Annotated in this window: 56 protein-coding genes and 1 tRNA gene (1 of these 57 only partly in view); 25 read left to right on the top strand and 32 right to left on the bottom strand. The window is 52.5% G+C overall.

Features of this window, described 5'->3' with window-relative positions:
- From tssD to KTH07_RS19945, 3 genes are all read right to left on the bottom strand, one after another.
- Positions 1 to 315, bottom strand: partial view of a type VI secretion system tube protein TssD gene (gene tssD, locus KTH07_RS19955; protein WP_017383637.1) — the 5' portion only. The gene continues 171 nt to the left of window position 1, outside the view; 315 of the gene's 486 nt are visible here — the first part of the coding sequence; it begins with the start codon at positions 313 to 315; its stop codon lies off the left edge, out of view.
- A 263-nt stretch (positions 316 to 578) separates the two neighbouring features.
- On the bottom strand, positions 579 to 1,607 hold the full coding sequence (locus KTH07_RS19950) for a virulence RhuM family protein (protein WP_071842900.1): 1,029 nt from the start codon (positions 1,605 to 1,607) through the stop codon (positions 579 to 581).
- 58 nt (positions 1,608 to 1,665) lie between these two features.
- On the bottom strand, positions 1,666 to 2,007 hold the full coding sequence (locus tag KTH07_RS19945; RefSeq protein ID WP_032620730.1) for a SymE family type I addiction module toxin: 342 nt from the start codon (positions 2,005 to 2,007) through the stop codon (positions 1,666 to 1,668).
- 136 nt (positions 2,008 to 2,143) lie between these two features.
- On the opposite strand from KTH07_RS19945, the gene KTH07_RS19940 reads away from it, so the two are divergent.
- Entirely contained in the window at positions 2,144 to 2,335 is a 192-nt protein-coding gene (locus KTH07_RS19940) for a toxin-antitoxin system HicB family antitoxin (protein WP_032620729.1), read from the top strand.
- Position 2,336: 1 nt separating this feature from the next.
- On the opposite strand, the gene KTH07_RS19935 is transcribed toward KTH07_RS19940, so the two are convergent.
- From KTH07_RS19935 to KTH07_RS19890, 10 genes are all read right to left on the bottom strand, one after another.
- On the bottom strand, positions 2,337 to 2,918 hold the full coding sequence (locus tag KTH07_RS19935) for a DUF6680 family protein (RefSeq protein ID WP_017383635.1): 582 nt from the start codon (positions 2,916 to 2,918) through the stop codon (positions 2,337 to 2,339).
- Between the two features lie 203 nt (positions 2,919 to 3,121).
- Entirely contained in the window at positions 3,122 to 3,442 is a 321-nt protein-coding gene (locus KTH07_RS19930; RefSeq protein WP_071605960.1) for a TA system toxin CbtA family protein, read from the bottom strand.
- A gap of 41 nt (positions 3,443 to 3,483) precedes the next feature.
- Positions 3,484 to 3,840, bottom strand: a complete 357-nt coding sequence (locus tag KTH07_RS19925; protein ID WP_054627869.1) for a type IV toxin-antitoxin system YeeU family antitoxin — start codon at positions 3,838 to 3,840, stop codon at positions 3,484 to 3,486.
- A gap of 31 nt (positions 3,841 to 3,871) precedes the next feature.
- The gene (locus KTH07_RS19920; protein WP_054627868.1) at positions 3,872 to 4,093 is read right to left on the bottom strand and encodes a DUF987 family protein; all 222 of its coding nucleotides are present in this window, start codon (positions 4,091 to 4,093) and stop codon (positions 3,872 to 3,874) included.
- An 8-nt stretch (positions 4,094 to 4,101) separates the two neighbouring features.
- Positions 4,102 to 4,572, bottom strand: a complete 471-nt coding sequence (gene radC, locus KTH07_RS19915) for a DNA repair protein RadC (protein ID WP_032294514.1) — start codon at positions 4,570 to 4,572, stop codon at positions 4,102 to 4,104.
- A gap of 69 nt (positions 4,573 to 4,641) precedes the next feature.
- Entirely contained in the window at positions 4,642 to 5,463 is an 822-nt protein-coding gene (locus KTH07_RS19910) for a DUF932 domain-containing protein (protein WP_044599778.1), read from the bottom strand.
- Between the two features lie 692 nt (positions 5,464 to 6,155).
- Entirely contained in the window at positions 6,156 to 6,395 is a 240-nt protein-coding gene (locus KTH07_RS19905) for a hypothetical protein (RefSeq protein ID WP_063162102.1), read from the bottom strand.
- 33 nt (positions 6,396 to 6,428) lie between these two features.
- Positions 6,429 to 6,995 (bottom strand): hypothetical protein, encoded by a 567-nt coding sequence (locus KTH07_RS19900; RefSeq protein WP_063162103.1) that lies wholly within the window; start codon positions 6,993 to 6,995, stop codon positions 6,429 to 6,431.
- Between the two features lie 59 nt (positions 6,996 to 7,054).
- Entirely contained in the window at positions 7,055 to 7,489 is a 435-nt protein-coding gene (locus KTH07_RS19895; RefSeq protein ID WP_054627865.1) for a hypothetical protein, read from the bottom strand.
- Positions 7,490 to 7,892: 403 nt separating this feature from the next.
- Positions 7,893 to 9,047, bottom strand: coding sequence for a hypothetical protein (locus tag KTH07_RS19890; RefSeq protein WP_234834300.1), 1,155 nt, complete (start codon positions 9,045 to 9,047; stop codon positions 7,893 to 7,895).
- A 368-nt stretch (positions 9,048 to 9,415) separates the two neighbouring features.
- On the opposite strand from KTH07_RS19890, the gene KTH07_RS19885 reads away from it, so the two are divergent.
- The 9 genes from KTH07_RS19885 to KTH07_RS19845 all read left to right on the top strand — a co-directional run bounded on the left by KTH07_RS19885 (position 9,416) and on the right by KTH07_RS19845 (position 16,086).
- On the top strand, positions 9,416 to 9,619 hold the full coding sequence (locus tag KTH07_RS19885; protein ID WP_023181603.1) for an AlpA family transcriptional regulator: 204 nt from the start codon (positions 9,416 to 9,418) through the stop codon (positions 9,617 to 9,619).
- A 343-nt stretch (positions 9,620 to 9,962) separates the two neighbouring features.
- Complete coding sequence (locus tag KTH07_RS19880) at positions 9,963 to 10,982, top strand: inovirus-type Gp2 protein (protein WP_063162105.1); 1,020 nt, start codon at positions 9,963 to 9,965, stop codon at positions 10,980 to 10,982.
- 108 nt (positions 10,983 to 11,090) lie between these two features.
- Positions 11,091 to 11,486: a putative zinc ribbon protein gene (locus KTH07_RS23625; RefSeq protein ID WP_126493370.1), complete on the top strand. Its 396-nt coding sequence runs from the start codon at positions 11,091 to 11,093 to the stop codon at positions 11,484 to 11,486.
- A 130-nt stretch (positions 11,487 to 11,616) separates the two neighbouring features.
- Entirely contained in the window at positions 11,617 to 11,940 is a 324-nt protein-coding gene (locus KTH07_RS19870) for a helix-turn-helix transcriptional regulator (RefSeq protein ID WP_025760241.1), read from the top strand.
- 1 nt (position 11,941) lies between these two features.
- On the top strand, positions 11,942 to 12,655 hold the full coding sequence (gene arsH, locus KTH07_RS19865) for an arsenical resistance protein ArsH (RefSeq protein WP_054627862.1): 714 nt from the start codon (positions 11,942 to 11,944) through the stop codon (positions 12,653 to 12,655).
- Positions 12,656 to 12,663: 8 nt separating this feature from the next.
- Positions 12,664 to 13,209 carry a sigma-70 family RNA polymerase sigma factor gene (locus KTH07_RS19860; RefSeq protein WP_063162106.1) on the top strand — a complete coding sequence of 182 codons (546 nt, stop codon included), beginning with the start codon at positions 12,664 to 12,666 and terminating at the stop codon, positions 13,207 to 13,209.
- Positions 13,210 to 13,284: 75 nt separating this feature from the next.
- Positions 13,285 to 13,647 carry an arsenic metallochaperone ArsD family protein gene (locus KTH07_RS19855; RefSeq protein ID WP_054627860.1) on the top strand — a complete coding sequence of 121 codons (363 nt, stop codon included), beginning with the start codon at positions 13,285 to 13,287 and terminating at the stop codon, positions 13,645 to 13,647.
- A 20-nt stretch (positions 13,648 to 13,667) separates the two neighbouring features.
- Positions 13,668 to 15,425 (top strand): arsenical pump-driving ATPase, encoded by a 1,758-nt coding sequence (arsA, locus tag KTH07_RS19850; protein ID WP_054627859.1) that lies wholly within the window; start codon positions 13,668 to 13,670, stop codon positions 15,423 to 15,425.
- 124 nt (positions 15,426 to 15,549) lie between these two features.
- Positions 15,550 to 16,086 (top strand): GNAT family N-acetyltransferase, encoded by a 537-nt coding sequence (locus KTH07_RS19845; RefSeq protein WP_054627858.1) that lies wholly within the window; start codon positions 15,550 to 15,552, stop codon positions 16,084 to 16,086.
- Positions 16,087 to 16,120: 34 nt separating this feature from the next.
- Here KTH07_RS19845 and arsC read toward each other — a convergent pair whose 3' ends face one another.
- The 5 genes from arsC to arsR are packed head-to-tail and all read right to left on the bottom strand — an operon-like array spanning position 16,121 to position 20,425.
- Positions 16,121 to 16,546 carry a glutaredoxin-dependent arsenate reductase gene (gene arsC, locus KTH07_RS19840; RefSeq protein ID WP_054627857.1) on the bottom strand — a complete coding sequence of 142 codons (426 nt, stop codon included), beginning with the start codon at positions 16,544 to 16,546 and terminating at the stop codon, positions 16,121 to 16,123.
- Positions 16,547 to 16,558: 12 nt separating this feature from the next.
- A complete protein-coding gene (arsB, locus tag KTH07_RS19835) occupies positions 16,559 to 17,848 on the bottom strand; it encodes an arsenite efflux transporter membrane subunit ArsB (protein ID WP_054627856.1) in 1,290 nt (429 codons plus the stop codon).
- A 47-nt stretch (positions 17,849 to 17,895) separates the two neighbouring features.
- Entirely contained in the window at positions 17,896 to 19,647 is a 1,752-nt protein-coding gene (gene arsA / locus KTH07_RS19830; protein WP_054627855.1) for an arsenite efflux transporter ATPase subunit ArsA, read from the bottom strand.
- Positions 19,648 to 19,664: 17 nt separating this feature from the next.
- The gene (gene arsD / locus KTH07_RS19825; RefSeq protein WP_054627854.1) at positions 19,665 to 20,027 is read right to left on the bottom strand and encodes an arsenite efflux transporter metallochaperone ArsD; all 363 of its coding nucleotides are present in this window, start codon (positions 20,025 to 20,027) and stop codon (positions 19,665 to 19,667) included.
- 47 nt (positions 20,028 to 20,074) lie between these two features.
- The gene (gene arsR, locus KTH07_RS19820; RefSeq protein WP_054627853.1) at positions 20,075 to 20,425 is read right to left on the bottom strand and encodes an As(III)-sensing metalloregulatory transcriptional repressor ArsR; all 351 of its coding nucleotides are present in this window, start codon (positions 20,423 to 20,425) and stop codon (positions 20,075 to 20,077) included.
- A gap of 300 nt (positions 20,426 to 20,725) precedes the next feature.
- On the opposite strand from arsR, the gene KTH07_RS19815 reads away from it, so the two are divergent.
- Both KTH07_RS19815 and KTH07_RS19810 read left to right on the top strand, forming a co-directional pair.
- Positions 20,726 to 21,712 (top strand): AAA family ATPase, encoded by a 987-nt coding sequence (locus KTH07_RS19815; protein ID WP_032294507.1) that lies wholly within the window; start codon positions 20,726 to 20,728, stop codon positions 21,710 to 21,712.
- 3 nt (positions 21,713 to 21,715) lie between these two features.
- Positions 21,716 to 24,106, top strand: a complete 2,391-nt coding sequence (locus KTH07_RS19810) for a S8 family peptidase (protein WP_074147574.1) — start codon at positions 21,716 to 21,718, stop codon at positions 24,104 to 24,106.
- A 101-nt stretch (positions 24,107 to 24,207) separates the two neighbouring features.
- On the opposite strand, the gene KTH07_RS19805 is transcribed toward KTH07_RS19810, so the two are convergent.
- Positions 24,208 to 25,392, bottom strand: coding sequence for an integrase arm-type DNA-binding domain-containing protein (locus KTH07_RS19805; protein ID WP_063162107.1), 1,185 nt, complete (start codon positions 25,390 to 25,392; stop codon positions 24,208 to 24,210).
- A 162-nt stretch (positions 25,393 to 25,554) separates the two neighbouring features.
- Positions 25,555 to 25,649, bottom strand: a tRNA-Sec gene (locus tag KTH07_RS19800).
- Positions 25,650 to 25,936: 287 nt separating this feature from the next.
- Between KTH07_RS19800 and KTH07_RS19795 the strand changes: the two genes are divergently transcribed.
- Positions 25,937 to 27,328, top strand: a complete 1,392-nt coding sequence (locus KTH07_RS19795) for a glycoside-pentoside-hexuronide family transporter (protein WP_063162108.1) — start codon at positions 25,937 to 25,939, stop codon at positions 27,326 to 27,328.
- Positions 27,329 to 27,340: 12 nt separating this feature from the next.
- On the top strand, positions 27,341 to 29,659 hold the full coding sequence (gene yicI, locus KTH07_RS19790) for an alpha-xylosidase (RefSeq protein WP_032620693.1): 2,319 nt from the start codon (positions 27,341 to 27,343) through the stop codon (positions 29,657 to 29,659).
- Positions 29,660 to 29,787: 128 nt separating this feature from the next.
- On the opposite strand, the gene KTH07_RS19785 is transcribed toward yicI, so the two are convergent.
- Together KTH07_RS19785 and xanP are read right to left on the bottom strand one after the other, a co-directional pair.
- The gene (locus tag KTH07_RS19785; protein WP_032620691.1) at positions 29,788 to 31,482 is read right to left on the bottom strand and encodes an AsmA family protein; all 1,695 of its coding nucleotides are present in this window, start codon (positions 31,480 to 31,482) and stop codon (positions 29,788 to 29,790) included.
- Positions 31,483 to 31,600: 118 nt separating this feature from the next.
- Positions 31,601 to 32,992, bottom strand: a complete 1,392-nt coding sequence (gene xanP, locus KTH07_RS19780; protein WP_032620690.1) for a xanthine/proton symporter XanP — start codon at positions 32,990 to 32,992, stop codon at positions 31,601 to 31,603.
- A 224-nt stretch (positions 32,993 to 33,216) separates the two neighbouring features.
- Here xanP and gltS point away from each other — a divergent pair, with 224 nt between their 5' ends.
- Complete coding sequence (gene gltS / locus KTH07_RS19775) at positions 33,217 to 34,419, top strand: sodium/glutamate symporter (RefSeq protein ID WP_006812438.1); 1,203 nt, start codon at positions 33,217 to 33,219, stop codon at positions 34,417 to 34,419.
- A 3-nt stretch (positions 34,420 to 34,422) separates the two neighbouring features.
- Here the strand turns inward: gltS and recG are convergent, their stop codons facing one another.
- Genes recG through gmk form a run of 5 tightly spaced genes read right to left on the bottom strand, consistent with a single transcriptional unit; the run spans position 34,423 to position 40,289 of the window.
- On the bottom strand, positions 34,423 to 36,504 hold the full coding sequence (gene recG, locus KTH07_RS19770) for an ATP-dependent DNA helicase RecG (RefSeq protein WP_017383630.1): 2,082 nt from the start codon (positions 36,502 to 36,504) through the stop codon (positions 34,423 to 34,425).
- 3 nt (positions 36,505 to 36,507) lie between these two features.
- Positions 36,508 to 37,197 (bottom strand): tRNA (guanosine(18)-2'-O)-methyltransferase TrmH, encoded by a 690-nt coding sequence (gene trmH, locus KTH07_RS19765; protein WP_003860922.1) that lies wholly within the window; start codon positions 37,195 to 37,197, stop codon positions 36,508 to 36,510.
- A 4-nt stretch (positions 37,198 to 37,201) separates the two neighbouring features.
- The gene (spoT, locus tag KTH07_RS19760) at positions 37,202 to 39,316 is read right to left on the bottom strand and encodes a bifunctional GTP diphosphokinase/guanosine-3',5'-bis pyrophosphate 3'-pyrophosphohydrolase (protein WP_003860921.1); all 2,115 of its coding nucleotides are present in this window, start codon (positions 39,314 to 39,316) and stop codon (positions 37,202 to 37,204) included.
- A gap of 19 nt (positions 39,317 to 39,335) precedes the next feature.
- Positions 39,336 to 39,611 (bottom strand): DNA-directed RNA polymerase subunit omega, encoded by a 276-nt coding sequence (gene rpoZ, locus KTH07_RS19755; protein ID WP_000135058.1) that lies wholly within the window; start codon positions 39,609 to 39,611, stop codon positions 39,336 to 39,338.
- Between the two features lie 54 nt (positions 39,612 to 39,665).
- Positions 39,666 to 40,289 (bottom strand): guanylate kinase, encoded by a 624-nt coding sequence (gmk, locus tag KTH07_RS19750; protein ID WP_006177710.1) that lies wholly within the window; start codon positions 40,287 to 40,289, stop codon positions 39,666 to 39,668.
- A 250-nt stretch (positions 40,290 to 40,539) separates the two neighbouring features.
- Here gmk and ligB point away from each other — a divergent pair, with 250 nt between their 5' ends.
- From ligB to etk, 8 genes are all read left to right on the top strand, one after another.
- Positions 40,540 to 42,210, top strand: a complete 1,671-nt coding sequence (ligB, locus tag KTH07_RS19745) for an NAD-dependent DNA ligase LigB (RefSeq protein WP_032620687.1) — start codon at positions 40,540 to 40,542, stop codon at positions 42,208 to 42,210.
- Between the two features lie 704 nt (positions 42,211 to 42,914).
- On the top strand, positions 42,915 to 43,211 hold the full coding sequence (locus tag KTH07_RS19740; protein ID WP_017383628.1) for a hypothetical protein: 297 nt from the start codon (positions 42,915 to 42,917) through the stop codon (positions 43,209 to 43,211).
- Between the two features lie 115 nt (positions 43,212 to 43,326).
- Positions 43,327 to 43,971: a YjbF family lipoprotein gene (locus KTH07_RS19735; RefSeq protein ID WP_032620684.1), complete on the top strand. Its 645-nt coding sequence runs from the start codon at positions 43,327 to 43,329 to the stop codon at positions 43,969 to 43,971.
- Complete coding sequence (locus KTH07_RS19730) at positions 43,968 to 44,705, top strand: capsule biosynthesis GfcC family protein (protein WP_023302877.1); 738 nt, start codon at positions 43,968 to 43,970, stop codon at positions 44,703 to 44,705. The genes KTH07_RS19735 and KTH07_RS19730 overlap by 4 nt, the downstream gene beginning before the upstream one ends.
- Complete coding sequence (locus KTH07_RS19725) at positions 44,705 to 46,798, top strand: YjbH domain-containing protein (protein WP_072201427.1); 2,094 nt, start codon at positions 44,705 to 44,707, stop codon at positions 46,796 to 46,798. Before KTH07_RS19730 ends, KTH07_RS19725 begins: the two co-directional genes overlap by 1 nt.
- 43 nt (positions 46,799 to 46,841) lie before the next feature.
- Complete coding sequence (locus KTH07_RS19720) at positions 46,842 to 47,975, top strand: polysaccharide export protein (RefSeq protein ID WP_023295705.1); 1,134 nt, start codon at positions 46,842 to 46,844, stop codon at positions 47,973 to 47,975.
- A complete protein-coding gene (locus KTH07_RS19715; RefSeq protein ID WP_023302880.1) occupies positions 47,963 to 48,406 on the top strand; it encodes a phosphotyrosine protein phosphatase in 444 nt (147 codons plus the stop codon). The genes KTH07_RS19720 and KTH07_RS19715 overlap by 13 nt, the downstream gene beginning before the upstream one ends.
- Before the next feature lie 22 nt (positions 48,407 to 48,428).
- Positions 48,429 to 50,606, top strand: a complete 2,178-nt coding sequence (etk, locus tag KTH07_RS19710; protein WP_023302881.1) for a tyrosine-protein kinase — start codon at positions 48,429 to 48,431, stop codon at positions 50,604 to 50,606.
- A gap of 26 nt (positions 50,607 to 50,632) precedes the next feature.
- Here the strand turns inward: etk and KTH07_RS19705 are convergent, their stop codons facing one another.
- Both KTH07_RS19705 and KTH07_RS19700 read right to left on the bottom strand, forming a co-directional pair.
- On the bottom strand, positions 50,633 to 51,250 hold the full coding sequence (locus KTH07_RS19705; protein WP_217310846.1) for a trimeric intracellular cation channel family protein: 618 nt from the start codon (positions 51,248 to 51,250) through the stop codon (positions 50,633 to 50,635).
- Between the two features lie 208 nt (positions 51,251 to 51,458).
- Positions 51,459 to 52,322: a YicC/YloC family endoribonuclease gene (locus tag KTH07_RS19700; RefSeq protein ID WP_003860907.1), complete on the bottom strand. Its 864-nt coding sequence runs from the start codon at positions 52,320 to 52,322 to the stop codon at positions 51,459 to 51,461.
- Between the two features lie 125 nt (positions 52,323 to 52,447).
- Between KTH07_RS19700 and rph the strand changes: the two genes are divergently transcribed.
- Together rph and pyrE are read left to right on the top strand one after the other, a co-directional pair.
- Entirely contained in the window at positions 52,448 to 53,164 is a 717-nt protein-coding gene (rph, locus tag KTH07_RS19695; protein ID WP_015570044.1) for a ribonuclease PH, read from the top strand.
- 66 nt (positions 53,165 to 53,230) lie between these two features.
- The gene (pyrE, locus tag KTH07_RS19690) at positions 53,231 to 53,872 is read left to right on the top strand and encodes an orotate phosphoribosyltransferase (RefSeq protein ID WP_015570043.1); all 642 of its coding nucleotides are present in this window, start codon (positions 53,231 to 53,233) and stop codon (positions 53,870 to 53,872) included.
- Positions 53,873 to 53,954: 82 nt separating this feature from the next.
- Here pyrE and slmA read toward each other — a convergent pair whose 3' ends face one another.
- From slmA to coaBC, 3 genes are all read right to left on the bottom strand, one after another.
- Positions 53,955 to 54,551 (bottom strand): nucleoid occlusion factor SlmA, encoded by a 597-nt coding sequence (slmA, locus tag KTH07_RS19685; protein WP_003860901.1) that lies wholly within the window; start codon positions 54,549 to 54,551, stop codon positions 53,955 to 53,957.
- A 121-nt stretch (positions 54,552 to 54,672) separates the two neighbouring features.
- On the bottom strand, positions 54,673 to 55,131 hold the full coding sequence (gene dut / locus KTH07_RS19680) for a dUTP diphosphatase (protein ID WP_023295710.1): 459 nt from the start codon (positions 55,129 to 55,131) through the stop codon (positions 54,673 to 54,675).
- Positions 55,109 to 56,320, bottom strand: coding sequence for a bifunctional phosphopantothenoylcysteine decarboxylase/phosphopantothenate--cysteine ligase CoaBC (gene coaBC / locus KTH07_RS19675; RefSeq protein ID WP_168728665.1), 1,212 nt, complete (start codon positions 56,318 to 56,320; stop codon positions 55,109 to 55,111). Before coaBC ends, dut begins: the two co-directional genes overlap by 23 nt.
- Positions 56,321 to 56,363 lie beyond the last annotated feature (43 nt).

The raw sequence follows: 56,363 nt of genomic DNA, 5'->3' as shown, positions 1-56,363 counted from the left end.
AGTTGTCTTAAAGTAAGCCTCTTCAAGTCCGTTATAGTTGATTCTGTAAAATATGAACTCTGCTTTTTTAAGTGTTTGCCCAGTGCATAAGGCTTTGTATAGATAAGAGGATGATGAATCAATCTCTTTCATGAATGCATAGGTACTACAAATGCGTTTTGCAGTGATTTTACCGGAGAATTTATCTATAGGTTGTTCTATAGAATGCATAAATTCAATCACTTCTATTGAACCTTCGCGATCTTTTATATCGACAGATCCATTAATCCTCCGGCCTGAATCATCCTCGAGCCATAAGTAAACAGGTATAGCCATCTCAATCTCCTTTTATAGACTGAGGGAAACTACTCTTCATTATGGATTTAAATTGTGACTTTCATTTCAAAACAGGAATGTTAAAGAACTTTGGTTGGTTTAATAGAAAGTTGTAGTTGCGAGATATGGATGGTATCAATTGACGTTTAAAAATTTATAAGGTTGATTTATGACTATTCTTCCATCGCAAGAATAATAGTCACTAAAAACAGCATCAAATATTGAAATGATGAATATCATTAAATAATGAACCTATGCCGGGATTAGCGCTTAGCCCGCTTATCCCATTTTAATAAGCCGACAATATCTTTCTCACCTTCGGCCTCTTTCAGCAGGCGCTGGTTTTTTTCATATTCGATGTATTCTGAGCACGCCTTTTCATCAGCCGCTTTCTTGCTGATTTTTCCTGCGCCTTCTAAAACGTCCCGGTCGTTGAATTGCAGGAACTGATCGAGCTTGGTTTGCCAGTCTCGTAAAAATACCTGCTTGCGGCGTTTGGCCTGATCTTCGGCAAAATCGAGCCACATATTAACGACGCGATTAAGCTCGCTCACCTCATCCTGAGACAGATAATTTTTTGCGGTGGTGACATCGCTTTTACGGACTTCTTCGCCTTTATAGCTGGTCAGCCCCATATGCGATTGAGTGGCGTCCGCACGTTGGTGAATCAACTCAGCAGCGGTGTGCCCAGTGCAGGCAAAATGCAGTTTATTCTGGATGGTCTGAAAGAATTGCGTGGTTTCTTTGAGCGACGGCTGATAGTCAGCAGCTAATGCGAAAATCTCCCTCACGCGAAGATAGACCCGGCGTTCGCTGACACGTATATCGCGAATGCGTTCCAGCATTTCATCGAAATAGTCAGGGACGGCGGAAGATCCCACAGGCGGATTTTTCAGGCGCTCGTCGTCCATAACGAAGCCTTTAACCAGGTATTCCTGGAGCGTTTGGGTGGCCCACTGGCGGAACTGTGTACCTCGCGTGGATCGGACGCGATAGCCGATGGCGATAATGACGGGCAGGCTAAAGTATTGAACGTTATATACTTTACCATCGCTGGCAGTTGTTCGGTAAAACCGAACAACTGAATTTTCGACCAGTTCACCCTCATCAAAAATATTCTTGATATGCCCGCTGATCGTAGCTTTGGCTTTGCCGTATAACTCACAGATCGTGGCCTGTGAGAGCCACAACGTATCGCTTTCGAAGCGGCATTCAATGCGAACTTTTCCATCCTTGCTGGCAAACATGACGAACTCACCGGCTGGAGAATTTATTAATTCCTCATATGTCATGCTGCCTCCGCTTCATAAGGTTGATGCCTGTAAGCTCGTAGTATGCCAGAAACAGCCGCTAAGCCAGGTGGTTTGTATTTGATTTTGCGAGTCGCTTTCCAGCATGCGGAATTTGGATCGCTGCAAGCGCGTCCTCTATCTCAATAGGCTTTGCTTTCGTCCGTTTATAATCATCCTGCAAACGCTGCTCCTGCTCGTTATACGCCACCAGAACGATGCATCCTTTCATGACCTTTACCGTGACCTGCTGTCCGGTATCAAACCCCGCCACGCGCAGCCACTTGCCGGAAAGGATGATTTTTGGGGTAGATTTGTCGTAAACATTCGGGCGGTAACCCACAATTAACGAACGCTCGGTTCCGGATTGGTCGGTGTCTGGGGTAGAATGCGAATCAGCCATAATCAACTCCTTGATAGTTGGTGAGGTTAGCTCTCGTCCGGTATTGCGAGTACCTGGCGAGGGCGTTTCAATCTCAGGTTATCGTGTGTTAAGGTACGTACCTGAATGATGGTATTTTGCTCTCGTAGGTACGTACATGTCAACGGCTAAACGCGATCCTAATAAGTCAACTTCCGGAAAAGCACCGACTTTTCAGATTCGTATTACGCCAGAGTTGAAGGCGCAGTTTGAGGCTGCGGCGAAGGCTGAAGGGATGAGTTTGGGGAATTGGCTCAAGACCTTAGGAAGAACAGAACTACGGAAACTGGGTATTGAGCCAAAAATGTAGTTTAGTTTTCTTGCGACTTATGAATATCAGGGGCATCAGGAAACGAAACCACATCCATTTTCAAGGCACTTTCACCTGAGAAGATTGAAGCCAGTCCTTTACGAATTTTTTGGTTATCTAGGTTCATTTGTCCGTGCGCAATTGGCCTATAAATAGCATTCTGCAAATGAACTCGATCAAACTCGTAACCTATATCTTCAGCCATTACAGAAAGTAAACTTACAAACAGTCTATCGCTATTCTGATTCCATATAGCACTGCCACTTTCATTTTCGGGGCAATGTGTACATAGGTGGGTGAAATATTCTTTCCATGCATCAAGAACTTTTTTCTCAGATTTTGTTCTCTTGTTTATACTTCTTTTTATATCACCATAGAATGCTAAATCGATCATGTTAAGTGCTCTAACGTGCTCATTAGAAAGGCGAGCTTCTGCAGATCTTGTAGCCATTAGTTCTGTAAATATATTTATTTTAATATTTCTTTTTTCTGAGCTTTTTTCTATGATCTTCTGAACTCTTACAGCGAGTAAGGGACTTATTAGCGTAGCAAAAATGGTAGCAATAGCTAGTGCCCAGTTCATTTCGTTTCCTTAATTTTGACGGTAATGACAATACAAATGGAAATGAAGGTACGTGATATAATGTGAGGAAACTTGGCGGAGATCACAGGAGTCGCATTTGGTGGTTAATCATGTTGAATTTATTGATTATTTTCCTATGCGCTTTACTGATGTGCCCCCGATTATGCCCCCACATGTTTTTCCTTAAGGATCAGTTGGCTGATTTATGGGCGTTTCAAGCCAAGGTTGGACTGTGCCCGATGAACATCCAAAGATGTTATCCAGGGTTCTTGATCCTGCCAGGAGAAACTCTTCTGGTCAATGCGCACAAGCTCGAATCGTTCCACAAGGAAATTAACAGCATCAGTAAGATTCACTCCCGCCTCTATATGTTCCTGAATCGTCGTATCGTTACTGAACGGTGTGTCGTTGATCGTGAGGCCGTAATGATGCTCTAAAATATACGTTAATAGTTTTTGCCAAACTTGGACAGGAGACAGGCGTGACGAAACCGTCACTGTTTTCGGTACAGTCGAAATATGCATGAGTTGATTCCCTGATAAAAGTAGAGGAAGGTGTTAACTGGTTATAGCTGATGGGGATAAATGGCGATATAAACGTAGCCATAAGAGCCGAGAGTGTCAGCTTCACAAGTAAGTCCATTGTGATGCAGTGTGACGCAGTGCTGGTTGTGAGGATCAAGCTCGCCAGTTGTCAGCATCCGCTCAAGCTGTTTCACCATTAGTGGAAACGCTTGGTCCAGACTCAATGCTTCTGCGTCACTGAATGAGCCATTAAATCCTGCCCGGTCAGCCAAAAAGTATATGCGGTTGCCTTCCTGTACCAGACGAGCGCCGAAGCACGGCGTGATATTACGTTTTAATCCCCACTGAAGGCAGGATGTGTTCTCCGCCGATGTGCCGGATATGGTGGTCGACTGCATTAATATACTCCTTAATGATTGAGTGGGATGATTAGTTCACCGTCACGCAGCGAAGAATAGCGTACGGGCCTGCCCGGTCCTGACGACGTTCAACAAAAACAGCGAGTACGCCGCTGATATGCTGAACTTCATGTCCATAGTAATGGCATACGCTGCCATGCCACTGGTAGTGACCTGTACAGAAGGCAGATAGCCTGGATTCGGGATGCTGACGATAAATATGCATCGCCTGGCTCTTACTGATGATTTTCATTCTGCACCTCATAACAAGCCACATTCAGCAAAAGACACCACTTCGTTCCCGACCACAAGATGATCCAGCACACGCACTTCCACCAGAGCCAAGGCTTTAGCAATTCGCTGCGTGACATGTTTATCCTGCTGGCTGATTTCTGTCGTGCCGGACGGGTGGTTATGCGCCAAAATGACCGCAGCAGCGTTATGTTTCAGGGCTGATTTAACCACTTCGCGGGGATGCACTTCGGTATGGCTGAGCGTGCCGGTAAACAGTGTTTCTCGCTCCAGCAGGCAATGCTGATTGTCGAGATACATTACGATGAAGACTTCCCGCTCCAGGTGAGCCATCTGCAGTTGCAGCCAGGTTTTTGTAAGGCTGGTAGAGGTAAATGACTCACTCGGTTGACGCTGGTATTTCTCCAGCAGACGTAATGCTCGCTGGATGACTCGCTGCTCGTTTGCAGGAAATACCGGGGATAAATTGATCGTAGACATGGTTGCTCCTTAGAAAGAAAAGCCCTTCCGAATCTTCGGAAAGGCGTTAAGGGAAAATAGTGGAAGAGATCATGAAGCAAGCTGCAGCATATTCTCAGCCATCACCCAGAGGGCCCGGTTGAGCTTCACATCACCGTCAATACCTTTCACTGCTCGGGTATGGGCGCGCTTTCCTTTGGTTGTTCTCCCCGATAGCCCGCCTTTAATTAGGTTTTCCTGAATGCGCTGATAAGTGGTCCACAGGTCGTTACTCTCATCCTGCCAGCGGCGTGGGGAAAGTATCTGCGTCTCTGTCACCGGTTGGTGCTCCTCACCGAAGCGATATGTCAGCGCCGCTTTCGCCATAGCCTGCTGAGCGGGCGGCGGCAACAAAAGCGACTGCATGGAATCGCGTTTCTCTTCTACGCGGTCAAATATTCCCAGTACTTCGTAGGCCCCTTCGATGACTTTCTCTACTACGTTGCCTTTATGCGGCACGCGTACTTCGCCAAAACTCTCACCGCAAATCAGCCCATTTTGGCAAACTGCTCTGAATAACCCCGGTAGCATCTGATATGAGCTGGAGCCGTCGTGGCTGTTCAGCAGAATAATTTCGGGAACCTGTTTGCCAGTAATCTGGCCTTCACGACGCAGGCGCAGCATGTGCTTCGTATGCTCTCGTTTGCTCTGGTCGCGGACTCTGGTTTGACACGCGAAGAATGGCTGGAAGCCTTCGCGTTGCAAGTTATCGAGAAGGGTAATTGTCGGGATGTAGGTATAGCGATCACTACGGGATTCATGCTTTTCTTCGCTGAAGACACTGGGCACATAATGGGCCAGTTCGTCGCGAGTTAACGGGCGGTCACGACGAACAAGGTTGACTGCACCAAAGCGGCTGGCTAAACGGGTCATAGTTGATTCCTTTTAAAACGGGCATAAAAGCCACTCCAGTAGAGTGGCATTGGATGGAAGATAAAATGTTCAGGGAGAGGCTGGTGGCTGGCTCTGCTGTGGCGAGAGTTCTCTGTCAGGTAATGCCGGTGGTATTAGCTTTTCGGCCTGGTGATGTTGTAATCGCTGCAGAATAAAGGGTTTACTGTACTGGAAGTATCGAAGACACCACTCGTATTTAACGACTCGCCTTATGTTCAGAGGTAAGCGTTCATACGCTTTGCTGCACACCGATAAAACAAAGGCATCATCATTGATTCTGTCCTCTGCTATTGCAGCCAGCCCTTTGATAAAGGAACGCTTCAGCTTTTGTCGAGAGTTAGCTTCCAGGCGAGCTTCGGAAGGTGATAGTACGTCTGGTTCAGGTGTTAGAACACAAACCGTGTTGCCTGATTGGGACTTTTCAGGCAAGCGTGGCGAGTTTTTTTATGAGTCTTATCAGGCTATAGGTCATCAGGCTGGCTCCCATTGTCTGGCATACGACCGACTTACTTCTCAGCAGAGTGAGGCCTGCGACGCTGAAAACAACGGGCCAGGTCAACCCAAATGATTCTGCATCTGGCGTTGTATCGTCCGGGGATTTTTTAGTTTTCATAGGTTGATCCAAAAGGCGTCCGGTATCGCAGGAAGCTTATACCGGACTAGAAGAGTAATTAGGGGAGATCGACTGAGGCTATTTCCTCAGAAGCGTTTGTGGGGCCACTGTAAACGCCGACGTATTCATTTTGAGGGAAGATAATTACTGCATTTTTCTTCGGGTCAAAAGAGCAACCATTTAATCCTGCAATTTCGGCGGTTTTCCCGGAGCTTGTGTTTTTAACAACCAGTTTGTTGTCAGCACAACTGCTACCTTTTACATAATTCACCACATAACCGTCCTGCTCTGCGACCATTTCTCCAGCTGCTGGTTTTAGCTGAGAGTTACTTTATTTATTCCTACTTACGCGTTTGCTGTTGTAAGGAATATATTGCGCAGCATCATTCCGCATGGTCGGTGGATCATTGTTCAGACCAAGATATACAGGACAACTGGGGACACCCACCTCGCAACTCTTTTCGACGATAGCACGTGACGGCCAGCCTTTTGTGCCGATGTAAGCAGCACCGGTTTCATCAAGGCAGTAGGTTTCCTCCCATGTGTAATTTTTATTCTGACCCGGCATAGTGCGGGTCGTTACGAGACAAGTCAGAGCCTTAACCGGTTTACTGTCGTAGCGGATAAAGTTCTGTTCAAGGGGTGATGCTGCGTACAGCAAAGGAGATATGTTCGCAGCAGCAGCCTTGCTCTGTGCCTCAGCGCTAAAACCAACTTTGTTGTTGAGTTTTACGCTGACTGCCGCATCGTTCATTTCGCGAAGCATTTCACCGCCTCTATCTGTTAGAAAGAACGTGTATCGCTCTGGGTGAATATTACCGGGAATTGTGATGGCAAAACTGAAGGCCGGGATTGAAAGGGTACAGAGTAAAATCAGGCGTGAAATGAATGTCGCCATATAAAGATATCCTCACTAATGATTAACAATGTGGGAGCATGGGCTACCCGATGGGGTGGTTAATGGCTGATGCAGTCTTCCCAGTTGAGGTTCTCCAGTGCGTCCCTGAGCCCTGCGGTATTGAACGGGTGAGATACGGATTTATTCATCCTGGTGATTTCAATTTTCCCATGGCTGTCTGTGTTTTTGAGTGCGATGAAAGCCGCCTTGCCTGGCAGGTAATGTACTGCGTTGATATTAATCCCCATGGCTTCCTGACCTTCATCTGGTACACCCAGGGGTTTCTTATCAGACCCGCTGTAGTTCAACATCAGATGATTGTCCCGGCAGGTGAGCGTCATGCGTTCTCCGGCGCTATTGTCGGTATTCAGTTCAAACTCCATCGCATTAACAGTGCCAAACCAGTTGCCCCATTGTTGCTCCTGGCCCATGGCGTGCACCGCCGCGCTGAACAGTGCCGTACTGAAAAAGAATGCGGAGGTTATCTTCAACATAGAGAATCCTTGCTGTTGTTTTACAAACGAAAAATGGCCCTTTGCTGAACAAAAGGCCACCTGATCGTATGCATTTGAGAGGGGGTGGGATAATCGTTAATACAGATCATTTTCAACAAATTGATCGTTATTACCTATAAGAAAAACGATCAATCGCTCAATATTGATAGTTGTCGGCTATTAAGATTGCGAATATCGATCGGCGTGACAGATCGGTGAGTTAGAACAACTTCGGTAGAGATATGACGTATTGATTCATTCTGATGATATAGAATTGAAAAAATCTGAGGTTCAATTTTCTAATCCTTTGTGGCCAAAGTTAGTGGTGAATATCAAATAAATATATTAAATAAAATAAATTAATCTGGTATGAAAATAAAAATATTCACCACTTTTCTTTTAGTCAGAAAAAAGGCCAGCCATTGCTACTTAAATCTGGAGGAGTATCGCTATCCTTTTCTGATGATAGTTCTGAGTTTCTGGTCTTGATGTTCTTCATTATCTCATGTGCTTTCTCTCTCATGAACTCTTTATCAGTTTTAGCTATTTCCTTTTCAGTATTATCAGGAGAATCAGATGGAGTGTCATTGCCGTCAAGTTCTCTTTTAGTTAACTTTAAGATTTTGTTCTTACTTTTCTTTTTTGCTTTACGAAAGGATGTTAATTCCCAGGCTTTTTTAAATCTGGGTATAAAGTTTTTATCATAATAGTACATGGAAATGTAAATGCAACGTAGTGCCAGATATTTCTCAGTCGTTGTTGATGGTCTAAAGAGGCTGAGAAAATGAGGTTGATGAATATATCCTTCAATGCTCGATTTATATATTTCATCAAGAACTGCTTGTGAAACCTGGCCTGTCTCTTCAGTCTTACTCTTTTCAATTAATTTTTCTTGTGCTCTTTTTATCGAACCATTGATATAATTTATTTTATCTTTGCAGATATAGTCCCATGCCCAGTTTATTTTTCCCTTGTCACTTTTCTTCAACGGCAATATATCTGCTAACTGAGAATGTCTGTCCCACGCATCCCTTATACTTAACATAATGGATAACTTAGATGAAAGATCCATTGGTGATCTATCAAAGAAATCCTCTATACTCTCAATGCGCTCACGGTGACTTACTGGATGTTCAATTCTAATAAAACGACGATAAGGTGTTCTGGTATAAATAGAGAATGAGTCATTCCCACCAACGTTTGCCAAAGAACTATTTTTTTTACTAAAAACCCTGATATATGCCCATGCAAAATAACAGGCATCATTGCTACGTTTAAACCAACCAAACTCTTTTATTGGTAATAATGCTTCTTTCGCTTTTTTAAATCTATAGGCGTATGAGAATAACTCGTCTGAATCCTTATAAAGAATCCGAAAAGCCTCGTTTATTGCCAGCGCTGCTAAATTACAGTCTTCACCATATATGTGATTCAGGTGGTATGTTTTGATTTCCTTTGTTTGCCGGTAATTTTCAATAGCAACATCGTTTCCTGCCATCCATAAAAACAATCTTACATCACGCTTGGTTTTTATATCTACCCACATTTTTCCATTCAAGATTAGCTATCCTTTTACATTCAACTTTAAATTATCTTAAAAGGATACTTCACAGTGAAAATCATAGCAATATTCATAGTTGAAAACACAGTGTAAAACGTAGGTGTAAAAGCTCATGTAGAGCTTGTTACAAGGCATTATTCACATGAAAAATGACACTTTTATTGACGTGAAATCATAAGCAAAAACCACACGCTATGCAAACCCCCCAGCAGAGGAATCCCGGAGGTTGTTAGGGCATGCTTTATATAGAGACTTAAAGCCTTAACAAAGCACTGAGTGGATGGATAGTAAAGGCGTACATATACGACCTATGACATGAAAGGATGCCGCCCGGTGTCCTCCTGTTACATTCCCGGAGTCCTCTCATGAACACCATTGATATACATAACGATAAGTTCGTCAGCATGCAGTTCATTACTGAACTAACTGGGTTATCCGATAAATGGTTTTATAAGCTTGCACAGGAAGGTAAGTTTCCAAAACCTGTAAAGTTTGGCCGCAGTTCCCGCTGGATTGAACGTGAAGTAAAAGAATGGTTAGAAGCTCGCATTAATGACTCGAGAGCATAAAGACAATTAAAGATAGTGATAAAAAGGTCACTAACTTTACACCATGTTTTTATACTTCAACACCTTGTTGTACATGGGCTTCATGTAATTTATAAAGACGGTTTATTTATTATTGTATTTGATTCTTTATCAATAACCTATTAATCCACTCTATCAACAATCAATATCACTTCAGATAAACACGCTATATCACACTCATTATAACGTCATACACTTTGTTATCACACAGAAACTATCTCTGATACCACTATTCATGCTGAATATCAGATGAAGAAACTCATTCAATAACCACACTGATACATTTCCTGTCAACCATTACTGACAGGCATCAGGGAAGCACATTATGGACTTACCAGAATCATTCCTGTTATCTCATTCTGAATATCATATTGAGAATAATACTCCCCACATCATCATCTCTGATGACAATGAGTTCCGATTCAAATTAGAGCAATTGGATATGTGCCTTAAAACTGTCAGCAGAGGACGTAAGTTACCTTTCACTATTCTGTATAACCGATCAGGATACAAAGAGAGTGCAGAGTCAGCCATCATTCTTGATGCTATCCGTCATCTCAATATGTTGCCGCAAGATGCGATGAAAGTACGAATGGCTAATCCACGTATAACTACATTTCAGCGTTTATTTACTCGCGCTGATTTATATGCGCGTGTCCATAACGGGAAAATAGTAGGGGCAGATACCGTTACCACAGCAGAAGTGCTGAATAAGCTGGTGCAGGATTACCGATTTACTGTAAGTCAGGCAGGATTTAAACAAGCATGCAGAAAGTACCAGCGAGCTTCGGTTAAAAATCTGAAGGGAGTGATGAATTACATCAGACATCTGCAGGAGCGTCATTCCCGGCTGCTGGTCTTGCGGGTTGATTTATCATGGGCAAATGAGCACAAAGCTGATATCACTGCTGATGATGCCCGTAAGCACCGTCAGCAGCTGTTTCGCAATATGCAAAAGAATCCAATGTTTCGCCATGTCCTCGGGACGGTATGGAAACTGGAATATGGCCCACAACGTAAATTTCATTACCACATGCTATTTATCTTAAATGGTAATAAGGCACAACAGGATGGCGTGATTGCTCATGCTTTCGGGAGATACTGGAATGAAACTATTACTAAAGGTAAAGGCATGTTCTACAACTGCAACGCTTACAAAGAGCGTTATGAGGACTGCTGCCTCGGCAAACTGAAACGCGGTGACAGTAGTAAGGACAAGGGGTTACTTAAGGCGCTAAGTTACATCACCAAAATCGATGCCTGTGCACGTCTGGTTCTTCCGGGTAATGCCAGAACCTTTGGTCGCGGAGAAGTACGTTCATTGAAAAAAAGGAAGAGAGCATAAATAGGCCGGTAAACCTAACCTGTTGTAACAGTCGGTAATGCTTCCTTCCCCCCTTCTATCTACAAAGCCAGCTAACCATGCTGGCTTTTTTCATTTGTTACGGAGTTCATGATGAATTACTTCGTCTTAGCCACTCACGCCGTCACCGTAGATGGTGAATGGGTTACACCAGAATCTGTTCAACAGGTTGATTTTGATTCATTGCTTTGTATTTACTGCAAACTGCAGATCGGTCTTCAGTTTGATCCTCTGACATCTACAAAAACGTTTGTGCACATACCGAGGCATATCAACAATGTTGCTCGGCTTAAAACATGTCGATTTAACAAGCCCCAAACAGTACCAGAACAAACCTCGCCAAAAACTATCCCGCCTCCAGAAATGCGCCTTCGACCTACTAACACGACGATACGGCAATGGCGATGCTGCTGGTGCGATACTCACTGGCATGGGGACAAGGTTTGTCCGAAATGTCGCGACTTGATTTATGTGTTAGACGTTTAAGAGACAGTTTCGGTCGTTAGAGTTCGTAGGTTAAATCTGAGCGTGCCGACATCTACCATTGCCCCTCTTTTACCAGGAAATGAAATTAGGTATATTTCCACAATTCCGGAAATATAGAAACGAGATGCAAATGGAGCTTTCAAAAGCAGCAGACACCCTGAAAGAGCTGGGACATCCTACACGACTGAGCGTGTACAGAGAGCTGGTTAAAGCCGGGCATGAAGGTTTACCGGTTGGCGAACTGCAGAAGCGGCTCGACATCCCTGCCTCTACGCTGAGCCATCATCTCTCATCGCTGATATCAGTTTCTCTGGTACGCCAGGAACGTCAGGGCAGAACGCTCTTTTGCCATGCTCGATATGAAAATCTTGAGGCTCTGATTGCCTTCCTGACAGAAGAATGCTGCTCAGGAACTGACGACTGCCTCACCATGCCCCAGAAGACGGAGAAGTAAAATGACAGGTGATCTTAAGAATGTTGATTCGGGTTTGTTCGACACCTCAATCACAGAGGCAAGATTCGGCGTTCCTGCCGTTCCCCATCCTCCACGTATCCTCATGTTGTACGGCTCTGTACGCGAACGTTCCTACAGCCGACTGGCAACTGAGGAAGCTGCAAGGCTGCTGACTGCCATGGGCGCAGAGGTGCGGATCTTCAATCCTTCTAGTCTGCCTCTTCCTGATGATGCGCCTGATTCGCATCCTAAAGTCATGGAGCTGCGTGAGCTGGTTCGTTGGTCCGAAGGCATGGTGTGGTGCTCACCTGAACGCCATGGTGCGATGACCGGCATCATGAAGGCCCAGATTGACTGGATACCACTTTCGGAAGGTGCTGTTCGCCCTTCTCAGGGTAAGACGCTGGCCGTTATGCAGGTCTGCGGTGGTTCCCAGTCTTTCAATGCCGTAAATCAGATGCGCATTCTTGGCCGCTGGATGCGGATGATCACCATCCCGAATCAGTCCTCCGTGGCAAAAGCCTGGCAGGAGTTTGATGAAGATGGACGAATGAAACCATCGTCTTATTACGACCGCATCGTGGATGTGATGGAAGAACTGGTGAAATTTACTCTGCTGACAAGAGGTAGCTCAGCTTATCTCGTCGATCGCTACAGCGAACGTAAAGAGTCTGCAGAAGAACTTTCCAGGCGGGTTAATCAGAGCAAAATCTGAGGGCTAGGATGAGTGAAGTAACGGCATTCAACAACTGCATGAGCGCGTTATGGCGGCAACATGAAGCCGAACTTTCTCGCTTCCTGACATCGAAGACAGGTGATAGCGAAAAAGCAGCAGACCTTCTGCAAGAGCTATTCCTGCGTGCCCGCGCTCATTCAGACAGTTTCTGCGAGATGGAGAATCCGCGAGCCTGGCTATATCGGGCGGCGAGGAATCTGCTGATTGATGAGTACCGCACCACCAGGGAGTTTGTTGAGCTGGAAGAAGATGCCCCATTAACAGACGCATCCCCTGATGCAATCTCAACGCTGGATATTTGCCTGCCTGAAACATTACAGGCTTTACCCGAAGATGAGCGATGGTTGATTGAAGAGTCCGACCTTAACCGGCGTCCCCAGCAGTCTCTGGCCGATGAACTGGGAATTACGCTTACGGCGTTTAAATCCCGTTTGCTTCGGGCCAGAAAGCACCTGAAAGAAACGATGACAGAACTTTGTCAGATTGAGGCGGATGACACGTCTCCCGTCTGCTGCCACAAAAAAATGAATTAATCGCGCATCTTTTTCCCGTCACCTTCGTTTACCTCAGTGTAAAGCCAAATGACTAAACACTGAGGTAAACAGTCCATGTCAAAAATTGAGATCTTTGAAGCAGCAGGCTGCTGCGCAACCAGTAGCGTTGTGGTCAGCGACGATGCCGTCAAATGGAACGCCAACGCCGAATGGGCGAAAAAGAATGGCGTTGATATTCAGCGCTACAGCCTTGCGAAGAACCCGCAGCAGTTCCTGAATACCCCTGTCATCAAAGAGTTCCTGAACACATCAGGAATGGAGTCCCTCCCCGTCACCTTGCTCGATGGGAAGCTCGTGATGGCAGGCAAACTCCCGACGCGTGAAGATATCGCCCGTTGGTCAGGTATTCCGCTTACTCAGGACTGGAGTGAAGACAACACGCAACCACGCTGCTGCAGCATTCCACGTATGCCTTAATTCCAGAGGAGCTATTACTGATGAATATTCCATTTTTAAAAGACATTCCCCCGTTCATCTTCTTCACTGGCAAAGGTGGCGTGGGTAAAACATCTCTGGCCTGTGCTACTGCGGTATGGCTGGCCGATCAGGGTAAGAGAACGCTTCTGGTGAGTACCGATCCGGCTTCCAATGTCGGCCAGGTCTTTAGCCAGACTATCGGCCACCGAATCACAGATATCAGCACCGTAGAAAATCTTGCCGCGATGGAAGTTGATCCGATGGCTGCAGCACAGGCTTATCGTGACCGCGTGCTCGACCCGGTTCGCGGGCTGATGCCAGCCGATGTGGTCAGCAGTATTGAAGAACAGCTCTCTGGCTCATGCACCACGGAAATCGCTGCGTTTGATGAGTTTACCGGTCTACTGACCAATCATGAGCTGCGGGAAAAATATGACCATATCGTATTTGATACCGCGCCAACCGGTCACACCATCCGCATGCTTGAGCTGCCGGGAGCCTGGAGCGGTTATCTGGAAGCGAACCCCGATGCCGCCGCTAACCTCGGGCCGCTGGTGGGGCTGGAGAAACAACAGCACCAGTACTCAGATGCGGTTAAGGCGCTCTCTGATGCTGCACTCACGCGTCTGGTTCTGGTTGCCCGCGCCCAGGCTTCGACACTGAAAGAGGTTTCCCATACGCATGATGAGCTGTCTGCTATCGGTTTACGGCATCAACACCTTGCCATTAATGGTGTGTTGCCGCCATTTGTGGGTGAAAATGATCCGCTGGCGCAAAGTATTTTAGCTCGGGAGGAAAAAGCGCTACTTGCTATGCCAGAGAATTTGGCGAACCTTCCCCGCTCGCAGCTGTATCTGAAGCCATTTAATCTGGTCGGTCTCGAAGCCCTGCGTGGGTTATTTACAGAGAGCGAAGCCTCGATGTCTCTCCTAACTACGACGCTGAACACTCTGGATTTACCGAAACTTGCCTCGCTGGTGGATGAACTCAGCCTGACAGGTAAAGGTCTGGTAATGACGATGGGTAAAGGCGGTGTCGGCAAAACGGCTGTTGCAGCATCGGTGGCGGTATCTCTGGCAAAACGCGGGCATAAAGTCCATCTGACGACGTCAGATCCGGCAGCACATCTGTCTTATACGCTGGATGGCTCGATACCAAACCTTCAGGTCAGCCGTATTGACCCGAAAGTAGAGACTGAACGCTATCGTCGCTTTGTTCTGGAAAATCAGGGGAAAGGGTTAGATGCAGAAGGGCTGGCGGTGCTGGAGGAAGATCTCCACTCACCATGTACTGAAGAGATCGCCGTCTTCCAGGCATTCTCGCGGATCATCAAAGAGGCAGACGAACATTTTGTCATTATGGACACAGCGCCAACAGGTCACACGCTTCTGCTACTGGATGCAACAGGAGCCTATCACCGGGAAATGGTGCGTCAGATGGGGCAAACGCATGACAATGTGTTGACGCCAATGATGCAATTGCAGGACCCGGAGAAGACGAAGGTGATTATCGTGACGCTTGCCGAAACGACACCTGTACTGGAAGCAGCAAACCTGCAACAGGATTTGCGTCGGGCTGAAATTGAACCATGGGCATGGGTAATCAATAGCAGTCTGGCTGCTGCGAAACCGTCCTCACCGTTCCTGGTAACCCGAGCCAGTCGCGAACTGCCGCTGATAAATGACGTTACAGAGCAGTTTGCAAAGCGTATTGCATTAACACCACTGCAGAACGAAGAACCAGTGGGTGCAGCTCTGCTGGCAAAAATGGCAGGCTAATAGATGGGGCTGCGGCCCCATCTTCTGTAGCCAAACTTTTGCTTATACAGATTATAAGTTTAAGTGCTTAACCTGCTGTCGCGAATTCCGGTAGTTTGTAAAACACCATTACTGGAGCAATTCGATGCACATTATCAAAGCTGAAGAACAGCACATTACCGCGATACGCAATATCTATGCTCACCATGTTCTGCATGGTACAGGTAGCTTCGAAACCGAACCTCCGGATATGCAGGAAATGCTTAACCGACTGAGGAGCATTCAGTCTCGGGGATTCCCATGGTATGTCGCCCTGCAGGGCGATACGATCATTGGCTACTGTTATATTTCCCGTTACCGCGAACGCCATGCTTATCGGTTCACGGTTGAAAATTCGATATATATTGATCCGGCTTATCAGCGCCAGGGCGTCGGAAAAGCACTGCTCGATCATGCATTAAAATGGGCCGAATCTCAGGGATATCGTCAGATGATTGCTGTTGTGGGTGACAGCGCTAACGTTGCTTCTGTTGCGCTGCATATCCGCGCAGGATTTACTGAAATAGGCACATTAAAGGACATTGGTTTCAAACATGGCCGCTGGCTTGACACGGTTTTGCTGCAAATGAAACTTGGTGAAGGGAATAGTACTCTGCCAGAAGGTTCAGGTCTTATGCCTTGAGGCAAGAATAAGGGGGCGTCTGCCCCCTTTATGTTTATTTCAATCGCTTACCTGTTTCATCAACGACTTTCTCGCCGTCTTCCTTAGCAAATGCGCCTTTTTGCGCATCCGGAAGAATATCCAGTACCACTTCGGAAGGGCGGCAAAGGCGCGTTCCCAACGGTGTCACCACAATCGGGCGGTTAATCAGGATCGGATGCTGAAGCATAAAATCGATTAACTGATCGTCAGTAAACTTATCTTCGGCAAGCCCCAGTTCTTCATAAGGCTCGACATTTTTACGCAGCAGCGCCCGTACTGTAATCCCCATATCTGCGATAAGTTTGACCAACTCATCGCGTGAAGGTGGAGTCTCAAGGTAAAGAATTACGGTCGGTTCATTACCGCTGTTGCGGATCATCTCCAGCGTATTACGCGACGTGCCGCAGGCCGGGTTGTGATAGATGGTGATGTTGCTCATATCAGTATCTCATTACAAAGTGAAAGAGAGACGTAGCGCCAGCGCGGCCAGCGTTACAAACAGCACAGGCAGAGTCATGACGATCCCTGTGCGGAAATAGTATCCCCAGGTGATGGTCATATTCTTCTGTGAAAGTACATGCAGCCAGAGCAGCGTTGCCAGGCTACCAATAGGTGTAATTTTCGGGCCCAGATCGCAGCCAATCACGTTGGCGTAGATCATCGCTTCTTTGATAACGCCTGTTGCGGTGCTTCCATCGATAGAAAGAGCGCCAACCAGCACGGTAGGCATGTTGTTCATGATGGAAGACAGGAAAGCCGTCAGGAAGCCAGTACCCAGCGTCGCAGCCCAGAGTCCTTTATCCGCCAGTACGTTCAGCACACCTGAAAGGTATTCGGTCAGCCCGGCGTTGCGCAGACCGTAGACCACCAGATACATCCCCAATGAGAAGATGACGATCTGCCATGGCGCACCGCGCAGCACTTTACCGGTGTTAATGGCATGGCCTCGTTTCGCCACCGCAAATAGAATGACAGCGCCTACAGCAGCAATCGCGCTGACCGGGATACCCGACGGCTCAAGGACGAAAAAGCCAACCAGAAGAAGGATCAACACTATCCAGCCAGTTCTGAAGGTTGCCAGATCTTTAATCGCCTTTGCCGGTGCTTTCAGGAGAGCCAGGTCGTAAGTCGGTGGAATATCATTGCGGAAGAACAGATGTAGCATAACCAGCGTGGCAACAATGGCTGCAATATCAACCGGCACCATTACCGACGCATACTCGGTGAAGCCCAGTCCAAAGAAGTCTGCAGAAACGATGTTTACCAGGTTGGATACGATAAGCGGCAGGCTGGCTGTATCGGCAATAAACCCAGCAGCCATGACGAATGCCAGTGTCGTGCCTTTGCTGAACCCTAATGCCAGTAGCATGGCGATGACTATCGGCGTCAGAATAAGTGCCGCACCATCGTTGGCAAACAGTGCCGCTACCGCTGCACCTAGCAGAACGATATACGTAAAGAGCAAACGGCCACGACCGTTACCCCAGCGAGAAACATGCAATGCCGCCCATTCGAAAAAGCCTGATTCATCAAGCAGCAGGCTGATAATAATCACGGCAATAAAGGTCGCCGTCGCGTTCCAGACGATATTCCACACCACCGGAATATCGCCCACATGCACAACGCCAGATATCAGAGCCAGTCCCGCGCCCAGCATTGCACTCCAGCCGATCCCTAATCCCTTTGGTTGCCAGATAACCAAAACAATGGTCAGGACAAAAATAGCGCCTGCCAGTAACATAAAACCTCCTGACAGGGCGACTTTGTCGCCCTGTATATGCCAAAAAATTAACTCATCAACTCTCTGAGCTTTTCAATACCGGTGGGCTCTGACGCCAGCACCGGAACAAGCGCTATACGGTCAGCATGCTGATTCTTAACAGCCTCAATCTGAGGCAGTTCCTGATGAGCACGCTGGCAAAGCAACGGAGAACGCGTATCCGCAATGGAAAGGCTGTTATTGATAATCCAGCCCCACGGATGAATCTCCGCTCTTTCAAGGTCAGCCTGCAGGTTTGCCGCTTCCAGCACTGGTGTGGTTTCAGGAAGCGTAACAAGCAGAACTTTGGTTCTATCCGGATCCTGAAGTTGCATCATTGGGGTAGTAAAATGACCTTTACTACCCATTTTTTTGGCAATCTCTCGGTGGTAAGCCCCGGTCGCATCCAGCAGCAATAGCGTATGTCCCGTAGGGGCGGTATCCATGACAACAAACCGTTTACCCGCTTCACGAATCACCCTGGAAAAGGCCTGAAACACGGCAATTTCTTCTGTACAGGGAGAGCGTAAATCCTCTTCCAGTAGCCGTTTCCCTGCTTCGTCCAGATCTCTTCCCTTCGTCTCAAGAACATGCTGACGATAGCGTTCGGTTTCATCGCGAGGGTTGATGCGGCTGACCTGCAGGTTTTTGAGGTTGCCGTTCAGCGTTGTACTCAGGTGCGCAGCAGGATCAGAGGTCGTGAGATGCACGTCAAATCCCATGTCTGCCAGCCTGACGGCTATAGCCGCAGCCATCGTGGTTTTCCCTACGCCACCTTTGCCCATCAGCATAATCAGGCCGTGTTCACTGCGAGCGATATCCTCGACCAGGCCAGAGAGCGATAAGTTTTCAGGCATGTACAGAGCGTTCGTTGCCGGGAGCGGTAACGCCTCAGAATGGATATCCAGCAGTCCCTTCAATGCGGACACACCAACCATATTGACTGGCTGTAGTAATAGGGTATCTGTCGGTAGCTCAGATAAACCGGCAGGAAGATTTGCCAGTGCCTCCTGCTCACGTTGCCATATCGCAGCGGCCAGGGCGTCATGTTCAGCTTCGGCTTTAGGCAGCACACCATTAATCACCAGGTATTGGTTTTTCAGGCCAATTGCAGCCAGTTCTTCATGGGTGCGGGCGACTTCCTGCAGCGTCGATTTTTGCAGTCGTGCAACCAGAACCAGGCGGGTACGTTCAGGATCGGATAACGCCTCTACTGCATGAGCATACTGCTCACGCTGCTTTTCCAGCCCGGCCATTGGGCCAAGACAGGAAGCACCATCTGGATTACTTTCAATGAAGCTACTCCAGGCACCGGGAAGCTGGAGAAGGCGAATCGTGTGGCCCGTCGGCGCTGTATCAAAAATGATGTGATCGAAGCGGGTCAGCAGGGTAGCGTCTGTCAATAAGCCGGTGAACTCGTCAAACGCCGCAATCTCAGTGGTACAGGCTCCTGAAAGCTGCTCGCTGATACTGTTAACAACGTCATCTGGCAGAAGACCTTTGATAGGATCAACAATTCTGGCGCGGTATTGCTGGGCGGCTTCCTGCGGGTCAATCTCCAGAGCAGAAAGCCCAGGAACTGCTGTCACAGGGCGAATGTTGTTACCGATAGCTTGGTCGAATACCTGGCCGACATTCGAGGCAGGATCGGTACTGACCAGCAAAACCTGCTTGCCCTGTTCGGCAAGGCGGATAGCCGTCGCGCAGGAAATGGAAGTTTTTCCTACGCCTCCCTTGCCAGTAAAAAACAGGTAAGGCGGGATATTCTGTAAGAATTTCATATGTCCTCCTGACATATTCAGCAACAGGAAGTATTACCACCACAGCAGCTGGTGGGAGCTAACCCTACCTTCTCCAGCGTAATACCGAACCAGCGAGCCAGCTCAGCACGTTTTGGGTATCGCCCTGCCATCACAGTTTCACCGTCCAACAGCAGTAGCGGAAGCCCTTCTGCTCCAGATACTTCGAGGAATGCTTTCGCTTTCTCATTCTGAACAAAGCTCATGGGCTGCTGCGCCAGGTTGTAACGCTCAACCTGTACGCCACGTCCTTTCAGCCACTGCACATCAGCAGAAAAATCAACCAGAACCTGATCGACATCTGAGCCACATACGCCGGTACTGCAGCACATTGCCGGGTCAAACACTGTTAACGTCTTCATTCTAAATACCTCACATTCGTAAAATCATATATGTTCAGGCAAATTTTTTAGATGCAAACAGCCTTACCGCTACCAGAGCAGTTTGCCGATGCCAGCTTACGGGCGATGGCCTGTACGTCGTCCTGTTGGCTTAACCAGGCCTGCTCAATCACCTGAGCGGCCCAGGAAGGAATATGCGGGGATAAGCGGTAGTGAACCCACTTGCCCTGTTTACGGTCCAGCAATAGACCACTTTCCCGGAGCATTGCAAGATGACGGGAGATCTTGGGCTGCGACTGCTCCAACGCCGTGCAAAGATCGCACACGCACAGCTCTCCCATCTCCCTGAGCAGCAGCACGATGCCCAGGCGGGTTTCATCGGAGAGATTTTTGAAGAGTTGTAAGGATGTTAGTAGCATCTGTCCTCCGGTTAGTTTAATAACAGGATACTCTGTAGGTCTAAGATCGCAACAATATATTCGAAAAATCATATATAACTTTTGTTGTGGGATTTTTTTATCATGATATCAGTAAGTTGCTTAACTTATTGATATTCATATTTTTATAAAATTCCCTAAAGGATGTAACCCCCATTCTGATATGCAAATAAAATCTTCAGGGATTCAAGAAATGTTGATAGAACGAACTTCTTATGGCGTTACGCCGATGCTAAACTGAACTAAAGGTTTTATTTGTATGGGTATGCTCAGGGGAAAAAGATGGCTAACGGTAAGGTTCTAAGACAGCTTATAAAAGCTGGAGCGACAGGTGATGTCGCGGCCTTCCGTCGTGTTTCGGAAGTGATCATTGAAGAAGAACGACAAAAACAACATCATCTTCTTGCCAATGACCTTGAACATATTCTTTATGGTGATCATGCGATACAAACCTCTCGAGTGCCCGCTGCACCTCCAGTGCCAGTGGACAAAGAGCGAGGCTTGCCCTTGCTAGATATTAGACAGCCAAGTCGTTCTTTAGATGAAATCGTACTACCTGAATCAAGTTCAGATGCTGTCGAAGAGATACTTGAAGAAAATCGTAGGGCTGATGTGTTACGCACTTACGGAATGAAAGCTATCAGTAAAGTTATTTTTTTTGGTCCTCCTGGGTGCGGTAAAACTCTTGCTGCAGAAGTAGTGGCTTGTGAATTGGATATGCCGTTGGCCATCGTCAGGCTTGATACTCTGGTTTCTTCATATCTTGGTGAAACTGCTGCTAACCTACGCCAAATATTTGATTTTATCTCTCAATACCCAATGGTTGTACTCTTCGATGAGTTTGATGCTATAGGTAAAGAACGTGGGGATAGTGGGGATCATGGTGAGTTAAGACGAGTTGTAAATGCTGTTTTACAAATGATGGATGCATACCAAGGAAAAAGCTTAATTCTTGCAGCAACAAACCATGAACATATCCTGGATAGTGCTATTTGGAGGCGTTTTGACGATGCTATTGAGTTTCCACTACCCGATAAACATCAGTTGTCAGAATTGATGAAACTCAAACTTCGTGGTATTCGCCGCCAGTTTGAGCTTGAAGACGATGAGGTTCTCTCACTATTCATTGGAAAAAGTGGTGCTGATTTAGAACGGATTGTAAGACGTGCAATCAAGAGAATGATTTTACGTAGCCAAGAGTTTTTGACTCTCAAAGATCTTAAGAATGCACTTTTACGGGAAAATATAAACAAAACTCGTCAGGGATAATAAATGACGGAACAATATCAACATCTTAGTATTGCTAAAGAATCTCTTCAGAACCCTAGACGCACACGCCAGTTCAAAATTCCGAGAACACAGCGTGCTGACTTGCGCTTACATGGACGCATTTTGTCTGAGCAATTACGAAGTATTACACAATTAGCTAATCCACAAATTCCAGGAAAGGATAATGATGGTCGGTATATGCTGAAGTTACAGTATACCGGGATGTTAGATATTGCTCATATGGATAGGCATGGAATAGAGTTCGTCAGTCAAGAAGATAAAACAATATGTATTGCCTTTGCTGATGAACGAGGAATCGCTCTTTTTGAGGAACACCTTTCACAGCTTGGTCACGCTCATATAACCTACCAGCAAATTTTAACCGCATTGGATAGCGTTGATGTTTGGACTAATGAGGATCGCAAAAGCTGGTCAGTGAAACAGTATGGGTTTCCTGATTCAGATTCCTTCGGTCTAGATGTTGAGCTGTGGCCGGTAGAAACGACACAACATCCTTCTCGAGCTCGGATCTGCGGAGAATTTGAAAACTGGCTCCGCGAAAATATGATTCATCGCTTGGATAGAATTAATCTTGATAGTTTGCTGATGTACCGGGTAAGAGTAAATTTAGAGCAAGCTGAAAAACTGCTTGAGCACCGTGATGTTCGAATGGTGGACCGTCTTCCTGTCAGTGGAATCTCGTATGAGAAACTGAACAAAGATATCAATTTTATCCCCGAATATATCCCATCTCCATTACCTAATGCCGTAAAAGTTTGCATCCTTGATAGTGGAATTAATACCGCACATCCATTATTGCGTAGTGCAATAGCTGAGAGTGCCTGCTTCGTGGATAATGAAGATGAATCTGACCATTTTGGACATGGTACTGCTGTTGCAGGTATTGCCCTATATGGTGATGTTGAGGCTTGCGATGCTAGCAATTTCTGGCAACCGTCAATGTGGTTATATAACGGCAAAATTCTTAATGCCCAAGGGGAATTTGATACTGCTACGATTGAAACAACTTTGACCGAAGCAGTAGAATATTTCGTTGGTCTAGGATGTCGTATTTTTAACTTATCACTTGGCAATGCAAATGCGCCTTACGATGGAAAGCACATCCGAGGTATTGCTTATGTGCTTGATGTGCTGGCGAGGCGTCACAATATTCTTTTCGTAGTTTCCGCAGGTAATTTTAATGGTAGCAGTGACCCTGATGTTCCAGTAGAAAGTTGGCGGGCAGAGTATCCCAGCTATTTAATCCACGATAGCTCAGTTATTATTGATCCAGCGCCCGCACTCAATGTTCTAACGGCAGGAAGTTATGCAAGGCATAATGCAACATTTGACGCTCAACGTCGTGCTGATGAAATTAGCCATTTAAGCCCTGCAGGTGAATATCAACCTTCACCATTCACGCGGCATGGACCTTCTGTGAAAGGTGCATTTAAACCAGAAATAGTTGCGCACGGTGGAAACTTTGCGGCACCTATGCGTAATGCTGGAGGTCAATGGCGACAACATGCCAGAGGACTTGGTGTGCTAAGCTGCCACCATCAATTCCAAGGAAGTACACTTTTCTCTGAACAAAGTGGAACTAGTTTTTCTGCACCTTATATCACGCACCTCGCTGCACGTTTACTCAATGAATATCCAGATATGTCTGCCAATATGTTGCGAGCTATGCTTGTCAATCACGCTGCGCTGACACCGCAGATGGAGAATACATTCTCAGAAGAGGTTACAGAACATTATAAATCTGAACCTTCAACCCGAAATCGTAGTGTTATTCGAGATGTCGTTGGATATGGAGTTGTTGAGGAAGATGGTTTATATCGCTCGTCCGAGGAAGTAGTTGTTATGATGTGTGAAGAGCAAATCTCTGATGACACTCATCAATTCTTTGAGCTTCCATTACCTACATCTTTTTTAAGAACTCAGCGAGCAGTAAGAGAACTGCACATTACTTTAGCGTATTCACCAGCAGTCAGGACAACGCGATTAGATTATACAGCAACACAAATATCTTACAGGCTTGTTAAAGGTTCTTCGTTGCAAGATGTTCAGCAATACTTTAATCATGATATACAAGATGGTACTGATTCTAGGAATGACGATGCGGTAAGCAATCGTTCTATTACTGCACAACAACGTGATCATGGTACAGTACAATCCTCTAGTTGGACTTTTAAGCAAAGGTCTCCAGATGAAAAGTGGTTTGTGGTTGTAACTAGAAATGATCGTGAGTGGGGCACCCCACTTAATAGCCAACATGAACCTTATGCATTAGTTGTTACTGCAACGGACAGAGAAAATGCTGAAGCTAATCTTTATGCCGAAATTGAGGCACGAATTCGTGAGCAGGAGCGCTCCAGGGCTCGGGTAAGTTAAATATAAAGTATTTAGCTTTTAAGCGAGAGGGAAAAAAAAGATTCTCAATCTCTATTATAAGAATGCTAATAGGGGGTGAGAATCTTTATACTGCTGAATTTTCACACACCTCGAGAGACTAAACTTTCTACATAATCTGCATACTTCTGCATCATTTCTCTCCGCCCCTCCAAATACTGCGCATGGTTGTAAGTCCCACGTATCGCGTTCTTATCCACATGTGCTAGCTGCGTTTCTATCCACGCTGAGTTAAAACCTTCTTCATGGAGGATGGTACTCATCGTGTGGCGGAAACCATGTCCTGTCAGCCTTCCTTTATATCCCAATAACTCAATAACCTGATTAACGCTTTCCTTTGAGATCGGCTTCGTTCGATCGTTACGTCCGACGAATACCAGTGGGTATAGCCCGGTAATAGGTTTAAGTGACTCAAAGAGCTCGACAACCTGATCCGACATTGGAACGATGTGTGGTCGTTTCATCTTCATCACTTCAGCAGGGATCTCCCAAAGCCGCTTTTCAAAATTGATATCCTCCCAGCGGGCAAAACGTAATTCCTGAGTTCGTACCCCTGTAAGCATGATGATTTGAGTCGCAGTCTTGGTAATAACGCTACCGGTGTAACCGGCAAGATCCCTAAGAAAGTGAGGGAGTTCTTCGGCTGTCAGGAATGGAAAATGTGTTTTCTTTGGTGTTGCGAGGGCTGTGGCGAGATCGGGTGCTGGATTGTATTCAGCGCGTCCGGTCACAATCGCATGACGGAATACTTCACCGCAGCGCTGTCTGACTTTGCGCATCTTTTCTAATGCACCACGCTTTTCCATACGACGAAGGGTTTCCAGCAATTCCATGGGCTTAATTTCAGCTATAGGGCGCTTACCGATGTAGGGGAAAATATCCTTTTCAAAGGTATCAATAATTTCATCGCGATAGCGTAATGACCAACGATCCGCTCTCAACTGATGCCATTCACGGGCAATAGCTTCGAAGGTATTTTCATAGTTAAGCTTTTGGGCAATTTTCTCTGCTTTCTTTACTTCACCGGGATCGCTTCCGGCAGACAGCAGCTTTTTCGCAGCATCACGCTTTTCGCGTGCTTGAGCGAGAGAAATCTCGGGATAAACGCCGAAAGCAAGACGCTTTTCTTTACCTGCGTAGCGATACTTTAAACGCCAGTAACGTGAGCCGTTGGTAGTTACTTCAAGGTAGAGGCCGCCACCATCAGATAGCTTATACGGCTTCTCTTTGGGTTTGGCTGTATCAATTTGTCTGACTGTTAGCTTCATTGGGGGCATCTCAAAATAGGGCTATAAATCATGCCCCCCATTATGCCCCCAGAATGCACTTGATTCTGGTAGAGACAGTAGACCTCGGGAGAACATAATCAGCTTTAATTGCGGGTATTATAGGGGATTTACTTGAGACAGTGGAGTTCATTAGAAGCTAATTGGCGGAAGATCACAGGAGTCGAACCTGCCCGGGAACGCTGGCGCCCCCAACTGGATTTGAAGTCCAGCCACCTCACCGGAGATGACGATCTTCCGCGCCTGCATTGCTACATGGAGGCGGGGCGCATTATAGCTACTTTCAGGCATTTACCACATACCCCACACCACTTTTTTCACCTCTCTTTTGACCTTAACCCCCCTGTTTCAGCTAATTCTTAAGAAAATCCTCAGGTTAGCATTTCGTGCTCACCAACTTTTATCCCGATCACAAAAAACAAGAAACGTAATCTCTTAACCAGAAAACGCAATACCCGCTCCTGAAACAATGGTTTAAAAAACGGTAACCGGTCTCAGCGCCCCCTACAGCGTGAAGGATAAAAATATGAGCGAAGTCCTGTCAGTAAAAGAGAAGATTGGCTACGGCATGGGAGACGCCGCCAGCCACATCATTTTTGATAACGTCATGCTTTATATGATGTTTTTCTACACCGATATTTTTGTTATTCCCGCCGGGTTTGTCGGCACCATGTTCCTGCTGGCCCGCGCGCTGGATGCGATCTCCGACCCGTGCATGGGGCTGATTGCCGACCGCACCCGCAGCCGCTGGGGTAAGTTCCGTCCGTGGATTTTGTTCGGCGCCATTCCGTTCGGCATCGTCTGCGTGCTGGCGTATACCACGCCGGACCTCAGCCTCAACGGTAAAATGGTTTACGCCGCCGTTACCTACACCCTGCTGACCCTGCTCTATACCGTGGTCAACATCCCGTACTGCGCGCTGGGCGGCGTGATCACCAACGACCCGACGCAGCGTATCTCCCTCCAGTCCTGGCGCTTTGTGCTGGCGACGGCGGGCGGTATGCTCTCTACGGTGCTGATGATGCCGCTGGTGAACCTGATTGGCAGGGATGACAAAGCCTTCGGCTTCCAGGGCGGGATCGCCGTGCTGTCGGTGGTCGCGTTCCTGATGCTGGCGTTCTGCTTCTTCACCACCAAAGAGCGCATCCAGGTGCCGCCGAGCACCACCTCCATGCGTGAAGATCTGCGTGATATCTGGCAAAACGACCAGTGGCGCATCGTCGGCGTGCTCACCATCCTCAACATTCTCGCCGTCTGCGTGCGCGGGGGCGCGATGATGTACTACTGCACCTGGATCATGGGTTCGCCGGAAGTGTTCGTCGCGTTCCTCACCACCTACTGCGTCGGCAACCTGATCGGCTCCGCGCTGGCGAAACCGCTCACCGACTGGAAGTGCAAGGTCAGCATCTTCTGGTGGACCAACGCCGCGCTGGCGGTGGTCAGCGTGGCGATGTTCTTCGTGCCGATGCATGCCACCGTCCTGATGTTCGGCTTCATCTTCGTTATCGGCGTGCTGCACCAGCTGGTGACGCCGATTCAGTGGGTAATGATGTCCGATACCGTCGACTACGGCGAATGGACCAACGGCAGACGTCTGACCGGCATCAGCTTTGCGGGCACGCTGTTCGTGCTGAAACTCGGCCTGGCGCTGGGCGGGGCGATGATAGGCTGGATGCTGGCAGGCGGCGGCTACGACGCGGCAGCCAAAACCCAGAACAGCGCGACCATCAGCATCATCATCGGCCTGTTTACCCTGGCACCGGCGATCTGTTACGTGCTGAGCGCCATCATCGCCAAACGCTACTACACGCTGAAAACCCCCTTCCTGACCAAAATTCTGCGCGAGCTGGCGCAGGGCGCGCGCCGCAATCAGCAGGAGTTTGAAAACCTGCCGGTCAGCAAAGAATTGCAGAACTAAGAGGACGTAAGCATGAAAATCAGTGATGGAAACTGGCTTATTCAACCGGGCCTGAATGTGACCTATCCGGTGCAGGTGTTCGACGTGGAGCAGCAGGGCAATGACCTGGTGGTGTATGTGGCGCCGCGTGACGTGCGCGAACGCACCTGGCAGCTCGACACGTTGATGTTCACGGTGCGCCTGTTTGCCCCGCAGGAAGGGATTGTCGGGGTGCGCATTGAGCACTTCCAGGGTGCGCTGAACAACGGCCCGCACTATCCGCTGAACGTTCTGAAGGATGTAAAAGTTGAGATTGAAAACAACGCCGAATTTGCCGAGCTGAAAAGCGGCAGCGTCAGCGTGCGCGTCGCCAAAGGCGAGTTCTGGGCGCTGGATTTCCTGCGCAACGGCCAGCGCATTACCGGCAGCCAGCTGAAAAACAACGGCTACGTGCAGGACAGCAATACCGATCGCAACTATGTGTTTGAACGTCTGGATCTGGGCGTGGGGGAAACGGTCTACGGCCTGGGCGAGCGCTTTACCGCGCTGGTGCGCAACGGCCAGACGGTCGAAACCTGGAACCGCGACGGGGGCACCAGCACCGAGCAGTCCTACAAAAACATCCCGTTCTACCTGACCAACCGCGGCTACGGCGTGCTGGTGAATCACCCGGAGAACGTCTCGTTTGAAGTCGGCTCCGAAAAAGTCTCCAAAGTGCAGTTCAGCGTGGAAGGGGAGTATCTGGAGTACTTCGTGATCGACGGCCCGACGCCGAAAGAAGTGCTGAACCGCTATACCCGCTTCACCGGCAGTCCGGCGCTGCCGCCTGCGTGGTCGTTCGGCCTGTGGCTGACCACCTCGTTCACCACCAACTACGACGAAGCGACGGTTAACAGCTTTATCGACGGCATGGCCGAGCGCGACCTGCCGCTGCACGTGTTCCACTTCGACTGCTTCTGGATGAAGGCCTTCCAGTGGTGCGACTTCGAGTGGGACCCGGTGACCTTCCCCGATCCGGAAGGCATGATCCGCCGCCTGAAAGAGAAAGGGCTGAAGGTCTGCGTGTGGATCAACCCGTACATCGGCCAGAAATCGCCGATCTTCCGGGAGCTGAAAGAGAAGGGCTACCTGCTGAAGCGCCCGGACGGCTCCCTGTGGCAGTGGGACAAATGGCAGCCGGGGCTGGCGATCTACGACTTCACCAACCCGGACGCGTGCAGGTGGTATGCGGACAAACTGAAAGGCCTGGTGGAGATCGGCGTCGACTGCTTCAAGACCGACTTCGGCGAGCGTATCCCGACGGAGGTCCAGTGGTTTGACGGTTCCGATCCGCAGAAGATGCATAACCATTACGCCTACATCTACAACGAACTGGTGTGGAACGTGCTGAAAGAGACGGTGGGAGAAGAAGAGGCGGTGCTGTTTGCCCGTTCTGCCTCCGTGGGTGCGCAACAGTTCCCGGTACACTGGGGTGGCGACTGCTACGCCAACTATGAGTCGATGGCCGAAAGCCTGCGCGGCGGGCTGTCGATTGGGCTGTCCGGCTTCGGGTTCTGGAGCCACGATATCGGCGGGTTCGAAAACACCGCTCCGGCGCACGTCTACAAACGCTGGTGCGCGTTCGGGCTGTTCTCCAGCCACAGCCGCCTGCACGGCAGCAAATCCTACCGCGTGCCGTGGGCGTACGATGACGAGTCCTGCGATGTGGTGCGCCACTTCACGCAGCTGAAATGCCAGCTGATGCCGTACCTGTATCGTCAGGCGGCGCTGGCGCACGAGTTCGGCACGCCGATGCTGCGGGCGATGATGCTGGAGTTCCCGGACGATCCGGCGTGCGATTACCTCGACCGCCAGTACATGTTGGGGGATTCAATGATGGTGGCGCCGGTGTTCTCCGAGGCGGGCGACGTGCAGTTCTACCTGCCGGAAGGGCGCTGGACGCACCTGTGGCACAACGATGAAATCGAGGGTAGCCGCTGGCATAAGCAGCAGCACGATTTCCAGAGCCTGCCGGTCTATGTGCGCGACAACACGCTGCTGGCGCTCGGCAATAATAACCAGAAGCCGGACTATGCGTGGCACGAGGGGACGGCCTTCCAGCTCTTTAACCTGAGCGATGGCGCAACGGCGGTGAGTGAAGTGCCTGCGGCGGACGGTTCTGTAGTGTTTGCGCTGAAGGCGTCACGTCAGGGCGACGTCGTGACCTTTACCGGCGCGGGAGATGCGCAAAACTGGTCGGTGTGCTTGCGCAACGTGCAGAAGGTCGGCGGCGTAAAAGGCGGTTCACATGCGGGCAGCGAATGGGGTGTGGTGGTGAAAGCCGAGGGGGATGAGGTGGTGGTTCACCTCTGAGCTGGAAAAATGCCCGGTGGCGCTTCGCTTACCGGGCCTACGGTAATTATGCGGTCTGATGCCCTCACCCACGGTAGAAGGAACCAAAACCTCGTAGGCCGGGTAAGGCGAAGCCGCCACCCGGCTTTTTACTGTGCCGGAGCCACCGTCGACACCATCCCGCCGGTCATCGTCTGTTGCACCTGCCGTTTATCCATATTCACCGCGCTCAGCTTCCCATTCACCGTCGGCTTCAGCGGCGCATTGGCCTGCACGCTTCCGCTGGCGGTGAGCTGAATATTGCCGTCGCCCGCAATCGGCAGCGCTGGCCAGCCCCACTGCTGCATAACGTTGAGTGGTACACCGCGCCCGTTCAGGCTCACGGTGGTTTGTCGCTGTGGCAGCTGTGACACGGTGGCGGTCGCTTCCAGGATCCCTTTCTCGGTAAAGGCGCTCAGATCGGTAATATTTACCGTTGCGGCGTTGGCATTCAGCGCCAGCGACGGGCGACGCACGTCGACGCGGTTAAAGGTTGCTGCCGCCCCGTTGAGGGTTGCGTTACCGCCCCACACGCCCCACTTGTGATCCTGCGCCAGCCGCAGATTAGCGCCATAACCGTCGAGGGAGGTGATCTGCCACGGGAACGCCGGATCGATGTCGATCACCAGGTTGCGGCTCAGTCCGAATTTTTTCAGTGTTACGCTGTTCAGCCATACCGGGAGCGGGTCCATCCACAGCGTTTTCCAGTTTTCCGGAAGCGTATATTCCAGCCCGGCAATGGCAACGTCGTCCAGCACCAGCGCCTGACCCTCGCGCAGCCAGTTGCCGGAGGTACGCACCATGCCCCCTTCCCAGCGGGAGGTGAACTGACGCAGCGCAATGCCCTGCGGGGAGAATTCCGCATTCAGGATAGGGTCAAACAGATGCAGCGAGCCGTAGATAAATTCGCTGGCGTTCATGGATAATCTTCCCTCCTGACTTTGCCAGTCACCTTTACTCAGGGTGAGGTTACGCAGGCTGAGATCGAGGTCGGTTACCGCCCAGTCTGGCCCCTGTAGACGGGCATCGGTCACTTCCAGCCGCCCAATCTGTAACGAAGGCAGGGTGGAGAGAGGGGCGAAGAAATCCAGCAGCGATTTGTCGCTTTGCAGGCGGATCTCATTCAGACGCAGGGTGTTGATAACCCAGCCACCGTCGGCATTACGCAGAGCCGAGCCCGTCAGCGAGCCGCGCGCCATATCGGCACCGATGGTATTCAGCACCACCTCTTTGCCGTTGAGTTGTCCCTGAATCAGCACGTTGTTGGCCGGTATGCCGTTGAGCGTGAGCGACCCGGCGCTCATCTGGATTTGCGCATTTTTTCCCAGTACGTTCCCCGCCTCGGGCTGCCACGGGCTGACGCCGCCGGTCACCTTTTGCGCACTGAGATCCCACTCCGTATTCGGGCTGTTAAAGGCCATGTTATTCAGTTGCAGACGGTCGGCCTGGAACGGCAGCGGCGCCGTCTGCGGCGATAAATTCAGCGTGCCATCGAACAGGGTGATGGCATCCATATGCAGCGGGTCGGTGATCTGGCGGCTGCTTAAGCCAATATCCACTTTTTTAGCGACCAGCGTGGCCGGTTTGCCATCTCGTCCGAAGGTAACGTTTTCCAGAAGGATGTGAGAAGGAGATGAAAAGCGGTGATCCATCAGGTCAAAGTTGAGCTCGTAATCGGTATTCACCGTGATCCAGCTGCTGACCTGCGATGCGCCCCAGCGGGTCTGGAGCAGAAAATAAAAGGCGAGCACTACAATGAGCAGGGCTACCAGAAGATAGATAAGCAGCTTTCCAATAAATTTCATGGTCTTCCTTCCCGCGAAACGCACATAAGGGTGTTATGCACGATTTATGCGCAATGCTCAAGGCGGGAATGGTGTAAAGAGATGTCACGGCAGGCATTGACAGCCTGCCGTGTGGGGATCAGTTCTTTTCAGGCGGGAAAATGAGATTCAGCACAATAGCGGTAATACCGCCCGCGGCGATGCCGGAAGAGAGCAGGTTTTTCACCCAGTCAGGGGCAAACTGCAAAATCATCGGCTGCTGGGAGACGCCAAGCCCTACGGCGAGAGACAGCGCAATAATCATGATTGCGCGGCGGTTCAGCGGCTCGCGGGAGACGATACGCACGCCAGAGGCCGCGATGGTACCGAACATCACCAGCGTCGCGCCGCCCAGCACCGGCTCAGGGATGTGCTGCACAAACCCGCTCACCGCCGGGAACAGGCCGAGGACCACCAGCATCAGCGCTACCACGAAGCCCACGTAGCGGCTGGCCACGCCGGTCAGCTGGATCACGCCGTTGTTCTGGCCAAAGCAGGAGTTCGGGAAGGTGTTGAACACCGCCGAGACAAACGAGTTCAGTCCGTTCGCCAGCACGCCGCCTTTCAGACGTTTCATGTACAGTGGGCCGGAGACCGGCTGCTCGGACACGTCGGAAGTGGCGGTGATATCGCCAATGGTTTCCAGCGAAGTGATCATAAAGACCAGCATCAGCGGCAGGAGCAGACTCCAGTCAATGCCCAGGCCGTAGTAGAGCGGCGTTGGCACGGTAATCAAAGCGCTGTTGGTTGGGGTGGTGTTTTCCGGCAGCATGCCCAGCGCCCACGCCAGCAGGTAACCGGCCGCCATGGCGATCACCAGCGATGCCACGCGCAGGTACGGGTTACGCTGGCGGTTAAGCAGAATAATGATCGCCAGCACGACGCCTGCCAGCAGCAGGTTTTTCGGCGCGCCGAAGGTATGGTCGCTCATTGCCGCGTAGCCGCCCCCGATGGAGGTCAGACCCACCTGGATCAGTGACAGGCCGATAATCATCACCACCACGCCGGAGACCAGCGGGGTGATCACCCGGCGCGCCAGGTGCAGAACGCGGGAAATGATCATCTCTGTGCAGCTTGCCAGCATCAGGGTGCCGAAAAGCGCCGCCATCATCGTCGGGACATCTGCGCCGCCGGTTTTCAGTGCCGTACCGCCCATGATCAGCGGCGCCACAAAGTTAAAGCTGGTGCCCTGAATCGACAGCAAACCCGAGCCCACCGGACCCCAGGCTTTAATTTGAATGATGGAGGCCACGCCGGAAGCGAACAGAGACATACTGATGATGTGTTGCGTATCCTGCGCCGGTAACCCCAGCGCCTGGCAAATCAGCAGAGCCGGCGTGATGACCGCAACGAACATCGCCAGCAGGTGCTGGCAGGCGGCAAACAGGGTTTGAGGCAGCGGGGGACGATCTTCAAGGCGGTAAATCAGTTCGCTTTTTTGCTTCTGCGCAATCGGTTGCGCATCAGCAGACTCCAGAGTGTTAACAGACATCGGCGGCAATCCCACGGTGGAAAAGCGGGCATTTTAGCTGACCACCTGGTAAAAGCAAACGATTGCCAGCAAAAAAAGAGAGAAAATCTGCCGGTGTGAGCAGGTTTTCTACAACGAACAGGAAAAAAAAATTACACTTTTCGCGCCGGCGGCTCATGACGAGCATCACCCGGCCCAGGATAACGCCGCGTGTGTATGGAACACGCGCATAACAGGAGCCTTTTATGATTCATCTCGATACGTTGTCGACCCTTGTTGCCGCAACGCTGGTTCTTCTGCTTGGTCGCAAGCTGGTACACAGTGTTTCCTTTCTGAAAAAGTACACCATTCCTGAACCTGTCGCCGGTGGATTGCTGGTGGCGCTGGCCCTGCTGGTGCTGAAAAAAAGCATGGGCTGGGAAATCGATTTTGATATGTCCCTGAAAGATCCGTTGATGCTGGCCTTCTTTGCTACTATCGGCCTGAACGCTAACCTCGCAAGCCTGCGTTCGGGCGGCAAGGTGCTGGGCGTGTTTCTGATTGTTGTGGTGGGCCTGCTGCTGATGCAAAACGCCATCGGCATCGGTATGGCGTCGCTGCTGGGGCTGGATCCGCTGATGGGTCTGCTGGCGGGGTCGATTACCCTGTCAGGTGGCCACGGAACGGGCGCGGCGTGGAGCAAGCTGTTCATCGAACGCTATGGCTTTGAAAACGCAACGGAAGTGGCAATGGCCTGCGCGACCTTTGGCCTGGTGCTTGGCGGGCTGATTGGCGGCCCGGTGGCGCGCTATCTGGTGAAACACTCCACCACGCCGGAAGGCAGGCCAGACGATGAAATGGTGCCGACGGCATTTGAAAAACCGGACGTTGGCCGCAGCATCACCTCGCTGGTGATGATTGAAACCATCGCCATGATTGCCATCTGCCTTACCGTGGGCAAAATCGTTGCGCAATGGCTGGCGGGAACGGCTTTCGAACTGCCAACCTTTGTCTGCGTGCTGTTTATCGGGGTGATCCTGAGCAACGGTCTGGCGCAGATGGGCTTCTACCGCGTCTTTGAGCGCGCAGTGTCCGTGCTGGGGAACGTCAGCCTGTCGCTGTTCCTGGCGATGGCGCTGATGAGCCTCAAGCTGTGGGAACTGGCCTCGCTGGCGCTGCCGATGGTGGCGATCCTGGCGGTGCAGGCCGTGTTCATGGCGCTGTATGCCATCTTTGTTACCTGGCGCATGATGGGCAAAAACTATGATGCGGCGGTACTGGCTGCGGGCCACTGTGGGTTTGGTCTGGGAGCGACGCCAACGGCCATCGCGAATATGCAGGCGATCACCGAACGGTTCGGCCCGTCGCACATGGCGTTTCTGGTGGTGCCGATGGTGGGCGCATTCTTCATTGATATCGTCAACGCGCTGGTCATTAAGCTCTACCTGATGCTGCCGATGTTTGGCTGACCGTCAGGCGTTGGAATACCGCTCGGTTTCCGGCATCCAGCGTTCAATTAACGCTGCCGCCTGTTCGGGGTAGCGTTCATGAATATGACGCGCAAGGCGTTGTACTTCGGGGATCATGGCCTGATCGCGCAATAAATCCGCCACTTTAAACTCGGCGTTACCCGTCTGACGCGTGCCCAGCAATTCGCCCGGGCCGCGGATCTCCAGATCTTTTTGCGCAATGACGAAGCCGTCATTGCTGTCGCGTAATACCTGCAAACGCATCTGCGCGGTTTTCGACAGAGGGGCTTTGTAGAGCAGCACGCAGTGAGAGGCGATCGCACCACGGCCCACGCGGCCTCGTAGCTGGTGGAGCTGCGCCAGGCCCAGGCGCTCCGGGTTCTCAATAATCATCAGGCTGGAGTTCGGCACGTCCACGCCCACTTCGATGACCGTGGTCGCAACGAGTAAATGCAGTTCGCCCTGTTTGAACGACTGCATCACCGCCTGCTTCTCGGCAGGCTTCATGCGCCCGTGAACCAGACCGACGTTCAGCTCCGGCAGGGCGAGCTTTAACTCTTCCCATGTGGCTTCGGCAGCCTGCGCTTCCAGCAGCTCAGACTCTTCAATCAGGGTACAGACCCAGTAAGCCTGACGCCCTTCCTGGGTGCAGGCGTTGCGCACGCGGTCAATGATGTCGCTGCGGCGCGTGTCCGGAATGGCGACCGTTGTCACCGGCGTACGGCCCGGGGGGAGTTCGTCGATGGTGGAGGTATCCAGATCGGCATAGGCCGTCATCGCCAGGGTGCGCGGAATCGGCGTGGCGGTCATGATCAGCTGATGTGGGTGGAAGCCCTGTTGCAGACCTTTCTCCCACAGCGCCAGACGCTGATGAACACCAAAGCGGTGCTGTTCGTCGATAATCACCAGCGCCAGGCCGTTAAACTGCACCTGTTCCTGGAAAATGGCGTGCGTGCCGACAATCATCTGCACCTGCCCGCTGGCAATGGCTTCCTGCTGCGCAAGGCGCGCTTTGCCCTTCTGCTTCCCGGCCAGCCAGCCCACTTCAATTCCCAGCGGGGCAAACCAGTTCCGGAAATTGTTGGCGTGCTGCTCGGCCAGCAGTTCCGTCGGCGCCATCAGCGCCACCTGCTTACCGTGGGCGATGGCGCGCAAAGCGGCCAGCGCGGCGACCAGCGTTTTACCGGAACCCACGTCGCCCTGCACCAGGCGCATCATTGGCACATCCAGCGCCATATCGCGTTCGATCTCGGCAGTCACCCGCGCCTGGGCGCCGGTGGGTTTAAACGGCAGTGAGGCCAGCAGCTTATCTTTGAGCTCATCACGCTGGCTTAATGGCTGCGCGTGGAAACGCTGCGCACCTGCGCGCAGGGCCAGCATGCTCAGGTTGTGAGCCAGTAATTCCTCAAGGATAAGACGCCGTTGGGCGGGGTGTTTACCGCTCTCTAAATCAACAAGCTGAAGCGTTGGCGGTGGACGATGCAGGGTGCGCAACGCCTCCGGCAGGCTCATCATGCCCTGCGCCAGCTCCGGCGGAAGCAGCTCGTTAATGGCGCAGGTATCGAGCAGCTCCAGCGCCTGATCGGTGAGCTTGCGCAGCGTAGCCTGCTTAATGCCTTCAGTGGTTGGATAGACCGGCGTGAGCGTCTCCTGTAGCTCAGGTGAGCTGAGATCACCCTGCACGCGGTATTCCGGGTGGATCATCTCCGCGCCGTATTTGCCCCGTTTGGCTTCACCGTACGCAAGTACGCGTCGTCCAGTGGCAAGGCTGTTTTTCATTGCCGCATTGAAGTTGAAAAAGCGCATGGTGAGAATGCCGGTGCCGTCGCTGATCTGGCAGGTCATCATCCTGCGTCCGCCAAAGGTGATGTTGCAGTTCAGCACTTCCCCTTCAACGGTGGCGTAAATAGCGGGCAGCAGATCGCCAATCTTATAAAGCTGAGTACGGTCTTCGTAGCGCAGGGGGAGGTGGAGCAGGAGATCCTGCACGGTGTGCAGGCCTATCTTCGCCAGTTTACTGCTTTGTGCCGCGCCCACGCCCGTCAGGCTGTTGAGCGGTATGGCGTCCAGCAGGCGGCCTTTCATGATTTACCCCGCGTACTGCATGGTGGACCACCACTCGGCATCGGCTTCAATTTCGCCCTGCGCGTTGACGTGGGGGTAAGGCAATTTCTTCTGCTTCGCAACGCGAGCCAGCACCGGATAGCCACCTTCAAACAGCAGGCGCTGCTGCTCCTCTTCCGGCAGCATGCTGTTGCTGCGCTCGTACATTCCGGCATTCTGACGCTGGCGCTGCGCTTCATACAGGATCAGCGCTGAGGCGACCGACACGTTGAGTGACTGGACCATGCCGATCATTGGAATGATGATGTCCCGATCGGCCAAATCCAGTGCTTCCTGCGTGATCCCCGTTTTCTCCTGGCCCATTAAAATACAGGTCGGACGGGTGTAGTCGATCTCACGGAAATCCACGGCTTTAGCAGAGAGGTTGGTTGCCAGAACCTGCATGCCACGCCCTTTCAGGTGCGAGACCGCTTCACCAATAGTCTGGTGAGTTTTCACGGATACCCAGCTGTTGCTGCCTGCGGCGGTGGAGGCCATGGTACGCATACGTGCGCCAGGCCAGACGGCGTGGACTTCATGCACGCCGACGGCATCTGCGGTGCGGACGATAGCAGAGACGTTATGAGGTTTATGGACCTGCTCCATGCAGACCGTCAGATCAGGCTGACGCCTGGCGAGCATTTCGCAGATTCGCTCGTAACGTTTTGAATTCATAATGCTAGTTTCGGTTACGGGTGACTTTAATGACGTCCGGCATCACGCGGATCTTGCGCATAATATTGGCCAGATGCACACGGTCACGGGCGGTCAGGCGAATAAAGGCGCTATAAACGCGGCCATCTTTTTCTTCCGTATTCAGGCTTTGAATGTTGGATGAGGCGGTGTTGATCGCTGCCGTCAGGTTCGCCAGGGCACCCTGGTGGTTGAACATATCCACCTTGATTTCAGTGATAAATTCCTGCGCCGTCTCTTTATCCCACTCGACCGCCATGAACTTCTCAGGCTCTTTCTGATAGCCACGGATGTTACGGCAGGATTCATGGTGGATCACCAGCCCTTTACCCGGGCTGACGTGCGCAATAATCGGGTCGCCCGGGATAGGACGGCAGCATTTGGCGAAGGTGATGAGCACCCCGTCAGCGCCTTTGATCGGCAGGTGACCATGATTTTGCGTGGTGGCAGGAACGGCTGTCGTTTCGCCTTGTTGCAGGTTCTTCGCCACGACCACGCTCATGGCGTTGCCGAGACCAATCTCTGCCAGCAGGTCATCCAGCGAGGCGAGCTTCATACGCTCCAGCTCATGCTGAATGTTTTCTGGCGGGATCTCTGCCAGTTTGCGGCTGCCACCCAGCGCGTGATTGAGCAGACGACGCCCCAGGCTAACGGAGTCGTCGCGCTTGAGGTTTTTCAGCAGCTGGCGGATTTTTGCGCGCGCTTTTGAGCTCACGACAAAGTTCAGCCAGGCGGCGTTAGGACGTGCCCCCGGCGCGGTAATGATCTCCACCGTCTGTCCGCTGAAAAGCGGCTGCGACAGCGGATAAGGCTGCCTGTCGACGCGGGCACCTACGCAGGCATGGCCGATATCGGTATGCACGGCGTAAGCGAAGTCGACCGGTGTCGCGCCCGCAGGCAGTTCGACAATGCGCCCTTCCGGCGTGAAAACGTAAATCTCATCCGGGAAGAGATCGGATTTAACGCTCTCGATAAATTCAAACGAGCTACCTGCGCTCTGTTGCAGCTCCAGCAGGCTCTGCATCCAGCGCTGGGCGCGGATTTGCGCGGTGGTGCTGCTTTCGCCGCCGTGCTCTTTATAAGCCCAGTGCGCCGCGACACCCATCTCCGCCATCTGATCCATATCTTCGGTACGAATCTGCACCTCAACAGGGACACCGTGCGGGCCAATCATGGAGGTGTGCAAAGACTGGTATCCGTTCGCTTTTGGAATGGCGATGTAATCTTTGACGCGCCCCGGACGCGGCTTGTACAGGCTGTGCATCTGCCCCAGCACGCGATAACAGGTGTCTGAATCGTGGACGATGACGCGGAACGCGTAGATATCCATGATCGAGTGAAAACGCTGCTCTTTAAGCACCATTTTGCAGTAGATAGAGTACAAATGCTTTTCGCGACCGCTCACGCGGCACGGAATGCCCGCTTCCTGCAAACGCCCTTCGATTTCAGAGAGGATCTTTTGAATCATCTCTTTACGGTTACCGCGAGCGGCTTTCACCACCTCTTTAATCACACGATAGCGGTTCGGGTACAACGCCTCAAAACCCAGCTCTTCCAGCTCGGTTTTAATGTGATGAATACCTAAACGGTGCGCCAGCGGACTGTAAATTTCGAGGGTTTCACGGGCGATGCGGCGACGTTTATCCGGGCGAAGTGAGCCCAGCGTGCGCATATTGTGGGTGCGGTCAGCCAGTTTGATGAGAATGACGCGGATATCCTGCACCATCGCCATGATCATCTTGCGGAAGTTTTCGGCCTGCGCCTCTTTCTTGTCGCGGAATTTCAGCTTATCAAGCTTAGAGACCCCTTCCACCAGCTCGGCAACGCTTTTGCCAAACAGCTGTTCCATGTCCTGGTAGGTGGCAGGGGTATCTTCGATCACGTCGTGCAGCAGGGCGGCCATCAGCGTTTCGTAGTCGAGTTTCATCTCGGCCAGAATACAGGCCACCGCTACCGGGTGCGTGATATAGGGTTCACCGCTTGAACGTGTCTGGCCCTCGTGAGCGTCACGTGCAACGAGATACGCCTGCTGAAGACGCTTAATCTGGTCTTCAGGCAGGTAGGTTTGAATCAGTTGATTCAGGCTTTCAAACAGATACAAGGGCGACCCGCAGGTTTAATTAACGACGACCTTCAGCAATAGCGGTAACAGCTTGTAATTCAGCGGCTTCCTGCTCTTGCTGCTCCTGGCGCTCACGCACGTCGAGGATCTGGTTGTTGATCAGACCTTCTTCGATTTCGCGAAGTGCAATAACGGTGGTTTTATCGTTTTCTTCCGGTACCAGCGGATCTTTACCGCCTACCTGCATCTGACGAGCGCGACGCGCGGCGACCAGCACCAGGTCAAAACGGTTACCAATTTTCTCTACAGCGTCCTGAACAGTTACGCGTGCCATACTTAAAATGCTCCACAGGTGAAGAAATGACTGGGCATGATACTGAAAGTGGGTTCAGTCTGCCAACAGTTTGGTGATTAATGCGTCATGTCGCTGCTTCTGGCGGCTCATACGCAGACGTTCTGCGCGAAGGATAGTTTTGAGATCGCTCAGCGCGGCATCAAAATCATCATTCACAATAAGGTAATCATATTCCGCGTAATGGCTCATTTCTGCAACTGCCTGCGCCATACGCTTCGCGATAACTTCTTCGCTGTCCTGGCCGCGACCACGCAGGCGGCGATCCAGTTCATCTTTCGATGGCGGTAAAATAAAGATACTGCGCGAATCAGGCATTTTCTTACGAATTTGCTGCGCGCCCTGCCAGTCGATATCCAGGAACACGTTCACGCCGGTCGCCAGTACCTGCTCAATGGTTTCACGCGAAGTACCGTAGTAGTTACCGAAAACTTCTGCGTGTTCAAGAAACGCGTCTCTGCCAATCATCGCTCTGAATTCGTCGTGATTCACAAAGAAATAGTGTTCACCGTGCACTTCACCCGGACGCGGTGCTCGCGTGGTGTGAGAAACAGAAACCTGCGTATCGTACAACGGTTGGGTTTTTAACAGTGCCTGAATTAGGCTGGATTTACCCGCGCCACTAGGGGCAGAAACAATATAAAGCGTGCCTTGAGCCATGAGAGTCTTTTGTATGTGTTAACGAAGAAGTCCTACATACGGGCTTATTATACACGTCGCCGCTGTGTGACGTAGCCTTTGTCACACTTTTTCCCGTGGATGATTAAATTTTGCGTGCCGTTTTCAGCTTTTACCTTCCTTTTGCTGCAATAAAAACAATGCGCTGAAGCGCGCTCGTAAAATGCAATTTTGCAGCTGGTCTGCGGCTCCCGGGCAGGGTATACCCTTCGCAAAACAGGGAGGGGTAATAATGGTGAAATGGATAAGCATACTGATGATCTTCTTAAGCAGCGGGGCGATGGCTATCTGCCCGGTCTGGTCACCGGCTAAAGCCGGGCAGGAGATCGCGGCCCTGAAGGCGCAGCTGACCCGCTGGAATGATGATTACTGGAAGCAGGGCAGCAGCGAGGTGAGCGACGACGTTTACGACAGGCTTAACGCCCGCTTAAAACAGTGGCAGCGCTGTTTTCACGATGAACCGCTGCACGACGATCTTCCAGCTGCCAGTGGGACGGTGAAACATCCCTTCGCCCATACCGGCGTGCATAAGGTAGAAAGCAAGCAGGCGCTTAGCCGCTGGATGGCGACGCAGCAGGATCTCTGGGTACAGCCAAAGGTGGATGGTGTTGCGGTCACCCTGGTCTACAAAAACGGCAAGCTGGTGCAGGCGATTAGCCGGGGCGACGGCTTACAGGGGGAAGAGTGGACGGCACAGGCGCGAATGATCCCCGCTATTCCGCAAACGCTGGCCGGGCCGCTTGCCAACAGCGTGTTGCAGGGTGAACTTTTTCTGCTGCGCGACGGGCATATCCAGCAGCGGATGGGGGGGATGAACGCGCGTGCGAAGGTAGCGGGGGCAATGATGCGCGCGACCGATCGCGCAGCGCTGAAGCAGACAGGCATTTTTATCTGGGCCTGGCCGGACGGCCCAAAAGCGATGAAAGCACGCCTTTCCGCGCTGGCGGAGGCAGGTTTTACCCTGACGGCCCGCTATACCCTGCCGGTTAAAAACGCGGTTGACGTGGAGGCGCAGCGGACGGCCTGGTTTAAGGCTTCGTTGCCCTTCGCCACGGATGGCATTGTGGTTCGCGCCTCGGCAGAGCCGCCGGGCGAGCGATGGCTGCCGGGGGAAGGGAGTTGGGTCGTCGCATGGAAATACCTTCCTGTGGCCCAGGTGACGGAAGTCAAAGCGATTCACTTTACCGTTGGCCGTACCGGGCGGATCACCGCGATTGCGCAGCTTGAGCCGCTGATGCTCGACGATAAACGTGTACAGCGCGTCAGCTTAGGGTCGGTTAACCGCTGGCAGAGGCTGGATATTGCCCCCGGCGATCAGGTGCTGGTAAGCCTGGCGGGACAAGGTATTCCCCGGCTGGATAACGTGGTGTGGCGCAATGTGGATCGCCGTAAACCGCAGCCGCCCTCATCGCGCTATAACGGCTTAACCTGTTTCTATGCCTCCCCGGAGTGCATGGAGCAATTTTTTGCCCGGCTGATGTGGCTAAGTTCCAGGCAGGCGTTAGATATCGAAGGAGTGGGCGAATCAGGATGGCGGACCCTCTATCAGGCGCATCGGTTTGAGCACCTCTTCTCCTGGCTACAGCTCACGCAGGCGCAGCTCACCGCGACGGCGGGGATATCGGCATCGCATGGCGCTGCGCTGTGGCATCAGTTTAACCTGGCGCGGGAGCGACCTTTTATCCGCTGGATCACCGCGATGGGAATACCGCTGGCCCGGTCGACGCTCAAGGCGGCAGGGGATCGCACCTGGCAGGCGCTGATTCAGCGAAGCGAAGCGGAGTGGCGGATGCTGCCGGGTGTCGGGCAGGAGAAGGCCCGCCAGATCGTAAACTGGCTGCATCAGCCTCAGATTGATGCCCTGGCAAAATGGCTGGCCGCAGAGCACATCGGTGGATTTTAATCTGCGTGCGCTCCTGAACAGACTGGCGAAGGGGCACACTTCCGCTGCCGTGAATAGCGTATTTATGAGACGCGGTTTATATACGCAATAATTATGAATATAAATGAATTATTCATGGTAAATATATTTTGAGGAAATGTTATCCCTGAACCCAGTTTCAGAATTTGCTCTGCTTGCGTTTTTATTTTCTTTGAGAGAACGCCTTAATTGATCTCAATCACTATTAATCGAGAGCAATAGCCGGGAATGAAGGAGTTATAGGTGATGCAGCCTGAGTGTTGATCGTTTTGTTGCTTTTAATTTCAGTAGGTTAACTATTTTATTAATAATATGTTGAGTGTTTTCTGGTTAACAATTAGTCATATTTATTCTGCCGGAAATCATTGCGTCAAATTATTATAAGAATTATCTTATCCAAAATTTTTAAGGTAGTTACCGCTGGGGTGCATTTCGCATCACTTCTGCGTTTTCCTTTCTTTTTGCGCCCCGTGAGGGGGTTAACTATCTGAACTCCAATTGAAGCAATTAAGGGTACCGAAATATATCCTGGCGGTTTATATGCGCTGGTGTTCAGAGCCCAGGGCTTTTACATGGATGATTTTCCGTCCCTGTCGGGCCGGAATTCAGCCCCGGGCTTTATGCCCGTTAACCGGGACCTGGTTTCCAGGTGCTCATATTTTCCTTCATTTGAATGAGGACCAAAAATGAAAAGGACGCTTTGTACAGTGCTGACGGCACTCACGCTGGCGACTGCCCTGCCTGCTATAGGCGCTACCACCGAAGCAGGTAGCACCAGCGCAGCAACAACCGGTACAACAACCGGAGCAACGGTGGGAACTACCGCTGGCACTACGGGGGGACTGGCGGCAGGCGCGATTGGGACAACCGCTGTTGTCACCACCGCTGCGATTGCCGGCGTAGCGACGTTAGCCGTTGTCGCGGCAAGCGACAGTGGCGATGACTCAGGCAATGGTACTTCCACGACGACAGTTACCCGCTAAGGCTGGTGCGCAAGGCGATATAGCCTTGCGCTGAACAGCGCAACGACTTGACCCGGTGGCGATATCAAAGCCGGGTATTTAATTGATTTCAATGTTATTTAATCAAGGATTTCTGGTGAGACTGTTTATTCTGCTCATCATGACTCTGCTGATCCAGGGATGTACGCCGAGCCAGCAGAGCATTATTGAGACCTTTAACGCCAGCCTGGACGGGCGCCAGGATGTGACGGTAACGGACGGGCAGATTCAGGTGCTCCCATACTCAACCATGTACCTGCGTCTGGATAATGGCCCGAGGATCCTGGTGGTTCTCGGATACATCGAACAGAGAAACAGTAAGTGGTTATCGCAGGATAATGCGATGATCGTCACGCATAACGGTCGCCTTATCCACACGCTCAAGCTTCCTTATAACCTGCTTGAGGTAACCAATCTTGAGCACGATCCGCTGCGCCACACGCCGCAGCTCCGCGACGGCAGCCAGTGGTCGCGTGATGTGCGCTGGCAGGAAGAGGGGCGGTATCGCTCCGCACACCTGACCTCGCGCTTCTCCCTGAGCGGGACGGAAAACCTGACCCTTGCCGGAAACACGCTACGTTGTCAGGTCTGGCAGGAGACGGTGCAGGCCGACGGCCTCGATCGTCGCTGGCATAACACCTTCTGGATTGATTCCGCCACCGGCCAGGTACGCCAGAGCGAACAGATGCTCGGCGCGGGCGTATTCCCTGTCGCCATGACGATGTTGAAGCCCGCCCCATGAACAGACTCAGAAAATGGTTACCTGGCGTAGGGCTATCTCTCTTCAGCCTGCCCGCCTTATGCGCAAGCGTCGTTACCGTGCATCAGCCGGGCAAAACGTGGTCTGCTGGACAGGCCGATACGCTCTCCCGGCTGGTCACCCAGCCGCAGCTGAACAACGTCTGGTGGCAGGGCGCTGTCATCGCAACCCCTTCCGCCACGCGGCGAGCGCAACAGACGCAACAGCAGGTGCTGGCGTCGCTTTCAGCCTGGCAGAATCGCGCCGATGACGAGCGGATCGCGACCATTCGCGCTGTCGCTACACAGACCCGCTCCCTGCGGATCGTCGGGCGGCAGTTTATCAGCCTCGATCCAGACGCCGTGCGTACCGACGCCCGCGGCGATCGTTCCCTTGAGGGCCGTTACGATCTGTGGGTCTCGCCTGCGCCCCGCACCGTCACGCTGATGGGGGCGGTCGCCACACCGGGGAAACTGGCCTGGCGTCCGGGCGCAAGCATCAGGGATTACTTACAGGGGCAGCTGCGGCTGGCTGGCGCCGACAGGAATAACGTGACCGTTATCGATCCTGACGGCAGTACGGTTGTTGCGCCGGTGGCGTACTGGAACGCACGCCATATTGAAGCAGAGCCGGGCGCTGTTCTGTGGGTGGGGTTTGATCCCCGGGCGGTGCCGGACGATTTTACCGGTCTGAATGAGCAAATCGTTGCGCTCCTGACGCGGCGGATACCTGACTGATGAACAAACTTTTTTTACTGAGCGGCCTTGCTCTGGCGATCTCTTCTGCCTGCCACGCGGAACTGCGTACCTGGCCCGATCCGACCGGACCTTCACAGTCCGACTTTGGCGGCACCGGCCTGATGCAAATGCCCGACGCGCGCTTTGGTCGGGAAGGGGAATTCAGCGTCAACTACCGCGATAACGACCAGTATCGTTTTTACTCCTCTTCGGTCGTGCTCTTTCCGTGGCTGGAAGGGACGATTCGTTATACCGACGTCCGCACCCGCAAATATAGCAGCGACGAGGATTTCAGCGGCGATCAAAGCTACAAGGATAAGTCGTTCGATTTTAAGGTTCGTCTGTGGGAAGAGGACTATAGCCTGCCGCAGGTGGCGCTCGGCAAGCGCGATATTGCGGGCACCGGCCTGTTCGACGGTGAATATCTGGTTGCCAGTAAAATGGCCGGACCGGTCGATTTTACCTTTGGAATAGCCTGGGGATATCCCGGTAATAGCGACAACGTGGGTAACCCGCTGTGCCACGACAACAATAAGTATTGCACCCGCGGCGAATCACATGATGCCGGGGATATCAGCTTTAGCGATATGTTTCGTGGTCCGACGTCGCTGTTTGGCGGCCTCCAGTATCAGACGCCCTGGCAGCCCCTGCGCCTGAAGCTCGAGTATGACGGCAACAATTATGCCGATGATTTTGCCGGCTCCATTAAGCAGTCGAGCCATATCAACGTGGGGGCAGTCTATCGCGTTGCCGACTGGGCCGATCTCAACCTCAGCTACGAGCGCGGCAATACGCTGATGTTTGGCTTCACCCTGCGGACCAACTTTAACGATCTGCGCCCCGCGCTGCGTGATAACCCGAAACCGGCCTGGAAACCGGCACCGGCAGGCGAGACGCTGGACTATACCTCGGCGGCAAACCAGCTCACCGCGCTTAAGTACAACGCAGGCTTCGATGCGCCGGAGATCCTTCAGCACGGCAATACCTTATACATGACCGGCGAACAGTATCGCTATCGCGATCCGCGCGAAGCGGTGGATCGCGCCAACCGTATTCTGATCAATAACCTGCCCGACGGGGTCGACACGATCGCTATCACCCAGCGGCGTGACCATCTGCCGCTGGTCACGACGCAAACCGATGTCACCAGCCTGCGCAAACAGCTGGCGGGACAGCCGCTCGGCCAGGAGGAGGCGCTCAGGCAGCAGCGCGTCGAGCCTGTGGATACCACAGCGTTCGGGCGCGGCTACCGTATTCGCGCCGATCGCTTCAGCTACAGCGTCAAACCGACGCTGGCGCAGTCGCTGGGCGGTCCGGAAGATTTCTATATGTTCCAGGTGGGGTTGATGGCCAGCGCCAGCTACTGGCTGACCGATCGTCTGCTGCTCGACGGCGGCGTGTTCGCCAACCTCTATAACAACTACGACAAGTTCAAATCCTCGCTGCTTCCCGCTGACTCCAGCCTGCCGCGCGTCAGAACCCATATTCGCGATTATGTCAGCAATGACGTCTACATCAACAACTTACAGGCCAACTATGTCGATGCGCTGGGGCACGGCTTCTATGCCCAGATTTATGGCGGCTACCTCGAAACCATGTACGGCGGTGTGGGAGTAGAGGCGCTCTGGCGCCCGCTTGATAGCGACTGGGCGCTGGGCGTGGATGCGAACTACGTCAAGCAGCGCGACTGGGACGACATGATGCGCTTCACCGACTACAGCGCGCCAACCGGATTTATCACCGCCTACTGGAACCCGGCGAAGCTCAACAGCGTGCTGATGAAGCTGAGCGTCGGGCAGTACCTGGCGAAGGATAAAGGCGCCACCCTCGACGTCGCGAAGCGATTCGACAGCGGCGTGACGGTAGGCGCCTGGGCGGCGCTGACCAACGTCTCGAAAGAGGATTATGGCGAAGGTGGCTTTAGCAAAGGCTTCTACATCTCGATCCCGCTTGATCTGATGACGATCGGCCCAAATCGCAACCGGGCGGTGGTCTCGTGGACGCCTCTCACGCGTGATGGCGGCCAGACGTTAGGCCGTAAATATCAGCTCTATGACATGACGTCAGAACGCGAAACCCCGGTAGGGCAGTAGTACCGGATGAAACAGGCATTACTTAACCAGATGATTTTCCTGAATGAAAAACGTTAAATTTTCCGTGCTTGCGTTGGCTATGATGGCGTTAAGCGGTTGTACTATCGTACCGGGCCAGGGACTTCGCACCCAGGGCAAAGATATTATCGATCTGCCTGACAGCAATTACGATCTGAATAAGATGGTCAACGTCTATCCGCTCACGCCGGGGCTGGTGGAGCAGTTGCTGCCTGGCAAAGTCGACTCCCGCGCGAATCCTGAACTGGATCGCCAGCTCCAGAACTACCAATATCGCATCGGCGTCGGCGACGTGCTGATGGTGACCGTCTGGGACCACCCGGAGCTGACCACCCCCGCAGGTCAGTACCGTAGCGCCAGCGATACGGGCAACTGGGTGAATGCCGATGGCACGATCTTCTATCCCTATATCGGCAAAATTCGCGTCGTCGGCAAAACGCTGGCCCAGGTGCGCGATGAGATCGCCGCCCGGCTGGACTCGGTGATTGAGAGCCCGCAGGTGGATGTCAGCGTCGCGGCGTTCCGCTCGCAAAAAGCCTACGTGACGGGCGAAGTGGCTAAGTCGGGCCAGCAGCCCATCACCAACATTCCGCTGACGATAATGGATGCGATCAATGCGGCAGGCGGCCTGACGTCAGAGGCGGACTGGCGCCACGTGGTGCTGACCCATAACGGCCAGGATACGCACATTTCGCTCTACGCGCTGATGCAGCGCGGCGATCTCACCCAGAACAAACTCCTCTATCCGGGCGATATTCTCTTCATTCCCCGCAATGACGACCTGAAAGTGTTTGTCATGGGCGAGGTGGGTAAACAGAGCACCCTGAAGATGGACCGTAGCGGCATGACGCTGGCGGAAGCGCTGGGTAATGCGCAGGGCGTGAATCAGGATATGGCCGACGCCACCGGAATCTTTGTGATTCGTCCGTTGCAGGGCAAGCAGAACGGCAAAATCGCCAACGTCTACCAGCTTAACGCCAGGGATGCCACCGCGATGGTGTTGAGCACCGAATTTCAGCTTGAGCCTTACGACATCGTCTATGTCACCACCGCGCCGCTGGTGCGCTGGAACCGCGTGATCTCTCAGCTTGTGCCGACCATTACCGGCGTACATGACCTGACTGAAACAGGGAGATATATCAGAACATGGCCAAACTAACGTTTAACGCCATCCTGGTGATCTGTACCGGCAATATCTGCCGCTCCCCCATTGGAGAACGACTGCTGCGCCGGCTGCTTCCCACCGCCCGGGTCGATTCAGCGGGAATTTGTGGCCTGGAAGGGCGCACCGCCGATTCACAGGCGACAGAGATCGCCGCCGAACGCGGCACCCTGCTTGAGGGCCACGTGGCGCGCAGGCTCACCCCCGCCATGGTGCGCGACTACGATCTGATTCTGGCGATGGAGCTGGAACATATCGAGCAGGTCACGGCTATCGCACCGGAGGCGCGCGGCAAAATGATGCTCTTTGGTCACTGGACGGGCAGAAAAGAGATCCCGGACCCCTACCGTAAAAACCGGGACGCATTTGAATATGTTTATGGGCTGCTGGAGCAGGCCAGTCTGGAATGGGCGAAACGGCTCAGTTAATCACACGGGATAGTTACGTTTTATGTCAACAAATAACCTTCACGCCCATGATGCGTCTGCCGCGAATAACGAGATCGATCTGGTGCGCCTGTTGGGTGAGCTGCTCGACCATCGAAAATTTATTCTCATCCTTACCGCGCTGTTCACGTTGGCGGCACTGCTTTATGCGCTCTTTGCCACACCAGTTTATCAGGCCGATGCGCTGATACAGGTGGAACAGAAGCAGGGCAACGCGCTACTCAGTAACCTTAGCGAGTTCATCCCTGACTCCTCGCCTGAGTCGGCGCCGGAGCTTCAGCTTCTCCAGTCGCGCATGATCCTCGGTAAAACGATTGATGACCTGAACCTGCGCACGCAGGTAAGTGAAAACTATTTTCCCCTTGTCGGACGCGGCTGGGCGCGGCTCACCGGGCAACAGCCTGGCATCGTCGATATCCGTATGCTCAATCTTCCCCCTGTCGCGGGCCGGGCGCAAAAGCTGACGCTGACCGTCGGCGAGAAGGGCCACTATCAGCTGGAAGGCGATAACGTGACGTTACAGGGCGTCGTGGGACAGCCGCTGAGCGCGGCGAATATCGCCATTACCATTGCCGCTATCCAGGCGAAGCCGGGTACGCAATTTACGATTACACAGCTGAGCGAGCTGGAGGCCATTGACGCGCTACAGCTGCGTTTTTCCGTGAGCGAGCGCAGCAAGGACAGTGGGATGCTTGGCCTGACCATCACGGGGGAAGATCCCGATGAGATGGCGCGCGTGCTTAACTGCATCGCCGATAACTATTTACAACAGAACGTGGCTCGCCAGGCGGCGCAGGATGCGAAAAGCCTGCAATTTTTGAAGCAGCAGCTTCCGCAGGTGCGCAGCGAGCTGGACCAGGCCGAGGAGAAGCTCAACCGCTATCGCCAGCAAAATGACTCCGTTGACCTGAACCTGGAGGCAAAAGCGGTGCTGGAGCAGATTGTAAATGCGGACAATCAGCTCAATGAACTGACCTTCCGGGAAGCGGAAATTTCGCAGCTCTACAAAAAAGATCACCCCACCTACCGGGCGCTGATTGAGAAACGCCAGACGCTGGAGCAGGAAAAAAACCGCCTGAATAAACGGGTATCGTCCATGCCGTCGACCCAGCAGGAGGTGTTGCGCCTGAGCCGTGATGTGGAGTCGGGACGCGTTATCTACCAGCAGCTGCTTAACCGCGAACAGGAGCTGAGCATCGCCCGGTCGAGCGCAATTGGTAACGTCCGCATTATCGATCCGGCCGTGACCCGGCCGCAGCCAGTCAAGCCGAAAAAAGCGCTGGTCGTCGTTCTGGGGGTTCTCCTGGGTCTGTTCGTCTCTGTGGGCTGGATCCTGGCGCGCAGTATGCTGCGTATGGGCATTGAAACGCCGGAGCAGCTGGAGGAGCATGGGATTAACGTCTATGCCACCGTACCGCTGTCGGAATGGCTGGCTAAAAAGATGCGTTTGCGCAAAAAAGACTTTATGTCCTCAGGGCTGCGCCATAAGACCAAACATATCCCCTTCCTGGCGGCGGATAACCCGGTCGATCTCTCCGTGGAGGCGATTCGCGGCCTGCGCACCAGTCTGCATTTTGCGATGATGGAGTCAGCGAACAATATACTGATGATCTCTGGCGCCACGCCTGACAGCGGTAAAACCTTTGTCAGCAGTACCCTGGCGGCCGTCGTGGCGCAGGCGGGCCAGAAAGTGCTCTATATTGATGCGGATATGCGTCGCGGGTATGCCCATGATCTGTTTAAGCTCGACAATACCTGCGGCTTATCGGAGATGTTGTCCGGTAAGGCGGAGTATACCCAGGGCGTTCAGACCTTCGATAAAGGCGGGTTCGATACCATCGTGCGCGGGCAGATCCCCCCTAATCCGGCGGAGCTTCTGATGCATACGCGTTTCCAGCAGCTGCTGGACTGGGCGAATGAACGCTACGATCTGGTGATTATCGATACGCCACCGATCCTGGCGGTCACCGACGCGGCTGTTGTCGGTCGTCGCGCAGGCACCACGCTGCTGGTCGCCCGCTTCGGGATGAACAGCGTGAAGGAGATGCTGGTCTGTGTACAGCGTCTGGAGCAGAGTGGCGTCAATACCAAAGGGGTGATTCTCAACGGCGTCGTTAAGCGGGCAAGCAACGCTTACGGCTACGGCTATCATCACTACGGTTACAACTATTCGAGTAATTGATTATCCGGCGCCTGCCCGTTCTGACATTAATGCGCATTGTGTTTGTAATGAAAACCGGGAAGGCCCAGCTTAAGGCGCAATGCCAGCATACGCGCGGTGAAGCCAAACAGCAGGGTGGAGATAACCACCACATCGTGGCTGGTGACATAGTGCTGCAAGGCGACATAAAGCACTGCCGCGGCAAAGGAGATGCCGGCATACAGTTCCTTCTGGAAAACCAGCGGGATACGCTTGCAGAACATATCCCGCAGCACCCCGCCAAACACGCCCGTGATCACGGCAGCAATGGTGGCGATAACCGGGCCTTCACCCATATCGAGAGCGATTTGTGCGCCAATGATGGAAAAAACAATCAGCCCAAGCGCATCCAGCACCAGAAACACGCGGCGCAGATGAGGCATCACCGGGGCCACAATCGTGGTTAGCACGGCTGCCGTTGCCACGATAATGACGTACTCAGGGTTTTTTACCCAGCCGAGCGGATAATGGCCAAGCAGGATATCGCGCACGGACCCGCCGCCGAGCGCGGTGGCCGTGGCAATAATAATCACGCCGAAGGTGTCCATACGGCGACGTCCGGCAGCGAGCGCGCCGGTCATGGCTTCTGCGGTAATGCCAATAAGATAGAGAATGTGAAGCAGCATAAACCCTCCGGAATGAAGAGGAGGAGATTAGCGATTTGTGCGGAAGATCACGATTGAGATTTTCTAAGGCGAGGGGGTTTGCCCTACAGAAATTTATCAACGCATGCCTGGCGGGCTTGTGATAAGGCGGGAGGAAAAGAAAGTAAGGCTAAATAAGGATTAGAAAAAGTAATGGGTGGTGTGCGAGGCAACACCACCCTGAAAGGAATTACTCGATATTCTGGATCTGCTCGCGCATCTGCTCAATCAGGACCTTCAGCTCAATCGCTGAATTGGTTACCTCTGCATTGATAGACTTAGACGCCAGCGTGTTCGACTCGCGGTTGAACTCCTGCATCATAAAGTCGAGACGGCGGCCTACCGCTTCTTTCTTCTTCAGAATGTTGTAGGTCTCTTTAACGTGCGCTTCCAGACGATCCAGCTCTTCAGCCACGTCCACACGCTGCGCCATCAGCACCAGCTCTTGTTCCAGACGGTTGTTTTCCAGCTGAACTTCCGCCTCTTCCAGTTTGGCGACAAGACGCTCACGCTGCCATTGCAGCACTTCTGGCATATGAGCGCGCACTTTAGCGACTTCGGCGCTCACGCCTTCAAGGCGTTGCTCAATCATCGCTTTCAGCGCCTGGCCTTCGGTTTCGCGGGCAACGATAAAGTCGTCCAGCGTGCCGTCGAGTGCAGCCAGGATCTCAGCGGTAATCGCGTCCAGATCCTGCTCTCCGGCGGCCATCACGCCAGGCCAGCGCAGAATATCAACCGGGTTGATCTCGCCTTCATCGCTTTGCATTTTGACCCAGTTCGCCGCATTAACCAGCTGTTTTGCCAGCTTTTCGTTCAGGATAAGTTCGCCCTGTGCGCTGGCATCGGGCTCAAAACGCAAATTACATTCCACTTTCCCGCGGGTCAGACGCGTACGGATACGCTCACGCACCACAGGCTCCAGGCTGCGGAACTGTTCCGGCATACGGAAATACGTTTCCAGATAGCGCTGGTTTACCGAGCGCATTTCCCAGGTAGCGCTACCCCAGCTACCCTTGATTTCACGCCGGGCGTAGGCGGTCATACTGCGGATCATAGACATTCCCGTTTTTAAAGGAGAGATGGGGGGATTATAGCTTTCAGGGGCTTCTCAGGATAGGAATAAGCGTCCTTTATCCGTATAATGCGCAGCCACATTCGTTTCAAGCCGGAGAATCCATCATGCGTCCAGCAGGTCGTAGCGCCAACCAGGTGCGTCCCGTCACCCTGACCCGTAACTATACAAAACACGCTGAAGGCTCCGTGCTGGTTGAGTTTGGTGACACCAAGGTGCTTTGCACCGCGTCCATTGAAGAGGGCGTGCCTCGCTTCCTGAAAGGTCAGGGCCAGGGGTGGATCACCGCCGAATACGGTATGTTGCCGCGCGCAACCCATACCCGTAATGCCCGTGAAGCGGCAAAAGGTAAGCAGGGCGGCCGTACTATGGAGATCCAGCGCCTGATCGCGCGTGCGCTCCGCGCCGCGGTTGACCTGAAAACGCTGGGTGAGTTCACCATCACGCTGGACTGCGACGTGATACAGGCCGATGGTGGCACGCGTACGGCCTCTATTACCGGTGCCTGTGTGGCGCTGGCAGATGCCCTGAACAAGCTGGTTGCCGCCGGTAAGCTGAAAACCAACCCAATGAAAGGGATGGTTGCTGCTGTCTCCGTTGGTATCGTTAACGGCGAGGCGCTTTGCGATCTGGAATACGTTGAAGATTCTGCCGCAGAAACCGACATGAACGTGGTGATGACCGAAGATGGTCGCATCATTGAAGTGCAGGGTACGGCAGAAGGCGAGCCATTCACCCACGAAGAACTGCTCACCTTGCTGGCGTTGGCCCGAGGGGGAATCGAATCTATTGTAGCGACGCAGAAAGCGGCGTTAGAAAATTGATTTTAAGGCGACCAATGAGTCGCCTTTTTTTTGCCTGTAAGACTGAAAAGACAAAGGAGCAAATCCATGAAATCGTATCAGCGCCAGTTTATTGAGTTTGCGCTTAACAAGCAGGTACTTAAGTTTGGCGAGTTCACGCTGAAATCCGGGCGTAAAAGTCCGTATTTCTTCAACGCCGGACTGTTTAATACCGGGCGCGACCTGGCACTGTTAGGCCGCTTCTATGCCGAAGCGCTGGTGGATTCCGGGATTGATTTCGACCTGCTGTTTGGCCCCGCGTACAAAGGCATTCCAATCGCAACCACCACGGCGGTAGCGCTGGCGGAGCACCATGACCGCGACGTACCGTACTGCTTTAACCGTAAAGAGGCCAAAACCCACGGTGAAGGCGGCAATCTGGTAGGCAGTGCGTTGCAGGGGCGTGTGATGCTGGTGGATGACGTGATCACCGCAGGTACCGCGATCCGTGAATCGATGGAGATTATCCAGGCTAACGGCGCAACGCTTGCGGGTGTGCTGATTTCGCTCGATCGTCAGGAGCGCGGGCGCGGCGACATCTCTGCTATTCAGGAAGTGGAGCGCGATTATGGCTGCAAGGTCACGTCGATTATCACGCTGAAAGACCTGATTGCGTATCTGGAAGAGAAGCCTGAGATGGCTGATCATCTGGCGGCGGTGCGTCAATACCGCGAAGAGTTTGGCGTATAATTCAATTGCCCGGCGGCGCTACGCTTACCGGGCCTACCCGTTCTTAGGCCGGATAAGGCGAAGCCGCCATCCGGCGATGGCGTTACTGTAACTGAGCAGCCACTAACGGCCAGCGGGCGTCAAAATCGTCCGTTGGTCGATATTTAAACTCGCTGCGCACAAACCGGGAGAGCATCCCTTCGCAAAATGCCAGGATCTGGCTTGCCAGCAGGGTTTCATCCGTATTATATCCCTCGCCCTCCCGCATTTTCTTCTCGCGCAGAACCTGACGCAGCTGGGCTTCGATACGCTCAAAAAGCTGGTTTATACGGCCTTGCAGACGATCCTGTTCAAACATCAGCGCGTGGCCGGTCAGAATACGGGTCAGACCCGGGTTACGTTCACCAAAGCCCAGAATCAGCAGCACAATCAGACGCAGACGCGTGCTGGTGTCTTTTTCATCCTTCAGAATCAGGTTGATGCGCGTGATCAGGCTGTCTTCGATAAACTCGATCAGGCTGTCAAACATCCGGGTTTTGCTCGGGAAATGACGATACAGCGCCGCCTCTGACACGCCCACAGAGGCCGCCAGTTTTGCGGTGGTGATGCGTTGACTGCCGTCGCTGGATTCAAGCATCAGAGCCAGAGATTGAAGTATTTCTTCGCGACGATTCCTTTTCGCGGTTTGTTTTTCTGCCATGTTACAAAATACCCCTGAAAATAAGCACTTGTCAGGCTGGCAACCACACAGCGACCCGCAAACTGACGTTTGCGGTTTGTTATTGCATTATGGCGCTGTGAGATGCGTGTTTGTCGGGCGGTTATTTGCGCCCGGAATGGCCGAAGCCGCCTTCGCCACGGTCGGTAGCGTCGAAGTCTGCCACCAGGTTAAATTCTGCCTGCACCACCGGTACAAACACCATCTGCGCGATACGCTCGCCCGGCTCAATGGTGAAGCTGTTCTGGCCACGGTTCCAGACGGATACCATCAGCTGACCCTGATAGTCAGAATCGATCAGGCCGACCAGGTTACCCAGCACGACGCCATGCTTGTGGCCCAGGCCAGAGCGCGGCAGGATCACCGCTGCCAGTGACGGGTCAGCAATGTGAATCGCCAGCCCGGTCGGGATCAGGGTCGTTGCACCCGGCGCCAGTTCTACGGCGTCATCAAGACAGGCGCGCAGGTCAAGACCGGCAGAGCCGGAGGTGGCATACGTTGGCAGCGGAAATTGCTCGCCAACGCGCGGGTCCAGAATCTTAACGTCGATTTTTTTCATCATAACGGGTAACGATCTCGTCCAGTAAGTGTTGGCCCAGGAGTTCTTTGCGCTCAAGCGGTAAGACTTTATCTCCATCCTGCCAGAAAAGGTGCAATGCGTTGCTGTCGCTGTTAAATCCTTGCGTGGACAGCGATACGTCGTTCGCGCAAATCAAATCGAGGTTTTTGCGGGTACGTTTTTGCCGGGCATATTCTTCCACATTATTCGTTTCTGCGGCAAACCCAACAACGTAAGGTCGATGAGTTTTCAATGCGGCGACACCGGCAACGATATCCGGGTTCTTCACCATTTTTATTGTTAATTCATCACCTTGCTTTTTAATTTTGGCGTCGGCAATGGTTTCGGCGCGGTAATCAGCGACGGCCGCACAGCCGATAAAAATATGCTGCTGTTGAGCATGTGCCTGTACGGCGGCTTCCATTTCCAGCGCGGTCGTTACATCAATACGCTGCACAAACGCAGGGGTGGTAAGCGACACCGGGCCGCTCACTAGCGTGACGTTCGCGCCGCGTTTGGCTGCCGCGGCAGCAATCGCAAAGCCCATTTTGCCGGAGCTGTGGTTGGTGATGTAACGCACCGGATCCAGCGGCTCGCGCGTGGGACCCGCGGTAATCATGATGTTGAGATGTTGCAGATCGTTGACAGGCGAGAAATGGGCGGCGGCCATATCAACAATCGTCAATGGGTCGAGCATACGCCCTGGCCCAACGTCGCCGCAGGCCTGGCTGCCACTGTCCGGTCCCCAAATCAGCAGGCCGCGCGAGGCCAGCGTGTCCAGATTATGCTGGGTAGCGGCGTTGCGGTACATCTGCTGGTTCATTGCGGGCACAACCGCGACGGGCGCAGGCGTGGCGAGGCAAATGGTCGTTACCAGATCGTTCGCCATACCGGCTGCCACGCGGGCAATTAAATCTGCCGTGGCGGGGGCAAGGATAACCAGATCGGCCCATTTTCCCAGCTCAATGTGGCCCATTGCGGCTTCGGCCGCCGGGTCGAGCAGGCTGTCGGATACCGGGTATCCCGAGACGGCTTGCAGGCTCAGCGGGGTGATAAAGGCTTTGCCGCCTTCGGTGATCGCGACCCGTACGTCGGCCCCGCGCTCGCGCAAACGGCGCACCAGGTCTGGCGTTTTATAGGCAGCAATACCGCCGCTGACGCCAAGAACGATTTTTTTACCGGCCAGGCTCATCATGATTCTTTCCTGTTGGGTTTCACCAGAGAGCGGGCATTTT

It is taken from the genome of Enterobacter cloacae complex sp. ECL72, assembly GCF_019056635.1.
Lineage (GTDB): Bacteria > Pseudomonadota > Gammaproteobacteria > Enterobacterales > Enterobacteriaceae > Enterobacter > Enterobacter hormaechei_C.
This window is presented reverse-complemented; position numbering and strand designations above follow the sequence as displayed.

Bases quoted from the DNA above. Each gene is read 5' to 3' on its own strand.
- KTH07_RS19950 (WP_071842900.1), bottom strand. From the start codon at position 1,607: ATGACATATGAGGAATTAATAAATTCTCCAGCCGGTGAGTTCGTCATG.
- KTH07_RS19945 (WP_032620730.1), bottom strand. From the start codon at position 2,007: ATGGCTGATTCGCATTCTACCCCAGACACCGACCAATCCGGAACCGAG.
- KTH07_RS19940 (WP_032620729.1), top strand. From the start codon at position 2,144: ATGTCAACGGCTAAACGCGATCCTAATAAGTCAACTTCCGGAAAAGCA.
- KTH07_RS19935 (WP_017383635.1), bottom strand. From the start codon at position 2,918: ATGAACTGGGCACTAGCTATTGCTACCATTTTTGCTACGCTAATAAGT.
- KTH07_RS19930 (WP_071605960.1), bottom strand. From the start codon at position 3,442: ATGCATATTTCGACTGTACCGAAAACAGTGACGGTTTCGTCACGCCTG.
- KTH07_RS19925 (WP_054627869.1), bottom strand. From the start codon at position 3,840: ATGCAGTCGACCACCATATCCGGCACATCGGCGGAGAACACATCCTGC.
- KTH07_RS19920 (WP_054627868.1), bottom strand. From the start codon at position 4,093: ATGAAAATCATCAGTAAGAGCCAGGCGATGCATATTTATCGTCAGCAT.
- radC (WP_032294514.1), bottom strand. From the start codon at position 4,572: ATGTCTACGATCAATTTATCCCCGGTATTTCCTGCAAACGAGCAGCGA.
- KTH07_RS19910 (WP_044599778.1), bottom strand. From the start codon at position 5,463: ATGACCCGTTTAGCCAGCCGCTTTGGTGCAGTCAACCTTGTTCGTCGT.
- KTH07_RS19905 (WP_063162102.1), bottom strand. From the start codon at position 6,395: ATGGTCGCAGAGCAGGACGGTTATGTGGTGAATTATGTAAAAGGTAGC.
- KTH07_RS19900 (WP_063162103.1), bottom strand. From the start codon at position 6,995: ATGGCGACATTCATTTCACGCCTGATTTTACTCTGTACCCTTTCAATC.
- KTH07_RS19895 (WP_054627865.1), bottom strand. From the start codon at position 7,489: ATGTTGAAGATAACCTCCGCATTCTTTTTCAGTACGGCACTGTTCAGC.
- KTH07_RS19885 (WP_023181603.1), top strand. From the start codon at position 9,416: ATGAACACCATTGATATACATAACGATAAGTTCGTCAGCATGCAGTTC.
- KTH07_RS19880 (WP_063162105.1), top strand. From the start codon at position 9,963: ATGGACTTACCAGAATCATTCCTGTTATCTCATTCTGAATATCATATT.
- KTH07_RS23625 (WP_126493370.1), top strand. From the start codon at position 11,091: ATGATGAATTACTTCGTCTTAGCCACTCACGCCGTCACCGTAGATGGT.
- KTH07_RS19870 (WP_025760241.1), top strand. From the start codon at position 11,617: ATGGAGCTTTCAAAAGCAGCAGACACCCTGAAAGAGCTGGGACATCCT.
- arsH (WP_054627862.1), top strand. From the start codon at position 11,942: ATGACAGGTGATCTTAAGAATGTTGATTCGGGTTTGTTCGACACCTCA.
- KTH07_RS19860 (WP_063162106.1), top strand. From the start codon at position 12,664: ATGAGTGAAGTAACGGCATTCAACAACTGCATGAGCGCGTTATGGCGG.
- KTH07_RS19855 (WP_054627860.1), top strand. From the start codon at position 13,285: ATGTCAAAAATTGAGATCTTTGAAGCAGCAGGCTGCTGCGCAACCAGT.
- arsA (WP_054627859.1), top strand. From the start codon at position 13,668: ATGAATATTCCATTTTTAAAAGACATTCCCCCGTTCATCTTCTTCACT.
- KTH07_RS19845 (WP_054627858.1), top strand. From the start codon at position 15,550: ATGCACATTATCAAAGCTGAAGAACAGCACATTACCGCGATACGCAAT.
- arsC (WP_054627857.1), bottom strand. From the start codon at position 16,546: ATGAGCAACATCACCATCTATCACAACCCGGCCTGCGGCACGTCGCGT.
- arsB (WP_054627856.1), bottom strand. From the start codon at position 17,848: ATGTTACTGGCAGGCGCTATTTTTGTCCTGACCATTGTTTTGGTTATC.
- arsA (WP_054627855.1), bottom strand. From the start codon at position 19,647: ATGAAATTCTTACAGAATATCCCGCCTTACCTGTTTTTTACTGGCAAG.
- arsD (WP_054627854.1), bottom strand. From the start codon at position 20,027: ATGAAGACGTTAACAGTGTTTGACCCGGCAATGTGCTGCAGTACCGGC.
- arsR (WP_054627853.1), bottom strand. From the start codon at position 20,425: ATGCTACTAACATCCTTACAACTCTTCAAAAATCTCTCCGATGAAACC.
- KTH07_RS19815 (WP_032294507.1), top strand. From the start codon at position 20,726: ATGGCTAACGGTAAGGTTCTAAGACAGCTTATAAAAGCTGGAGCGACA.
- KTH07_RS19810 (WP_074147574.1), top strand. From the start codon at position 21,716: ATGACGGAACAATATCAACATCTTAGTATTGCTAAAGAATCTCTTCAG.
- KTH07_RS19805 (WP_063162107.1), bottom strand. From the start codon at position 25,392: ATGAAGCTAACAGTCAGACAAATTGATACAGCCAAACCCAAAGAGAAG.
- KTH07_RS19795 (WP_063162108.1), top strand. From the start codon at position 25,937: ATGAGCGAAGTCCTGTCAGTAAAAGAGAAGATTGGCTACGGCATGGGA.
- yicI (WP_032620693.1), top strand. From the start codon at position 27,341: ATGAAAATCAGTGATGGAAACTGGCTTATTCAACCGGGCCTGAATGTG.
- KTH07_RS19785 (WP_032620691.1), bottom strand. From the start codon at position 31,482: ATGAAATTTATTGGAAAGCTGCTTATCTATCTTCTGGTAGCCCTGCTC.
- xanP (WP_032620690.1), bottom strand. From the start codon at position 32,992: ATGTCTGTTAACACTCTGGAGTCTGCTGATGCGCAACCGATTGCGCAG.
- gltS (WP_006812438.1), top strand. From the start codon at position 33,217: ATGATTCATCTCGATACGTTGTCGACCCTTGTTGCCGCAACGCTGGTT.
- recG (WP_017383630.1), bottom strand. From the start codon at position 36,504: ATGAAAGGCCGCCTGCTGGACGCCATACCGCTCAACAGCCTGACGGGC.
- trmH (WP_003860922.1), bottom strand. From the start codon at position 37,197: ATGAATTCAAAACGTTACGAGCGAATCTGCGAAATGCTCGCCAGGCGT.
- rpoZ (WP_000135058.1), bottom strand. From the start codon at position 39,611: ATGGCACGCGTAACTGTTCAGGACGCTGTAGAGAAAATTGGTAACCGT.
- gmk (WP_006177710.1), bottom strand. From the start codon at position 40,289: ATGGCTCAAGGCACGCTTTATATTGTTTCTGCCCCTAGTGGCGCGGGT.
- ligB (WP_032620687.1), top strand. From the start codon at position 40,540: ATGGTGAAATGGATAAGCATACTGATGATCTTCTTAAGCAGCGGGGCG.
- KTH07_RS19740 (WP_017383628.1), top strand. From the start codon at position 42,915: ATGAAAAGGACGCTTTGTACAGTGCTGACGGCACTCACGCTGGCGACT.
- KTH07_RS19730 (WP_023302877.1), top strand. From the start codon at position 43,968: ATGAACAGACTCAGAAAATGGTTACCTGGCGTAGGGCTATCTCTCTTC.
- KTH07_RS19725 (WP_072201427.1), top strand. From the start codon at position 44,705: ATGAACAAACTTTTTTTACTGAGCGGCCTTGCTCTGGCGATCTCTTCT.
- KTH07_RS19720 (WP_023295705.1), top strand. From the start codon at position 46,842: ATGAAAAACGTTAAATTTTCCGTGCTTGCGTTGGCTATGATGGCGTTA.
- KTH07_RS19715 (WP_023302880.1), top strand. From the start codon at position 47,963: ATGGCCAAACTAACGTTTAACGCCATCCTGGTGATCTGTACCGGCAAT.
- etk (WP_023302881.1), top strand. From the start codon at position 48,429: ATGTCAACAAATAACCTTCACGCCCATGATGCGTCTGCCGCGAATAAC.
- KTH07_RS19705 (WP_217310846.1), bottom strand. From the start codon at position 51,250: ATGCTGCTTCACATTCTCTATCTTATTGGCATTACCGCAGAAGCCATG.
- KTH07_RS19700 (WP_003860907.1), bottom strand. From the start codon at position 52,322: ATGATCCGCAGTATGACCGCCTACGCCCGGCGTGAAATCAAGGGTAGC.
- rph (WP_015570044.1), top strand. From the start codon at position 52,448: ATGCGTCCAGCAGGTCGTAGCGCCAACCAGGTGCGTCCCGTCACCCTG.
- pyrE (WP_015570043.1), top strand. From the start codon at position 53,231: ATGAAATCGTATCAGCGCCAGTTTATTGAGTTTGCGCTTAACAAGCAG.
- slmA (WP_003860901.1), bottom strand. From the start codon at position 54,551: ATGGCAGAAAAACAAACCGCGAAAAGGAATCGTCGCGAAGAAATACTT.
- dut (WP_023295710.1), bottom strand. From the start codon at position 55,131: ATGATGAAAAAAATCGACGTTAAGATTCTGGACCCGCGCGTTGGCGAG.
- coaBC (WP_168728665.1), bottom strand. From the start codon at position 56,320: ATGAGCCTGGCCGGTAAAAAAATCGTTCTTGGCGTCAGCGGCGGTATT.